Genomic DNA, 57,671 nt, shown 5'->3' with positions numbered 1-57,671 from the left:
GAAATGAAAGAGCAAATCCAACTTCAAAATACATTAATAACTGTTGGGGATTATATTCAGTTCGCTGATAAAATAGGAGGTAGCTATAAACAAACAAAGTTTTATGATTCTTCACTACGTGTTCCATGTTGGGATTTATTTTATCCTTCTGAAAGGGATTTCAACCATGTCTATTTTTATTTTGATGTAGGAGAAAAAGATGAAAGTTTTGTTACTTTTAGTAGAGTAAGATGCTTATTTAGCAATAGCATTATACAGATTAAATCTATCTCTTCTCACAAAGGTAAGGTAATTTTGTATTCTGACTTGTTTACTGTAGAGCTTGAAAAGGCCTTTCAAGAACGGGAAATAAAGCTTTTAAGCGAGGAAAATGGTGAAATTGAACCTACAGATTTTTCTAGCTTGTCTGAGCAGTTTGATAATTATATTCAGGGAATTAGCGAATCTTCTTCTTTGACAGAAACTATTAATAAATGGTGTGTATATTTTTTACATTACCTTGGTAAGCCTTGGCATAAATTTAATCAAAATATGAATGGGGGATGGTATGAAAGAAATAAATAAACTTGGGATTCTACCTCACTGGTGCGCATCTGCGATGCGTGCCTAATTTCTACGAGCAATTGTAATGTGGTTTTAGAGAACAATATATGAAGATTAAAATATCAAAACCCTACCCCTCCTGCACCATCATCGCCCCATTGATCTTGCGCACAATCTCCTGTACAATAAAATCGGCTGATTGTTGCACCTCCTGACCTTTGGCATCCAGGTTGTTGATGCTGTCTACATTCATCCCGATAATATTGCCAATGGTAATATTGATATTGACCTGTTTGCTGCCTCCTCCTGTGATTTTGTTCATGCCACTCGCACTGGTGGTGCTTGCCCCACCGCTGCTCTCCGGGGTTGCCGTGGTGGTCTTACCAGATTGTTTAGTGGGGGTAATCAAGGTGTTGAAAGCCGCACCAGTCATCGTACCCACCGTTTTTTTCTTGCGGTCTTCGTTGAACTGGTCTATCTCATCCTGTAGTTTTTTGAGGCGTTTTTTGCGCTCTTTTTCTTCCTTTTCCTGTTGTTCTTCGGCGGGAGTTTTAGGCTTTGGCTTTTTATCTTGCTGGATTTTATCCTTTTGTTTTTGACTCACGCTGTCTGCTTCTTTCGACATCACCCCAATCAGGCGCAGCCCTTGTTTTATCTTGTTGAACACCCAGCTAAACTTGTCAATCAACCAATTGAACAAATCGCCTATGCCACCAAAGACTTTGCCCACAATGTTACCCAAACCTTCAAAGGCAACCCCTACCACTTTGAGCAAAATGCCCCCAATCCACAAAAAGAGTTTGCCCAAAGGAGTGAGCAGACGTAAAATCACCCGAAGCACTGGGCGCAAACCATTGATCACTGCCGTGACTCCTCCCATGACATTCCCCAACAAGCCCCCTACATCTACGTTTGCCCGAAACGAATCGGCAAGCTGATAGACAAAAGGCAAAACCATATTTACTACCCCGGTAATGGTTTTCCAGATCTGGCCAAAGTTGTTCATAATGGTATTTGCCACGTTGAGCACTACCTCAATCAAGGGTGATAGTGCCCCAATCAGGTTGCCCGCAATGTTCCATACATCCTGGCTGACCATCAGCAGGTTGGTGCGCAGCCCACCCAATAGTTGCTGAAGACGATCTTTCATGGGGGCAAAGGTAGCGGCCAGGCGGTTGATCAAACCTGAGATATTAGTAAGCACGGTCGCAATAAAAGGCGAGACAAAGCTGACTGCCTGGGCAATGCCCTGCACCACCTCTTTTACGCCCAGCGAAGCATTGCCAAATTCGCTCAGGCTGCCCTTTGCCCCCAACAAATCGCGTTTGAACTGCCCAAAGGCCTTACGTAAAGGTGCAAAAGCATCGCTGAGGGTTTTATAGTACTGCCCGAAGTTTTCGTCCAGGTTGCTCAGCACTTCTGTCATTGATTGGGTCATCCGGCGCAGGAAAGGATCAAAGCGGTCACCGATTTCAATCATCAACCCGCTAAAAGCCGACTTTGCCTTGGTGACATCCCCCGCCAGGTTGTCTTCCATTGTTTTGGCCATTTTTTGGGCGGTACCCGCTGCGGTATTGAGCACAATGTCGTAACCTTTGATGGCTTCGGCTCCTTTGAGGGTAATTTCACCCCCTTTTTTGAGCGCGGCCTGCAAACGTTTTTCCCCAAGGAGTCGCTTCATCAGCGCTACCTGGGTAGCATTGGCAGCATTTACCCTCTTGGTAATCTGAGTGAAAGTTAAACATCCCACCTGAGCAATTGAGGTAAAATTGACAAATCCAAAGAAGGTAAACAAAGGCAGACACCGTACAATGGCATACGCTCTGGTGGTTTCTGGTGAAGCAGGTACTGGCTCGATAGTAACAAAGGATGAAAGTGTGTGTGCCTCAGAGCTATTTAAAGCAAGCCACTTGGTACGCCAGTAGCCAAAATTGGCCAGGCTGATGCCCTGAGCAGCACAAAAAACAGGTTTGGTTTGACCACTTTGCTCCCACAACTCGATCAAACCAAACATTTTCTTTACTCATATCTTTTTGATACAAAGCTAGAGAAACAAAAAGGAGCCTGAAACATGGGGTTAGTGGAAGGGATACAAATATTCCCATAACGTTTAGCTTTTAAAAGTAAGTTTAGGGAAAAATGGGGGAAATCAAAAACACGAGGCGTTGAACTCAAATTTCTAGGCGGAAAATGGGGAGCAGTCAAATATGTCAGACTATAAAATTGATAACGTGCTTGAAGAACAGCCTAAAGCTAAAAGACTTCCATCCACATATTTTATAAACTACTAAAAACCAGGGGGATATAAAACAGTAGAAACTTGAAGAGCAGCTTCAACTTGGAGCACCGATATGTATCGGCATCTAAGGATTTGTTGTGCACTCCAACGATATACATCGGCATCTAAGGACTTGAGACTGTGGTAGCTTTCAGCAAGAAAAAAATATACAAATAGTACCATCAAAAACGTAAATAAAGCCTTAATCTAAAATCTAATAGCATTTTTATTTCACTACTTTGACCGAACCATATAACTTTGCATATATTTTGTTAAATTACCAAATTAATTATGGCAGTAGTTTGCATACAAAAAGGAATAATTAGGTAATTGTTTCTCAGGAAGTTACTATGAAGGATTATTTACGAAAGATAGGTGTTATTGTACAAGTATTGTGGGCTTCGGTGTCTTTTGCTCAAAAAGTGCCTGCTCAAAAATACGGCTTGCTTCCCCAAAAAGCCATCTCTCAGTATCAATGCGATATTTGGCAAAAGCCTCAGGGACTTCCTCAAAACAGCATTTTTTCTATTACTCAAGGCCACAATGGCTATATTTGGCTGGCAAGCTATGAAGGCATTGCACGCTTTGACGGAGTAGAATTTACCATATACAATACCAGCAACGTAAAAGCCCTGCGTACCAGTGGTGCTTTGGTAGTATACGAAGACACAAAGAAAAACCTTTGGTTTGGCACCAACAATGGGGGGCTTACCAAAATGAAAGATGGCAAATTTACTACCTATACCAAAGCCAATGGTTTGTCGCACGATGCCATTACTGCGCTGGTAGAAAGCGCCGATAGCACTTTGTGGATAGGTACTCGCCGGGGACTCTCTAAGTATAAAAATGGCAAGTTTACCAATTATTATCGCAAAGACGGCCTACCCTCTAACCGAATCAACACGCTTTATATTGCCAAAGACAATACCCTCTGGATAGGCACCAACCAAGGAGTGTGTAGCTACCAAAACAACGAATTTACTGATTATAACAACAAGATATTACTCTTTAGCCGCAATGTGACCAGTTTGCTGGAAGATGGGCACGGGCAAATATGGATAGGCACCCACGCCGATTTAATTCGCTGGAACACCAACACCCAAAAGCAAGACAATTTTCACCTGAAAGAGGGACTGAATGATAAGTACATTACGTGTTTGGTACAAGATCATTTTGGCACTTTGTGGATAGGTACTCAAAGTGGAGGGGTTAATCGGCTTACTGAAACTGAGTTCCTTTCTGAAAACCCTCGTTTTACGCATTTTACAGTACGTGAGGGGTTGTCGGCCAATAGTGTGCGGGCAATATATGAAGACCGAGAAGGGAGTCTTTGGATAGGGTTGAACCGGGGTGGGCTCAACAGGCTACGTGATGGAAAGTTTAACAACTATGGCGAAACTGAGGGTTTGCCCGACAACACCATTAACTGTGTAATGGAAGCTAAAGATGGCAAAATCTGGATTGGTACCGTAAGCCAAGGCGTGAGCTACTTTAAAGGGGGCAAATTCAGGACTTTTGGCAAAGCAGAAGGTTTATCCAACAATTACATAAGGACTGTTCAGGAAGACGACCAGGGAAATATATGGGTAGGTACTTATGGTGGGGGCATCAATGTATTGTCTTTTGAAAACGAAGAAGATACCATTCCTAAAATAAAGCAGTTTTCTACGGTGGAGGGTTTGGCAGGCAATGTTATCAGATCTATTGCCAAAGGCAAAAATGGTGTACTGTGGATAGGTACACGTACTGGATTGAGCCGATATAAAAATGGCAAATTTAACAACTACTCTACCCGAAGAGGACTTTCAGAAAATTCTATTTTACCTGTATTAGAAGACCACAAAGGCAATGTATGGGCAGGTACCGATGGTGGAGGACTCAACTGTATTAGTCCTAATGGCAAAGTAACCATATACAACACCAATGAGGGTTTGAATAGCGACTTGATCTTTTCTTTGTACGAAGACAAACAAGGCAGTATTTGGGTGGGCACCAGAGGTGGGCTTACCCGAATTAAAAACAATAAAGTTCAGAGCATTACAGTACACGATGGTTTGGCAAATGATGCCATTCATTCTATTACCGAAGACGATTGGCAACGGGTGTGGATGTCGTGCAGCAATGGGGTGTTTTGGGTAAAGAAAAAAGAACTGGAAGACTTTTTTGATGGCAAGATAAAAAAGGTAAAATGTACTATTTACCGCGAAGATGATGGTATGAAAAGCAGCGACTGTGCTGCTACCTCGCAGCCTTCGGTTTGCCGCGACCGCAACGGGCATTTGTGGTACCCTACTACTGCCGGAGTGGCGGTGATCAATCCTTATAACATCAGGCTTAATCAAATGAAGCCTCCCGTGGTGATCAATAAGGTAAAGGCAGACAACAAAACTTACGAAATACACGAAAGCCTGACGTTTCCGCCCGGCACCAGTAAGTTTGAGCTACACTACGCGGGTTTGAGCCTGTTGGCACCCAACAAGGTAATGTTTGAAATAAAGCTGGAAGGGTATGAAGATGAATGGATTAATGTGGGCAACAAAAGAGAAGCTTATTACAACAACCTGGCGCCAGGCTGGTATACTTTTAGGGTAAGGGCTACCAACAGTGACGGACTGTGGAACAAAGAAGGGGCAAAAATTGCTTTTTATATAGAACCTTATTTTTACCAAACCCGGTGGTTTTTGGTGTTAATGGTTTTGTCGGTGATCTCGCTTGGGTTCTTATTTTATTATTTGCGGGTTATTCGCTTGCAAAAACGTAATGAAGAATTGGAAAAGAAGATTCAGGACAGAACCAAAGAAATTCAGACCAAGGCCGAAGAACTTACTACTATGGATAAGGTAGTAAGAACGATTAACCAGGAAGTAAAGCTTGAAAAAGTACTGAAAGTATTGCTTGAGCAAGCAATGGCTTTGATGCCTAATGTAGAAAAGGGGATATTTTTGGATTACAGCTCGCAACAGGGAAACTTTAAACTGTTGGCTTCGTCGGGCTACAGTGATGAAGACTTGACACAAGAAACACTCGATTATGCAGAGGTAATCAAATATTATTCAAAGGGAAAAGTGTTGGCAGAAGGCTTTTACAAATTATCCCCTTCACAACACGACACCTTGCTCATGCCCAACTATCGCCCACTTAGCTCATTGGTGATGGCAATTAATATAGGAAACCCTCAAACAGTAGAAGGCGTCATGATTTTTGACAGTTTCTCGAAACCTTTAGAGATAGAAGCTGCCGAAATCAAAAAATTAGGACGTTTTCAAGAGCACGCGGTATCGGCTTTTTCGAAAGCCCAGTTTTTGAAAGAAATTCAACAAAAAACCGATCAGGTAGAAGCTGCTTACAAAAAAACGCACGCCAGTATTCGTTATGCCCGGCGTATCCAACAAGCCATTTTGCCAGAGCAAGAAGAAATTGTCAATTACTTTAAAGATGCTTTTATTTTCTTTGAGCCCCGCGACATTGTAAGTGGTGACTTTTACTGGTTTTCTGAAACCGTTCCCGAACCATTTTATGCAATCCAACAAACCGAAGAAGGGTTACAGTCGGTATTTAAAGGGTTTGAAGATACCAAATATGTAATAGCAGCTGTAGACTGCACCGGACACGGGGTACCGGGAGCTTTTATGACCCTGATTGGCAATGACTCGCTCAACGCCATTGTATTGGAAGACAAAATAACCAAGCCACGACGAATTTTAGACAAGCTTGACCGTACCATTAAAAAATACCTGAAACAAGAGGCTGGCGGACGCTCAAACGAAGGAATGGACATGGCTTTGTTAGTGATAGATGAAGAAAATAAACGGGTAGAATTTGCTGGCGCCAAAAGCCCGCTATACTTGGTGCGTGATGGTGAAATGCACGTCATCAAAGGCTCTAAATACCCCATAGGTGGGGCACAAATCAAAAACAAAAAATTTGACTCCCACAGAGTACCTTATCAAGCCGGAGATGCTTTCTACATGTTTTCTGATGGCTTTCAAGACCAATTTGGTGGGCCTAACAACTCCAAGTATTTGTCTAAACGTTTTCGTAAGTTTTTGCTTGACATCAGCCCTTTGCCTATGGCGGAGCAGAAAGCCATCTTGAAAAAAGAGTTTGAAGATTGGAAAGGCGATCAGTCACAAACCGACGATGTGCTCATTATAGGTATGCGGTTTTAATTATTTGCTCTGTTTTATAGATATAAAAAAAAGACTCTACACAATAGAGTCTTTTTTTTGTTTCCTAACCACAAAGCTTATTAAATATCTTTGGTTACTATTTATTCAAACCAAATACCAAAAATACTTTGAGCAAAAACATTTTACTTAACTAACTGTATATCAGTATTTAAAATTTAAATATTTTTTATTATTTACTTTATTTCCTCTGTACGACCTTACTTTTTTATACGATATTTCGTGCATTTAGCGACATTTCGCCAACCTGCTACAAACGGCTTACCGCTCACCCATTGCCTTTAATCAATGGGGCATCGCATTAGTTTAATCGATGAATAAAAATGCCTCAAAAAATAAGGAGGTTTGAATGATAAAACTTAACTTTAGGTCATGATTGCCTTTCAACCAACTTATTGAATCCAAACGAGTCACACTTTTTTGGATAAAGCCTTGAAATGCGCAACCCTGAAATTATACCCTCGTTTTTGAACTGAAATATAGCAACACATGAAAAAACCTCAAGTAATGTATATTCTCGACCCTTTGTGTGGTTGGTGTTATGGGTTTAGCCCAGTAATCAAACAACTCAAAGATGAGTATAGTCAAGTATTTGACTTTAGAGCTTACCTGGGTGGCATGGTATTGGGCGACCGGGCAGGTACAATCAATGAAAAATTTACTTTTTTGAAAGAAGGAGCTCTAGAGCGGGTAGAGCAAGCCACTGGAGTAAATTTTGGCGATGCTTTTAAAACCGAAATGCTTGACAAAGGCGACTATGTGATCAACTCTGAGCCTCCGTCTATAGCCCTGACCATATTGCGGGAAGCCAACCCTGACCAACACATAGAAATTGCCCATGATGTACAAAATGCCCTATACCAAAATGGGAAGAACCTCAATGACCCGAAAACTTTTTTACCCCTTGCCGACAAGTATGGGGTAGCGCGTGATGAGTTTACCCAAAAGTTTGCTGATGAGGCATACCGCAAACAAACTTTTGCCGAATTCCAGATGGTACACGAGTTGGGCATCAAAGGTTACCCCAGTGTAGTGGTGATAGTAGGCGAGCAAGGCTACTTGATTGGCAGAGGTTACCAGCCTTATGGGCAGATTAGCGAAACCTTGAAAAAAATTAAAGAAGATAAGCTGCCATAGTTGAGAGCCCTGCATAGGTGGAGCTTTAGGTTCTTAGATATTGGTGTGACAAAAAAATAATATACAAGATGAACAGAGTTTGTTTAGTGATCTTGCTTTGGGGCAGCATAGCAGGCAAAGCCAATGCCCAGTATTCGCCCGAAACTTATCCCAATGAAATATACACCCAGGAAAAATATGCTTCAAAAATAGATAGCCTGCGTAAACTATGTGGACACCGCAAAAAAATACCTCAAGAGTTTGAGCTACAGACTTTGCTTGCCATTTCTCATTACCCCGATTTATACCGGGCACGCATTCAATTTATTTACCGTAAAAAGGTACAATTACCCATTGCAGCACGTCCGGCAATGGGTTTTTTAGACTTGTTTTTTCGCTTTCGCAAAGGGCGACAATACAAAATTGTGATGCGCACCAATACGCCCTATATGCTCAACCGTACCTTCGACGAACAAGTGGGTATTATAGGACACGAACTTGCCCACATTCAGTTTTACCGCCATTGTAGTTCTGTGGGTTTGTTTAGGGTAGGCTTTTGCTACCTTACTTCGAGGCGGTACCGTTGGCGGTTTGAACTTGACACTGACCAGCGTGCCATAGATTTTGGTTTTGGTCACCAACTCCTGCGCTTTCCTATTTATATGTACAGCCGCGACATTAAAGCTTATATGAAAACCAAAGGTTTTTTGAAGTAAGCACCCAAAGGCAAGTTTCGATCGGGCGTGGAGACACTGCCAGAGGCGGAAATTTTTGTTTAAAAATCAGCCTAAAAGGTTAAGATTAGGCTCCAAGACTTGCCAATACCCACCAACAACACGCTATAAAATTGTACTATACCCAGAAAAAACAAGCTGCCGCATGTTACATTTTAACATTTTCAATTAAATAATTATTACCACTGGGTATTTGTACGCATAATACAGGTATAAATCCTGATATTTGTCGCCTCAAAAGCACTTAGGCTATTGTTGCACAAAATTTATAGAATGAAAAAGCTGATTATTTCTTGCCTGTTATTATTTATTGGTCATTTATTAGTTGCACAAACCGCCCCTCCGGGCAACCTGTCAGGAAACAGTTTGCGAAGCTGGTACAAAGCCAACTGGTATGACAGTAAACATTCCTCACTGGGTTACGACGGTGCCCGAATCAAAATGTATGGCACTATTGACAATATCAACGGAAAAGTAACTTGTGTATACACTGGTTATCAACAAAACGGAGCCAACGTTACCTTTCTTGACCCCATCAATGCTGAACACACCATTCCCCAAAGTTTTTTTAGCCGATCATCTGTTCCCCGCGCCGACATCCACCATCTTTTTCCTACCCACAAAGACGCCAACAGCGCCCGTGGCAGCCTACAATTTGCCGAGTTGTCGGTAGCCCAAACCAATACCTGGTACTACAGCAATGGCACTAACTACAACGATGCTAACTCGGCTCCTGCCAATGTAGATGCATCGAGCAAACGTAAGACTGGCAGCTCGTTTGAACCGCGCGAAGACCACAAAGGCAATGTGGCAAGGGCGGCTTTTTATTTCTATACAATGTACCCTACCATTGCCGGAAACATCGGTAAACTGGGCGACATTCATACGCTTTATCAATGGCACCTGGACGATCCGGTAGATGATGCCGAACGCAAAAGAAACCAGGACATTGAAACAGCCCAAGGTAACCGCAACCCTTACGTTGACTACCCCAATACAGTGGCTATCGCCTGGGGTTTGGCTGCTCCTACTCCCAGCGTTCAGTTCAAAGCCACTTCGGGCACACAAGCGGAGGGTGCTTCGGGCGAGGTAACTTATACTACCCAGGTAGAAATTTCGCCAACACCTACGGGCACGGTGACTATTGAGGTACAACTAGACCCTACAGGTACTACTGCCCAAACTGCTGACTATGGTTTTACGCCTCAAACCCTTGCTTTTAACGCCAGCACTACTACACAAACGGTGAGTGTTATTGTAAAAAACGATGGCGAGGTAGAAAACGAAGAAACTGTTCAACTGAAGCTGACCAACATCTCAACGGGCGACATTGGTACCAACAAAACCCATACACTCACTATTCAAGATACCCCACCGGCAGTGCCTACCATTCAGTTTGCCCAATTGACGGGCAGCAAACAAGAGGGCAATGGTGTAGCTGTCACTTACACCACCCAGGTAAGTATTAACCCTGCCCCTACGGGCACTGTAACGGTAGACCTTCAGTTAGACGCAACGGGTACCACTGCCCAGGCAAGCGACTATAGTTTTAGCAATGCCACGCTTAGTTTTAGTCCAACTACTACCAGTCAAAATGTAAGTGTTACTATTCAACACGACACTGATGCCGAAGCCGACGAAACAGTCAAGCTAAAGTTATTAAACAACGCCAGTGGCACCGCCTTGGGCACCCAGGCTACCCACACACTTACGATCAAAGATAACCCACCAGCCAACACCCCCATCATTACCTTTGACAACACCACTGGTAGCCAACAAGAAAACCCAGATACCGATGTAATCTATACTACCCAATTGTCTATAAGCCCGGCGCCAACGGGTACAGTAACACTACAAGTGGCTATAGACAGCAAAGCTACTACGGCTACCGCCAACGACTACGAGCTAAGCACTACCACGCTTACTTTTAGCCCCAGCCAAACTACCCAAAGCCTTGAAGTAAAGGTAAAAGCAGACGGTGCTGCCAACGAAAACGACGAGGAAGTAAAGTTTATATTGACCAACCTCAAGGGCACTGCTTCGGTGGGTGCCAACGGAACCCACACGCTCACGATTAAAGATGCTCAGAACGTGAACCAACCCTTGGTGTTTTTTACCCAGGCGGAGGGCACCATTAGCGAAGATCGCACAGCCGACCTGGTATACAATACGGTAGTGAAAGTATCGCCCACCCCCACCAAAACTTATTTGGTAGAGCTGAATATAGACGCAGGACAAACCACGGCTACGCTGGGCGAAGATTATGCATTTACTCCAGTAGTATTGAGTTTTTCGCCTACCAAAACCACCCACAACATTTCGGTGGTGATAAAGGCAGACGCCCCGGTAGAACCTAACGAAATGCTGACCCTAAAACTATTGAAACCTTCTACCGGACTTAAGATAGGCACCACCCCTACCCACACCCTTACAATTAAAGATGCTAACCCTACCGGGTTGCAAAATGTACAAATTGCAGGAATGAAGTTGTACCCCAACATTACGAGTCAATATATAAATATAGCCAATGCCCGTGGATTTGAGTACCAACTTAAAGTGTACGATATGCAGGGAAAGTTTTATACCCAAAAAACAGTCAATACCAGCCAATACCAAATCAATGTAAACAAGCTGCCCGTAGGTTGGTATTTGATGCAAATAAATAATGGGAAGCAGGTAATGGTACGCCGCTTTGCTGTAGTGAGGTAATATCATTATTTTTCATTATATAACTCAAACCCTCCCATCAGAAAAATTGATGTGAGGGTTTGTTTTATGCACCTTTCTTTATTCAATAAAAAGACAAGCTCATGAAAAAAAGCGCCCCTCTCCTACTCTGTTGTTGTATACTTGTAGTAAACACGACGTTTTCGGCGCAAGCCCAAAAGCTGGAAAAATTTTATTACAAAAATGGGCAACTCAGGCGCACAGCTAAAATGATTGGAGGCAAAGTAGCAGGTCCTATTACCGATTATTTTGAGAGCGGTAAGGTAAAAGTGAAATATACGATCGACCAAAACGCCAAAAAAAATGGTCCCTGGATCAGTTACTTTGAAAACGGTCGGGTAAAAGAAATGGTCGAGTTTAAAAATAACCAAAGGCATGGCACCCAGGTAGTGTTCTATTTCAGTGGGGTCATTCGTTGGGTAGGCTATTATGACAATGGAATAAAAGTAGGCACTTGGATGTATTATAGTAAAACCGGCAAACAGGAAGGTACTCATAAGTACTAAGGAACATGTTCAAAATAAGTGTCGAGATTGAGGTCATAAACTCAAGGCTGACTGAGGCACTTTTTGCGGGCGTAGCAGCGCTACGGACAATAAAAGCTCATAGATACTATCTTAAAAAACAAATAATTTAATATAAATATTTTAAGATTTTGAATATATACCAACAACTGGTTATATTTGCATTAACCCAAAAGGAGCTGCTTTAGCAGTTACCTAGTGTAGGAGGGCATTTTGCTCTTCTACAGTTTTGTTATTAATGCTGTAATCAAAGTCCTCATCTTTTTTCCATAATGTGTACATCATACACAAGAGCTTCCGTTGTACTGCAGTGTAGCCTTTCATTTTCTCTTTAGTTCTCTCAAAAACCCGGTTGTACAAATTCAGAAAAACACCCTCAACATTTATAGCGTTAAATGCTGGCATACATAAAATACGCCTTATGTGAGCATTTCCCTGTTTTGAAATCTTTGTTTTTCCTTTGCGGGTGCCCGATTCGTTTTCCACAATATCGTACCCGGCATAACTGGTAAGCTGCTTTTCACTTGTAAATAGCTCAAAACCATTAGTTTCGGCGACAACTACTGCTGCGGTAAGCAAGCCAACCCCATGAATACTGGTTAAATGTTTTATTTTTTCATGCAGCTTTTCATCTTCTTTGACTGTAGCTTCTATTTGATCATGTGTTTGATCTCGTTGTTTCTCGAGGAACTTAATCTGAGCTTTGAGTTGTTTGGCAACAAACTTATCAGGGTTATGACTATAATCAAGCGCATGTAAGCGATTCCGACTTTGAGTAAGGTCTTTTTGTATAGTTTCGTGGTGACGGGTAAGAGAACGTAATGCCTGCATAGAGGAAGATATTGGTTGCCAGGCCCTTAAGTCTTTGACTAGAACCATTTTAGCTAACCCTTGAGCATCTATTTTATCAGTTTTACTCCGAATCCCTTCGCCCTTCATAAAGTCCTTTGCCTGGCTAGGCAAGGCGACAACAACCTTTACAGATTTGTCATAGAGAAACCACGCCAAATTTTCATGATAAACCCCAGTAGCCTCCATTAAGTATTCTATATCTTCACAGTCATGCTTGCCCAAGTGTTTTTGACTCCAGCTCCAATATTTCTCAAAGCCAGAGGGGGTATTAGAGAACTTGGAACTGGCTAAAACCTTGTATTTCTTTTTACCCTCAAAAACCATGATACAAGCACTAAAATCCGATTTTGCTATGTCCATGCCCAGACCCATTTGAATGTATGAGTGTTTTTTCATTTATCCACCATTTAAGTTGAAATTCCCGATTTATCGGGGGAACCATACCATTTATTGAAGCCTATCTTACTCAATGTTACTTATTAGAACGCGGGCTATAAAACGCATTTATGCCTTAGATACTTAATTCTATTTCGGAGTAGAAAAACAGGTAGCATATATCTACGAGTCTGTATCTATCGTATGATAGTACTTAGTCCCCTTTATAGAAAAAGAGTTTATTGATCTGTTGACTACCTGTTATTTAGGCTTTTATTGTTAACGTTATATTGTACTTTTTTTATTTAATACAAAGGTATAAGTCCCGACGGAACTGCCGGGGTAACGAAAGTCAGGAAAGAGAACCGCAGAACGAAGTTCAAGCTCTGCGAAGCTAATATGTTCTAAACCGGACAGCTTCAAAGTCCCGATTTCTTATCGGGGTTATTGTTGAGGGCTATGCCCGAAATCCCGTTTACGGGGCGATCACGTTCCTAAATGATCGCCAAACGACAGGAGGTTGTCATTCTGCACCATCCTGCCATTTAATTGCTACGCGGTTCATCACCGATCAAAGCTCCCCAATATCTTCGTTCCAAAGGGTGGGTTTTTCATCAATAAACCTGGTCATCATGTCTACACACTTTTGCAAATTCAAATCTACCACCTCTACCCCGTGCGACTCCATAAATTTGCGGGCTCCGGTAAAAGTGCGCGACTCACCTACCACTACTTTTTTTATATTGAACTGCACAATCGTACCTGCGCACATATAACAAGGCATGAGGGTAGAATAAATCACAGTATCTTTGTAAGAGCCTATGCGTCCGGCATTGAGCAAACAATCCATTTCGCCGTGGAGTATAGGGTTGGCTTCTTGTACTCTTTTGTTATGCCCTTGGGCTATTATCTCTCCATTGCGCATAAGTACCGATCCAATGGGAATCCCTCCTTCATTGTAACTCTTTTCTGCTTGCGCAATGGCAGCTTCCATAAATTTGTCCATATTTTATAATAGTTTAGTAGTGGGTAGCCTTTGGCTTTTCTGTTCTTTGTGGAGCTTTTAGCCTTTCTGTTCTTTGTGGGGGGGTTAGCCATTAGCTGTTAGCCTTTTTGTTCTTCGAGTAGCTTTAGCCATTAGCTTTTAGCCTTTCTGGTCTTCGAGTAGTTTTTCTCGCTTTCGCAAATATGATAATCACCATCAAGCAAAAGCTAAAAGCTCCCTACAAACAGTTAAACAATTACGAATTACGAGTTTTTCAATTACGAATAAGCGCGAAGCGAGGCTAAAGGCTAAAAGCTCCCTACAAACAGTTAAACAATTACGAATTACGAGTTTTTCAATTACGAATAAGCGCGAAGCGAGGCTAAAGGCTAAAAGCTCCCTACAAACAGTTAAACAATTACGAATTACGAGTTTTTCAATTACGAATAAGCGCGAAGCGAGGCTAAAGGCTAAAAGCTCCCTACAAACAGTCAAACAAAGGCTAACGGCTCAGCGTAGCTCAAAAAAAGGCTAAAAGCCCCCTACAAACAGCCAAACAAAGGCTAAAAGCTCATCATAGCTCAAGAAAAGGCTAAAGGCCCCCTACAAACAGCTCAAACAAAAGCTAAAGGCTAAACTAATCGTAGCTCAAGAAAAAGCTAAAAGCCCCCTACAAACAGTTAAACTAAAGCTAAAGGCTAAAACTCAGTGTAGCTCAAGAAAAGGCTAAAAGCCCCCTACAAACAGCTCAAACAAAAGCTAAAGGCTAAACTAATCGTAGCTCAAGAAAAGGCTAAAAACAGCCAAACAAAAACTAATACCTCATTCCACTCCTCAAAAAAGCTTCCAGCGAAGCCCATCGATAAATACCAAAAGGTTTGTTGACAATACGCAAGGGCTCAGGTCTGGTCATTCGGCGAAAGCCCCTTTGCTTAGGATACTTCTCTGGAATAATCAGCGATGCCTGTACACTTACATTGGGTGCTTGGTCGAAAAAGCCGACTACCTTTTGTTGGTGGTTAAAAAATATACCATCCACAAACCAACCCATGTGCTCACCGTTCATACCAAATATACTCTTAAATCCGCTTTGGCGCGAATTGGTCATATAAGCAACCGACTCGCCCGTAAACAAATAAATGGCGTTGTCTTTTGCCAGGTAAGCCCTTGCTTCTCCGTCTTTGTCAAAAATAGTGCGTTCGCCCTCGTCTTGAGCCTGCACTCCAGCTGCAAAACCAACCCAGGCAAGCATTAGTAACGCGTATACAAATGTTTTCATTTTTATTATTATAATAGTTAAATTTAATACAAATTAGTTGATGGCCCACGGCCCCAATAAGGCAAGCTTTAAGCTACAAATCCTTAGATGCTGATGCATATCGGTGCTTTAAGTTAGCACCTGTTCTATTGGTCACCAACAAACCCATAAACTGCTTATTTTTCAACCAATTATTACTTCAAAAATTTAAAGCCCCTAGTCTTTTAGTGTCGCTTGGCGAGCCATAAAACCATAAAACCATTTAAAAAAACCGGCTTTTTGTGTAGATTTACACCTACTTTAATCAAGCAATTAATCAACAAAAAAGATATATGTCAAATCTACCTGTAGAAATAGAAGCCAAAGTAGAACAATGGCTATTGGGCAATTACGACGAAACCACCAAAAACATCCTCAAAGACCTCAAAGAACAAAACGACACTACCACCCTGGTCGATGCTTTTTACAAAGACCTTGAGTTTGGTACAGGTGGTTTACGTGGCATTATGGGGGTTGGTTCTAACCGAATCAATAAATACACCATAGGCATGGCTACCCAAGGTCTTGCCAACTACTTACTACAGTGTTTTCCTAACGAAACCATCAAGGTGGCCATTGCACACGACAGCCGCAACCAAAGCGATTACTTTGCTCAAATCACCGCCCACGTATTTTCAGCCAATGGCATAGAAGTTTATTTCTTCGACCAACTTCGCCCTACTCCAGAACTTTCTTTTGCTATACGTCATTTGGGTTGCAAAAGTGGAGTTGTGCTTACCGCTTCGCACAACCCCAAAGAGTACAACGGCTACAAAGCCTACTGGACGGATGGAGCCCAATTGGTAGCACCCCACGACAAAAATGTGATTGCTGAGGTACAAAAAATTCAAGTAGACGATATAAAGTTTACCAAAGACGATCGCAAAATTCACGTCATTGGCAAAGATATAGACGAAGTGTATTTAGACAAAATCAAAGCGCTGTCTATTTCGCCCGAAGCCATTAAAAAACAGTCAGATATAAAAATTGTATACACGCCTATTCACGGTACAGGTGTGGTATTGGTGCCCCAGATTTTAGAAAAAATGGGTTTTACCAATGTACACGTGCTCGAAGCCCAGGCTACACCCGATGGCAACTTCCCGACGGTAGTATACCCCAACCCCGAAGAAGCCGAAGCCTTGACCCTGGCACTTGCCAAAGCCAAAGAGCTGGACGCTGACCTGGTAATGGCTACCGATCCCGACACCGACCGGGTAGGCATTGCCCTTAAAAATCACCACAACGAGTGGCAGCTCATCAACGGCAATCAAACAGGTGCTTTGTTGGTACATTACCTGCTAGATGCACTCAAAAATACCCACCAACTAGAGGACAAACACTATATAGTAAAAACTATAGTAACTACCGAACTGATAGACACGATGTCGGCTAGTTATGGAGTAGATTGTTTCAATACCCTGACAGGTTTTAAGCACATTGCCAGCATTATTCGAGCGCTCGAAGGCAAACGCAAATTTATTGGAGGGGGCGAAGAAAGCTACGGCTACATGATTGGCGATTTTGTGCGTGATAAAGACGCAGTGGCTTCGTGTGCTTTTCTTGCCGAAATGACCGCCGTGGCTAAAGACCAGGGCAAAACCTTATTTGATCAACTGATTGACATTTACCTTGAGCATGGTTTCTATCTCGAAGATTTAGTGTCTATCAAAAAAGAAGGAAAAGCGGGTGCTGATGCCATCAAACAAATGATGGAAGAGTTTCGTCTAAACCCACCTAAATCATTGGCGGGCAGCGAAGTAATAACGCTCAAAGATTACCAAAGCCGCACCGAAACCAACCTGCAAACTGGAGCTACTCGTCCTATAGACCTGCCAGTGTCTAATGTATTGCAGTTTTTTACGGCAGATGGTTCCAAGGTATCGGCTCGTCCATCGGGCACCGAACCCAAAATCAAGTTTTACTTTGGGGTAAAGGCTACGCTTGAGAGTCGAGAGGCTTTTGACGAAGTACACACCCAACTAAAGGCTAAAATTGAAGCTATCAAGGCTGACTTGAATCTTTAATTGGCCTTTAGAGCTTGTTTAAAATTAGCCGTAAACAAGCTCTAAATAACTGACCTTTCGCAGTGGATATTTTTGGTTAATTCAGAAAAAATACAGCGTTGTTTTATGAGTGCGTTAGCTGGACTCAGCCTTATTTTGTGGGCGTTAAGAAATTACCTTCGGTGAGCTCAGCACAGCGAAGCTGTAGCTATCGGTTTGAGAAATGAAGCCGTAAAACCGAGGCTGCAGCTTTGCTGCGCCGAGCTCTGCGTAAGCTAAACAGATCACTGACCGAGGAACGAGGGAATGTTTGAGCTGTTTAGCCGAAAAGGCAGAGTTTGCCCTTACGGGCTGCGGTTCGGCGTAATGGAACAAATTTTAGCAACCACAAAATACAGCTGCGGGGTTTAGCCGTAGGCAGAGCTCGCCCCAAAGGGGCTTCGGTTTGGTTCCTTTTGACCTGAAGCAAAAGGAATGGCTGTTGGAGTATACGAAACTCCGTTTTTATTCCAAAATCCAGCAGATTAGCAGTGATTTTTATCCTATAAGACTGTCTTAAAAATCAAGCATTAGTTAATATAAAAAAGTGTACAGCTTCAAAAAGCCTATTATAATTTTTGTAAAACTCCTATAACACAGGGTGCAAACTTGAAGCTTATCGCTAAAAGCTTGCACCTCTTAGGGTTTTCAGCTCCTCTCTCCTCCCCTTTACCAAACAAATCTGACAAATGGCAGCGTCTTTGGGATGAGTAACCAATTGGCGCAAAGCCAAAGTAGTAAGGCTCCCCTCTGATGCATTTGCCTCGCCCAAGGTGTGTATTTCTTCACCATAAAACGCCATTGCCAATAGCGTTTCTTCGGGAGCAAGCACTAAATCCAGCATCAGTTCCAGCGGATTTTCTGAAGTTACTTCCTCTATATTTTGCAGTTGGGTCAAGGTAAGTACGTGTAGCTTTTGCTCGGTAGTGAGCAAGTCTAAGGGTTGCCAGTGGCATTGACCCAAGGCATTGAGCAGGGTTTCAATGGGTTCTTTTCTTATTTGGCTAAAAGCCGACTCAAGGCACAGCCAACCCCTCAAGGCGCTGTGTCCTTTGATGGTTACTATGCTTTCGGGCAGCTGAAAAGCTTGCGCTGGGTGAGAGGTAAGTTCCACCAATTCTTTAACTAACTTCAGGCTTACTCGCTGGGTAAACCAGTCGTTTTTTACTTGAGGGTTTCGGGTCAACTTGCTTCGCGAAGCCAACCCCTTGCTGTCTCCTTTGTGTACCACATCGTGTCCCAGTTTGAGCCCGGCTTGAGTCAGTACAAAGTCGGTGATTTGGTCGGTACTTACAATGAGCAAGTAGGTATACCAGGCTTCATACTTGTTTTGGTCTATGCGTACATTTACTCTGTGTTTATTTTTGACACTAAAATCTCCTGCGTTTTCGGCAGAGAGGTTATGCAACACCTCTACGGCAAAATCCTGCGCCAAACCTATCAGGCTAAAGTACATAGTTTGCTTGAGTTGACTGTGTACCTCCAGGCTTATCTGTACCAACCTGGCGCTATACAAAGTGGTGTTAGACAAATGCATTACTTCTTCACTGCGTCGATGCTCTTTTAATACCAACTTTGCCAAATCAGGGCTTAACTTTGGCGCAGGGTTTTGTAATTTAAGCCACCTTTTCCAGTGTGCCACAGTTTTCATTACGTCTACCATATAGCGGAGATCGGCACCACCCAACCCCTTGATACCCTGTATTTTCAAACCACTGAGCCCGTCGAATAAATGGGCTTGGTTGGGCAAGCATTCTAACCTATACAAAGCTTTAGACAGGCGTTGGTGCAACCTCACCAATCCCGATCTACCTGCCCGCAAAGTGGCTTCTACCAGCTCTTGAGTAGGCGCATGCCCAGCAATGCCTATGGCCAATGGAGCTACTGCAATATGGCTGATTTGCCCCACATATCGGTTTGCCTCATCTGGAGCAAAGTCTTGCCACTCTACCGCGCTTTTTTGGGGTTGCACTTCTGTGATAATGCCCTTGCCCAATGCCTCTTCGGGGTTATCTTCGGCGTATACATCCAGGGTAGTAGGTTGGGCTACATCGGTGGCAACGCCCTGAATAGCTCCCAGGTTCATCCACCATTGCCCATCGAGAAAATAAATATTTTGCTTGAGTACATTTTCTATAGGTTGGTGGGTCAAAAACTGCCGCATCGTATTGAAACCCTTATAGGCTGTAGTGCCCGGAGTTTGGCTAAAGCCCCATTGTCGCAGGTAAATACGCGCCAGGTCAAACACTGTGGCATAGTTGGCAGTAGGGTCTTGCAACGCCTCCAGCAATGCGCTACTAAATGCCCCTGTTCTGTGGCGGGTTTCCTGGGCTAACTCATACTCGGTACACGCCGACATTACCAAATGTGGCACTATGGGTATCTCTAGCTGCCCAGTGCGGTGCAACATTTGGCTATAATGCCCCTCCAGGTAACTGTCCAGGCTGCGATTATTGCCCTCTTTTTCTACCTGTCGACTTGCTTGCCTGAGCAAATCGCCCTCACCACGCGTAATCCCCCCCGAATGGCAAGCGTCTATGCTCAGTACCAGGTCTGCCTTGGTTGGGGCAAGCTCTTGCAGCAATACTGCCAGCTCTTTGTTAGCCAGGTCTAGCCCACCAGCGGCCCTGCTATCAGCCAATACCAGCGTTTGGTTTTTATGATTGGGGGCATATTGCCAAAACTCTTGAGGGGCGTTTTCACGCGAACCATGCCCACTGTAATGAAAAAATATGGTATCGCCTGCTTTGGCTTGGCTTAGGTGGGTTCTAAACGCTTTTATCACCTCGGCACGATTTGCGTCGGCATCGGTAAGGCACCTAATGTGGGCATCGGGCACTTTGTATTGTGTGGTGAGCAGGTCGTGTATATTTTGTACGTCTTGCACACATCCTTTCAAGTTACTTACTCCATCGGGGTATTGGTTGATGCCCACCAACAGGGCAATGATTTGATGAGCCATTAGGTTTGTTTTTTTGGTTGGGTAATCGTCAACGGTTCACAGTCCAATGCTGTTTAACTTACGTTGAGCTCACTACATTCGGTTCCTGAACAAAGCTTTTAGCTTTAGCCTGTCACAGATGGCTCACGCGTCTGTTTTTTTTAATGCTCAATCCTTAAGGAAAACAGCATTGATTCACAGTCGACAGCCTTGACAGAAGCAAACCGCCAGCTTCAGTTTGTACCTGTTAAAGCCATTGGTTTTCGGTTGCCTCTGTTGCTACAAGTATAACCATTTGCCCACAATTAAACCATAGCCAAGCAATGGTTTTTGTTGAAGGTACGAAAAAGCGTAAAAGGCACGACATATCGTAAAAAAATCAATAATCCACTTTTTTATAATTGGTGGGAAACGCGAAATATTTAAATTTATAGCGCTGTATATCAACTATTTACAAATTATTTTTTAAGTAGTGCATTTTTTGGTATTTGGTTTGAATAAATAGTAACCAAAGATATTTAATAAGCTTTGTGGTTAGGAAAAAAAAACGAGATGGTGTTGCCATCTCGTTTTTTGCTTAAGAGCTTATCCTATCCCCCAAATCAAGTCCGGAATTTTCTTTAGTTGGCCCTCCCCTTTTACCATACAATTTCATCCACTTACTCTGCTGATGGTGATACCTCGTCGAGGCTTACCAATGTTAAATGGTTTTTGTCTAAACACATCTCAAAAGTTCGACAAGTTTCGGTGGTACCATCGGTACTATAAGTCCACGTTACATCTACCTGTATGGTGTCTTCCTCCAGCTTTGCCTTCCAATCCATGTTTTGCACAAGCGTGGTATACTCGCCCAAAGGGAATTTTTTTTGTAACGTTTGCCCAATAGTTTTGCGTACTTGCTGTCCAGTAACGGCTGCAAATCCCGGAAAATCTTTTTCCAGTGGGGTACGCTTTACTTTATAGAGTTGTTCTACAAATTGTTTAGGTTTTTTATTGCCCTTGGTATAGCCATAATATAACCATTCGTCGGTGCGAAAATAGATCTCCCAATTATACCCCAACACTTTCTTCAGACGGTTTTCCATGCGGCGTTGAAAAAACTCCTGAACAGTATTTTCTTCAGCAGTTTCGAGATGACGCCCCACCCGCACATCGGATACAAGCGTCTTTTTTTGAAAAAAATTAAACATAGGTGCGAAGGTAATGTTTTTTGGCGATGATTGGCTTTTGTTTGGCTGTTTGTGTGAGGCTTTTAGCCTTTAGCTTTTGTTTGACTGTTTTGTTTTTAGCCTTTAGCCTTTGTTTGACTGTTTGTAGGGAGCTTTTAGCCTTTAGCCTCGCTTCGCGCTCATTCGTAATTGAAAAACTCGTAATTCGTAATTGTTTAACTGTTTGTAGGGGGCTTTTAGCCTTTGTTTGAGCTGTTTTTAGCCTTTAGCTTTTGTTTGGCTGTTTGTAGGGGGCTTTTAGCTTTTGCTTGAGCTACACTGAGTTTTAGCCTTTAGCCTTTGTTTAACTGTTTGTAGGGGGCTTTTAGCTTTTGCTTGATGGTGATTATCATATTTGCGAAAGCGAGAAAAACTACTCGAAGAACAAAAAGGCTAAAAGCTAATGGCTAAAGCTACTCGAAGAACAAAAAGGCTAATGGCTAACAGCTAAAGCTACTCGAAGAACAAAAAGGCTAAAAGCTAATGGCTAAAGCTACTCGAAGAACAGAAAGGCTAATGGCTAACAGCTAAAGCTACTCGAAGAACAAAAAGGCTAAAAGCTAATGGCTACCCCCCCCACAAAGAACAAAAAGACGAAAAGCTCCATAGCATCTAATAACTTTAGCAGGGCTTTCTTATAAAAAATGAACAACCTCTCTGAAGCTTGCAAAGTACAAAGTTTCGATCGGGCGTGGAGACACTGCCCGAAACGGAAAAACCCCTTGATCAGTATAGTGCTAATATTCAAGCCCCGCATTGAAAATGCTAGTAGAAAATTGACACGCATTAAAATGCGCGCCAGACAGGGGTAGTAAATTCAAGGTGGCTTATTTGTTTTTTGCAAAAACATGAAAGTGAGCCATCCCGAACTTGCTTCGGGGCAAGCTCGGAGTTTTGAAACTTTCTCGATAAAAAGACACAAGTTACGCTATGCTAAACTTCCCCAGTGGGGGAAAATTATTTTTTACCTTTTACTTTCTTAGCTGCTGCTTTTACTTGTGTCTTGGCTTTTGCTTTTTTCTTAGCTGCTTCTTTAGGTCCTCCTGCTCCTTTAACAGCAAGAAACCCTTTCTTATTTTTTTTGGTTTTTTTGGAGCTACTTTGCATTGTTTTAACTGCATCGCTGTAATTGTAGCTTTTCTTGGTTGTGATTTTATTCCACTCACCCTGCTGATATTTATTTAGGTCAGACTCGCTTCCATCTACCAGCTCAGCAGTACAGGTTAGTTTACCAGGCATTTCTTTGACCCCAAATTGCTTGCTCCATCCATGGGTTTCTACGTTTATTTTTAGCTTTATAGGGCTTCCTTCCAAACTTTCCACTAGTTTTTTTACAGGTTGTTCAAACTGTGCACTCATTTGCTTATTAATATTTTCTGGTAGTGGAGTTATATTCTCGCTTTCATTTCCTTTTCCTCCCAAGTTGTCGTTTTTTAGATGTCCCCTTATCCATTTCACTCCTGTTTCCTGCTGTAATTTAGTGTATAACTGTTTCCAATTACTGCTATCAGCGGCACTACCGCCTGTATTTATGCCGATTTCTCCGCCAGTAAAAGTCCCTTCATAGCGACTTCCCTGTTTGGCATTGCCAAATACTGTGTGAATATCACCCCATGATTCTGGATGAGCTTTGCAAACCTTAGATTTTTTAAGTCGCTGTATTACTTGGTTTTCATGAGGAGAATTTAGCATAACCACTGGTTCAACATTGTTACTCTTCCTCTGCAAAGGCGTTTCCGCAATCTTATCCGCCGCTTGCTCTCTGGTAGTATCTACGACTTGCCCATTTACTACTTTATCGCCTTTGGGCGTGCCGTTCAGGGTGTTGTCTATGGCGTGCCCCAGTTCGTGTTTGCGGTTTTGCTCGGTAAACTGCCCAGGGGCATAATGAATGTCTTTGCCTTGGATGGTGGCAAGGGCATTCACTGAGCCCGGAAACGATGAATTGGAGTGTTCTTTAAAGCCCGATAAATCTACCCCATATTGGTTGCTCATTTGGGTTTTGAGGTCGTTGTTTTGGGCTTTGCGCTGAATCGGTTGGTGCTTTGCCTGGTGCGGTTGGTAGCCTTGTTTGCGCTGAATGGGGCGTTGCTTGGCTTGTATGGTGGGTTGTTGCCCTTGGGCGCTTTTATGAGCCACATCGCTTTGGCGTTGCACCGCATTTTGTGGGGCTTGTACTGCCCCTTGGTCTTCGTTTTGTTGTGGTTGCTTCTGTGTACGCATTTCCTGTTTGGTTTATTGAATAATTAAATAGCAGGGTAGCAAATTATCAACGCGTCGGGTAGCATCCAAAAACATGGCCTAAGTGGTCGTTTTTGTGGCCTAAGTGGTAAAATCCACGGGTTTGACCGAAAAAAAGACACTAAGGTACAAGTAAAACAACTCAAAAGGTTTACCACCAGAAGAATGTAAAAGCTCTAGACTACCAATCATACACTATCATATTTACAAAAAAGAGAAACCCCTTATTCAGTACAATACTGAACAAGGGGTTTTGTTTTGCTCTTGGCTGACGCAAACCTGTAAATACTGACACTTTTGGGGCGAGAAACGGTCGAGTCAGGCGAGGCAATAAAAAACAAAAAGGCTAAAAGCTACACGAAGACCAAAAAAGCACCCAATAACTTAACCTGGTAGCTTGATTTTACCCACTTACTTGCCCTTTATTTAATTAATCAGTAATGACTGGTTAACCTTATAACTCTACCTTGCGCCCCTTTCAATGTCCTCATCAAATACATATACTAAACTATAACAAAGTACTTCATGAAAACAAGATTACAACATTTGTCAGTGGCATGGCTATTGGCACTGTTTGCTTGTGCTGGGGCAGTTGCCCAACAGGTAAAACCCTATTTGCAAGCAGCTAAGCCTACTTCAGTATGGATAAGTTGGAAAACCGACAATGGCACCAACCCTACGGTAAGCTATGGCAGATCGGCAGCAGCGCTCAATACTACAGTAGCGGGTACTACGGTAAACCTAAAGCCCAAAGACATTACGTATAGAACGCCTTACCACTGGCACAATGTAAAACTTACCGGGCTTTCGCCCAATACCGGCTATTATTATCAGGTAAAAAGCGGCTCTAGCGATCGGTCGGCGGTGCATTACTTCAAAACTCCCCCTGCTTATGGCAATAACAATGGCAAGTTGCGTTTTATAGCCCTTGGCGACCATCAGTTGATCAACTACCAGGGCAGACCCTATTATAAGTTCAACGAATTGGTGCAAGCTGCCAAAAAGAAAGCCGAAGCACTGTATGGAACTCCCATTGCCAACCATATCAACCTGATCATCAATGATGGAGATCAAGTAGATGTTGGAACCCTCAATCATTACGAAAAAATTCATTTTGCCAAGCAAAGCTACATTACGCCTAACTTGCCCCTTATTACAGCTGTAGGCAACCATGAGTTGTATGGGTCAATGGGGCTCAACGCTTATTATGAGCATTTTATCCTCAACGATAATTTTACTTACCAAGGCATCAACTCAGGCACCGAGCGTTACTATGCCTACCAAATGGCCAATGTATTGTTTGTAGTGCTCGACAGTGAGCTTAGAGGCAATACTCAGCTCAATTGGGCAAAATCAGTGATCAACGCGGCTAAAAACGACGCCAATGTAGACTGGGTTTTTACCATTGCCCACCGCCCTTATCAGGCAGAACAATACTCTAACGACTACTCGCCCTGGTATGCCAGAGAAGTATTACCTGCGCTCAAAACAACCGATAAGTTTGTATTGCACATTGCCGGGCACCACCACTTATATGCCAGGGGGCAGTTCAAAGACCACCCTGGATACCACATTATATCTGGCGGTACTGCCTGGCCACAGTATTGGGGCGATTCGGGCAACGAAACCGACCACGCCGAAACTCAAGGCTCCTGGTCTAACTTTGCTTACCAGATCATAGAGATCGACAACGTTACCAGGAAAATGAAGGTGCAGTCTTATACTATAGGGAGTCTTGACAAAACCAAAAACAACGTATTGCTCGATGAATTTCATCTGCAAAGAAACGGGGTGGCTCCTAACAAACCCAGCATTGTCAATGCCCCATCGGGTGCGGTAAGTTTGCCTCATGAATTTAAAAGCAGTACTTATGCCAGTCCATCAGGCGAAGCCTATAACTCTACCCAGTTTCAGGTATCGGCAAGTAGTAGTTTTTCCAGCCTTCGAATAGATGAGTTTCGTCATTTTGAAAACTATTATGGGCGCAAAGATGGGCTACGCGACGAAACCCAGGACATAGGTTTGGGGGCAGGTATTTTTAACCTTAACATTCGTTCGAACCAATTGAGCAATGGCAAATACTATATAAGGGTACGCCACCGGGACAAAAGCTTGCGCTGGAGCGCTTGGTCAAATGTGGTGCAGTTTGATGTAAGCGGTAGTGTAGATGCTGACCCCACATTGTCGCTCAACAAAACGAGCTTTAACACCAACGAAAACCTGGAGGTAAGCTATGGCTATGGCCCTGGCAACGCCAAAGACTGGGTGGGCATTTATAAAAAAGGGCAAGTACCAGGCTTGGTTGGTTCTACCAAATGGTCTTATGTAAACAGCAGTGGAACGGGGCTATTGAATTTTAGCCTTGCCGAAAGTGGGGAGTATTTTGTGGCATTCTTTGAAAACAATGGTTATAAAGAAATCGCCAGTAGAGTCTATTTTTGGGTAGGCGCCATTCCTGTTTTGTCATCGGCAAAAGACCAATATGCCCAAGGCGAAGAAGTGGCCATTGCGTATACCTCGGCACCAGCCAACAGCCAAGACTGGATAGGCATATACAAGGTAGGCGTAGACCCTGCCAAAGATGCTTACACTCAGTGGCAGCGAGTAAGTGGCAATGCCAACACGCTTAGGTTTGCCAATTTGCCCAAAGGCTATTATTACGCAGCGTATCACCTCAATAATGACTATACTGAAATAGGCAACCGGGTAAAGTTTCAGGTGGGCACTCAAATCACTTCTATTAGCTTAGACAAAACCAAGTATAAGCTCAAAGAACCGATCAATATTACTTTTGCCAATACTCCGGGCATAGAAAAAGACTGGCTGGGCATTTACCGCGAGGGCGATGTTCCTGGCAGAGAAGAGTTGTTTACTTATAAGTATTTTGATGGAGCTACTCAGGGTACGACTACTATTGATGGAACCGAAGGAAACGAAGGGGCGCCTAACCAATTGCCCATCCAGGCAGGCAGGTATTTTATAGTAATGTTTACCGATGATAGCTACACTGAGGTGTCGAACCGGGTATACTTTGAGGTGAGCGCCGCTGACCCTACCGATCCGGTGGCTTCTATTCGTTTGAATAAAGCGGCTTATGCCCCAGACGAAAACATAGTGGTTACTTATGCCAATGGTTTGGGCAATGCCAAAGATTGGGTAGGCATTTACAAAAAAGGAGATACTCCAGGCACCCAATATGCTACCCAGTGGAAGTATGTAAGTGGCACAGATGGGGTGCTTGATTTTAAGGTATCGAACGAAGGAGAGTATTTTGCCGCATTTTTTGAAAACAATGGTTACAAAGAAATCGCCAGCCGGGTCAATTTTACCATTAGTCAAAACAATGCCCGGCAAACCCGTCCTCAAGTACAAAAAACAGCTGTTGCTCGTATTTACCCCAATCCTGTGACTGCCGCTACTGTGATAGAGGCACCTGCGGTTATTCGCAAAGTAGAGCTGTTTGACAGTGCCAGTGGTAAGTTGGCGCTAAAAATGAACCAGCTTAAACAAAAAAGGGTAAGACTGGCAAAGCATCGTTTGCCTGCTGGCAATTACCTGGTAAAAGTATATGCCGATAAAGTATATCATTTGAAGGCAGTAGTAGAATAAGTCATTGTTTAAACCCCTGCCCCGTCAAGTGTATTGACGGGGTTTATTTTTATATCCTATGAAACTCTTATTCATTATTGCCCTGAGTAGTTGGTTAAACACCACACTCACGCATCCGCTCAAAGTGTCGGTCAGCGAAATGACTATTGGTAACAATCAACGGGTTACCATAGAAACCCGCCTGTTTTTAGACGACCTGACTGACCACATCAGCCAAACCTATCGCTTGCTCAAGCCTGTGTTTCATCGTGTAAACAGTGAGGGCACCAAAGCTTTGCAACGCTACATCAATCAACGTTTTTACTTAGTGCAGAGCAACCAACCTAACCATTTAAAAATTACCCATACCCGTTTCTCGGAAGATAAAAAGGCCTTGATTGTACGGTTAGTCAGCCAACACGCTTTGCGAGGCAACCAACCCTTTAGGGTAAAAAACACTTTATTTTTTGATGTGTTTAAAAAACAAAAAAATTTGCTGAATGTTTCGGGAGCACGCAAAGCAGCCCATGCTTTTAGTTTGCACCAACCCTGGTGGCGGGTAATGTAGCACTGGGCACCAAGTAGAAAACCTGCCAATGGCTAAATATTAGAAATTCACGGCAGTGTTGGGCAGTTTCTTCAGAATGGCAGCGCGCAGTTCTTTAGGAATAGGATTGCGCATCAGCTGTAGCCTTTCCAGCTTGGGCAGTTTGTCTACCCCTGTGGGCAATGTTTTGAATTTATTATTAGACAAATCTATTCGTTCGAGTTTTTGTAAGGTGGCTATTTCTGCCGGAAGGCTACGCAATTGATTGTTTTTGAGGTTCAACCTTTGCAAGTTTTTCATCTGGAGTATTTCCTCAGGAAACACCCGTAAGCGTTCCCACGCCAGGGTAAGGCTTTCTACCTTTTCGGGGTGTTTCATTGCCTCTTCGAGCGAGGTATACGTTTTTGGGGCACACCCCACCATAAGACCTACCCATCCTACAACTAATAGTACTCGCCAGCTCATGTTTATTGACTTATTCATACACAAGACAAAAATAGTGTAGGGCAACATACACTAAAGTACAGTATAAACTAAACTTATTCTCTTAAAATCCTTCGTCACGTTGTTTTAAATGTTCATAAATAGTGGTATTCATCAAAATGAGCAACATGCCATAAAAAGTATCTTCTACCGGAATGGTAAACATTCGTATAGAAAGGTTTTCGACGTTGTTGTACCACACCACCTGCTCATCTATAAACGACCCGGTAAGAATGCCATTGACAATAAAAAAGGGGATGAGCCACACCATCATTGCCAGGTAAAAACGCCCTAAATAATCGACCTTGAGCACCAATAGGTGGTAAAGTAAAAAAGCGACTGTAAACAAGAAGGTAAGGGAAGTATACCAGCGCCACGCTGTAGACACACCTACCAGACTCAACCCAACAATAAGGACAATGGTAATGCTGCGCGCGTATTTGCCCAAAATATCTTGAGGTATGTAGTATTTGAGCACTTCGTACACAAAAATACAGCAATAAGGAATGACCACAAAAAACAACCACTCGCCCAAAGGCAAGTTAACAATATGAATGCCCGACAGGTAGCGGTCGTTGAAGCCCCACACCCCCCAATAGGTGAAAATAATGTCCCACACTATAAAAAAGGTGCCTACAATGGCAATTGCTGGAAAGAGGTATTTCCATTTTTTATAAAAGTCTACCCTCGGGTCAAAGCTCTTGATAAAAGGCACCAAGATAGAAAGCAGGTTTATAAGTAAGTATAAGTAATGCATAATAATAGTCAGTAGTTGGTAGTCGGTAGTTTTCGCTGTTTTTTAGTTCCTTTTTAGCTTTACGTTGTGGGTGCGTTTTAGTCGATAGTTTCTCCTAATTAACCCAAGTTGAAGTATATAAACTGTAAAAGCTTAAATTCCGGCTATTTATATATTTCAGGTACGAATATAACATCCTACTATACATTTTGGCTCAAGCTGGCAGTGAAGACACTGCCAGCAGCGCGTCCGCCTCGAGTTGTGTCTCCACAACCGAAAAATGTATAGTAGGATGCGAATATAACTGGCACTTGAAGCTTGTCGCTTATACCTCGCAACTTCAATTAATTAAGCCTTCTCTCGTTTAGCCTCTTTCAAATATTTGAGCGGAAACAACAACATACCAAAACACTCGCCTTCTTCCTTATCTAGGTGGCGGTGGTGGGCACGGTGGGCACGTCTTACGGCTTTAAAATAAGGGTGGTTGGCTTTGCGCAAAAGTTTGAACCTTTGATGGATAAAAATATCATGCACAATAAAATAAGCCAGTCCGTATACGGCAATGCCGGCTCCAATCCACACCCGAAAGTCGTTGCCGTTCATCATCCCAAACATAATGCAGAGCCAACTCGGAATGGCAAAGATGAGAAAGAAGGAATCATTTTTTTCAAAAAAGCCGGGTTCTTTCTGGTGGTGGTCTTTGTGCAATACCCACAACAACCCGTGCATGAGGTATTTGTGCGCAAACCAGGCAACAAATTCCATCACTAAGAAAGTACCAATTACGATGAGTATATTAATGATCATGTTTTGATAGTTTTATGTTTTAAGGTACAAGCTTTTAGTAGCAAGCAACAAGAAGTAAGTACAGGTTTTATGACTTGTGGCTTGTAGCTTATACCTTGAAGCTTAAAAAATATTCAGCGCCCCAAAGAACGCAAATTGTACTGCCAATAACACCGCTGCCAGTGGATTGTTTTTATCAAACTTTAATCGGTGGAAAAGCATCAACAAAGCAAAGGCAACAATGTACCACATCACGTAGTTTTGCAAAGGAATCATGTCGTTTTGCCAGCCCCAAAAATCATAGCGCATAGCCACAGGTTCTATTAAATAATCAAGCCCTACCATCATCGCAGCTGCCAAGGCACTTTTGACGGCTATAGGTAGCTTAAGCTGATGAGTAACGCTCCCTGAACTATACACCAAAATGAGCCAGTTGACGCCAATAATGACAGGGGTGCCCCAAATCTTAAAACCCAGGGTAGCTCCATAGCTATAGTTGCCAAACAGCAGCCCGGTTTGTACTCCCACGAGTTCTACAATGAACCCGGTAGCAAAGCACACGGCACAAAACCACCACAAACTTGGTTGATAGTCGCGGTGGGCGCTCAGCAATACAAAAGCCGACAACAGCAGGTTGAGTGGGGTAAGGGCAATAAAATATGCCGCAAAAGGCGAATGAAACCCTATAGCCCCTGCCAAATGCACTATTACCAGTAAAAAAGCGGCTTGCTTTTGTTTTTTATTGTGTAGTGACCAACGCTCCATGCTTTTCTTTGATAATGTTTGAAACTATTTTGGCAGACAGCAAACATAGCGGAATACCTCCACCTGGATGTACACTGCCCCCACAAAAATATAAATGCTTGATTTTACGCGAAAAGTTGGGGTGACGCAAAAATGCCGCGTAACGATTGTTAGAACTTGAGCCATACAGCGACCCCTGAAACGAAGACGTTTTTTGCTCGATGCTGCGCGGGTCTAAAATGGCCTCGGTTTGTATAAGCGCTCCAATGTCTTTGCCCAATATCCGGCTGGTTTTGTCCAACACACTTTGTCGGGTTTCGGTAATCCACTGATCCCAGTCTTGCCCTTGGTTGCCTGGTACATTTACCATCACAAACCAATTTTCGGCATTGGCAGGGGCATCGTTTTTTTCGCGTTTCGACGTAATGTTGATATACACTGTAGGATCAGGGTATATTTTTTTGAGCTCAAACAAATGCTCAAACTCTGCCTTGTAGTCTTGGGCAAACAAAATATTGTGTACATCTAACTCGGGAAAAGTAGCCCCCATGCCCCAGTAAAAAATCAAGGCTGAGCTAGATCTCTCTTGCTTGAGCGCTTTTTCGGGAGCGGGCTCGTTTTTGAGCAAATGCCTATAGGTGGGCACCACATCCATATTGCTCACTACTACATCGGCCAACACTTCTCTCCCCTGCACCATCACCCCTTTGGCCACCTTATTTTCTACCATGATTTTGTCTACTTTGGCGCCCAGCCTAAACTGTACCCCTAGCTCTATGGCAAGTTTATACACGCTTTGGGTAATGCTATGCATACCGCCTTGCGGCAAATAAGCTCCCATGTTGTGCTCTAGGTGGGGTATAATATTGAGTATACCAGGTGCTTTGTAAGGACTTGAGCCATTATAAGTAGCATAACGGTCAAACAACTGTACCAGGTGAGGGTTTTTGAGTTTGCGCTGATTTACCTCGTGCATTGTGCTGAAAATGTGCATTTTATACATATTGGCAATGCTCTTGACTACATCGAGATTCAGGAAGTTTTTTGCCTGATGCAACGATTGCTCCATAAACAACTGGTGTGTATGCTCAAATATTTCGGCACTGTTGTGCAAATGTTTTTCCAGCACTTTGGCGGGCACGCCCAGCTTTTGTTCTACCTCTTGGGCAAAGGCGGTGGGTTGGGCATACGCCGAAAGACGGGTGCCATCTTCATAAAAATAGTTGCAAACTACCGGGAGCTGCTCATAATTAAAATAATGTGTGGGATTTTTGCCTGCCTCTTCGAACAATTCGTCTACCAAAAAAGGCATGGTAAACAAAGATGGTCCTGCGTCGAACCTAAAGCCGTCTTGTTCGAACTGGGTAAGTTTGCCTCCAGGATAATCGTTGGCTTCGTATACCTCTACCTGATACCCGGCAGTAGCCAGGCGTATACTGGTGGCTATGCCGGCTATACCTGCACCTATCACAACTGCTCTCGCCATACGCCTATGCTTTGATGGTTAAAAACTTATTTCGGTGTTGTTTCATGATAATCTTAAACCACTCGGTATATTTTTCGGGCGCTGTCTGTATTTCTTGCTCAATGGCTTCTATACTCATATACTTCCAGTCACAGGCCTCTTCTGGGTTTAATTTAGGCGTGCCGTTATAGTGCCCTATAAACACATGGTCAAGCTCGTGCTCAGTTAATCCACGGTCAAGTTTGGCTTTGTACAAAAACTTAAATGCATAATGAATGTCACAGTCAAGGCCCATTTCCTCAACCAATCGACGGTGTATCCCCGTCTCGAGCACCTCGTTGGGGCGTGGGTGGCTGCAACAGGTATTAGTCCAGAGTCCCCCCGAATGATATTTATGTTGGGCACGTTGCTGAAGCATGAGTTCGTTTTGATCGTTGAACACAAACACAGAAAACGCCCGGTGCAACAATCCTTTTTGGTGAGCTTCCAGCTTGTTCATAGTACCTAGCTCATTGTCTTGCTTATCTACTAAAATGACTTGTTCTTCTTGCATACAGTTCCTTGGTTATCAATATTATAAATATTTTTCGGCAAGTGCCTTATCTTCTTCGGTAGCAGCTTGCGACTCTTGCAAAGCAGTAGCTACTGCTTTGGTCAAGCCAGGGTCATCTTCTATAAGGGGCAATCCTTTGGTCAGTAGTTGCTTATCTTCCAATATGTTCCTTTTATAATTCAGCAAAGCCGGACTGTTTACTTGTATGGTAAACCGTAAAAAACGAAGTTCAATACCCTCACTGTCTTTTACAATTGCACGGTCTATGATAGCTGCCCCATCCATAAACCGGCTGAGTTTTATATGTGGAAGAAAGCTATGCTTCGCTCTGATAGCCTGCACTGCGCCCTTGTACCCCAATAGCACAGGGTAGTCTTCAGTCTCCTTATTGTCCAGCATCTTATACAGCTTATCACAAACACTACTGTTGTCAGCCGCTTGTTGATATAATTGTCTTAATTCGTCTAATGTCATTGTTTGTATTGAGCCGTTAGCTTTTAGCCTTCTTGATCTCTGTGTAGCTTTAGCCTTTAGCTTTTGTTTAACTGTTTGTATTGAGCCGTTAGCCTTTTCTTGAGCTATGATGAGCTTTTAGCCTTTTTGATCTTTGTGTAGCTTTAGCCTTTAGCTTTTGTTTAACTGTTTGTATTGGGCCCTTAGCTTTTTATTGAACTACGATGAGCTTTTAGCCTTTAGCTTTTTTTTGGCTGTTTGTATTGGGCTATTAGCTTTTAGCCTTTTTTTAACTGTTTGTAGAGAGCCGTTAGCTTTTTCTTGAGCTATGATGGACTTTTAGCCTTTAATTATCATATTTGCGAATTAGTTAGGAGCCGATAACCCGCAGTTTCAGCGTCGCTTCGCGCCCATTCGTAATTCGTAATTAACCAATTCGTAATTAGCTTTGTAGAGCTCCCTCTGGTCGGTTCGTAATTGTTTAAATCGTAATTATTCAAATCATATTCAAACTATGTTTGACATAAGAACTAAAAAAGAGCATGTATTTGCGGCGGTTCGAAATGCGAATACGTGCACTCATAATTTGGCGGGGAGGAGTGTTTTGTATTTTCTTAAACAAAGAATAATAATACACATACGCCATGTATACGCCAAAGCGAGCGTGTTTGGGTAAACCCTTGATCCCCTCATAACCATCTCTGAAGTCCTTCTCTATATCTTCTTCTATTTCTTTCTTGTTTATCTCGCCAAACTCGCTGATATCAACCCCTGGAAAGTAAGTGCGTCCCAGTTCTTTATAGTCTTGCTTGAGGTCGCGCAAAAAGTTAATTTTCTGAAAGGCTGACCCTAAACGCATGGCGCCGTACTTGAGTGAATCGTACTTGGCAGCATCACCTTCGCAAAACACCCGCAGGCACATCAACCCTACTACTTCGGCTGAGCCTAAAATGTACTCTTCGTAACCTTCTTGGTCGTAGTTAATACCCACTAAATCCATCTCCATACTTTTCAAAAACGTGTCAATCAATTCGCGCTCAATGTTAAATTCATTGACTGTTTGTTGAAAACTGTTCAAAATAGGATTCAAACTTATTTTTTCGTCTATAGCCTGATAGGTTTCCTGTTTAAACCTGTCAAGCAGGTCTTTTTTATCATAGCCGTGAAAGGTATCTACTATCTCATCGGCAAACCTTACAAACCCATAAATAGCATACACAGATTTGCGTATTTTTTGTGATAAGAAACTGATGCCCAAAGAGAAAGATGTGCTATAGTTGTTGGTCACAAGTTTACTGCACTTATAAGATACTTTGTCGTATAGAGATTTCATTGTAGGTAATATTTGATTGGTTTAAATAGTTTGTATTTCTTTTTTGTTCTTAAAAGCTTTAGCTATCTCTTGTGCTACTACCTGCCCCGATATAAGCGAAGGGGGTACTCCCGGTCCCGGCACAGTCAATTGTCCAGTGTAATAAAGGTTGCTTACCTTGCTACTTTTTAGCGAGGGCTTTAGTATAGCAGTTTGGCGCAATGTATTGGCAAGCCCATAAGCATTGCCTTTAAATGAATTATAATCATTGATGAAATCATTGTGCGCATAGCTTTTTTTGTATATCACATGTTCTTTTACCGATTGTCCGGTTAACTTTTCAAGTCGTTCCATTACCAGATTGTAATACTTTTCTCTGGTGGCCTCATCGTCTTTCAAGTCGGGAGCTACAGGTACCAGGATAAACATATTTTCTTTACCTTCAGGGGCTACACTGGCATCGGTCACCGATGGGCAGCACACATAAAACAAAGGCTCACTTGGCCATTGAGGTTGTTCGTATATCTCTATGGCGTGTTGCTCAAATGCCTGGTCAAAAAATAAGTTATGGTGATGTAAGTTTTTTAATTTTTTGTCAATTCCCAAATAAAAAATAAGACTTGAAGGCGCCATTTCGCGCTTGTCCCAATAATGTTCAGAATACTTACGGTATTTCTCTTCAAGTAGATGTTGCTCTACGTGATGATAATCTGCCCCACCAATAATTACATCGGCTGGTAGCTCCTCACCACCAATAATTAACCCGGTAGCCGTACCGTTTTTTACTTTTATTTGCTCTACATTGGCGTTGGTCTCAAACTTTACCCCCAACGATTCGGCGAGGCTTACCATCCCCTCTACTATCTTGTGCATTCCCCCCATTGGGTACCAGGTGCCCAGTTCAATATCGGCATAGTTCATTAGGCTGTATAGGGCGGGGGTATTACGCGGGGTGGCTCCCAAAAACAACACAGGAAACTCTAACAACTGGATAAGCTTGGGGTGCTTAAAATACTTTCGGATGTGACTATAAATAGAGTTGAACACCTGCAAACGAAATACTCCGGTAATGAGGCGCATGTCTACAAACTCACGCAACGAACGTCCTGGTTTATACACCAAATCGTTGATGCCTACTTCATATTTGTAGGCGGCTTCTTTCAAAAACTGGGTTAATTTGGCACTACTACCAGGCTCAAGAGACTCAAATATCTGGTGGAGTTCGTCGAGGTTGGCGGGTACTTCCATTACATCATCTTTGCCAAAAAACACTGAATAAGAAGGGTCAAGTCTTTTGAGGTTGTAGTAGTCTTTTGCCGACTTGCCAAATTTGTTAAAAAATGACTCAAATACGTCAGGCATCCAATACCAGCTTGGGCCCATGTCAAATACAAAACCATTGGCTTCAAACTTGCGCGCTCTGCCCCCCAACATGGCGTTTTTTTCAAACACCGTTACATCATAGCCATCGTTCGCCAGACAAGATGCGGCCGCCAACCCAGCAAAGCCTCCCCCAATAATATGCGCCTTTACTTTAGTCATTTTTTTGTGCTTTTTAGTATATAATTTGGTTTTTTGTTTAATGAGTAGTATAAAATAACATCAAATTCATTAACAAAACCGTAAAACCGAAAACTTGTTTATATTTTTTTTCTAAACATTCAACAAAACCCACAAGCTTTGTACATTGTTTTCAATTTTCATAAAAACAGTGTATATCCGCTTTTTGCGTAATTTTTCTAAGTACTTCGCTCAACAAACCAAACAGGTGATCGTCAAATAGTACAAGGGCATCTAGTTACAGTTATTGAGGTAATGTTGTATACAATTTTTCTCATTTGTCAAAACTTTGACTAGTGCTCCGGTAGGTACTTAAAAATTTATTAACTTTATTGTCTCAAGTCACACTATCTCTTTATTTGCAGATGCTTAGTTTAACAGAAGAAGATTACCTAAAAGCCATTTATCAACTTTCTGAAACTCACGGAGAAAAAGAAGGAATCAGCACCAACGAAATAGCTAAAAAAATTAACATAAGTGCTGCCTCTGTAAGCGATATGATTAAAAAACTGTCGCAAAAGGAGATGGTAAACCACATGAAGTACAAAGGAGTAACCCTCACTAAACAAGGTAGGCAAATTGCCATTAATCTTGTAAGAAAACACCGACTTTGGGAAACTTTTTTAGTAAGAAAGCTCCATTTTAGCTGGGACGAGGTGCACGATGTTGCCGAACAACTCGAGCACATTCAGTCGCCTACCCTCATCCAAAGGTTAGATGAGTTTTTGGAGTTTCCGGCGTATGATCCTCACGGAGACCCTATACCCAACGACAAAGGAGAGATTGTAAAACGCAAAAAAATAAGCTTGCAAGAAGCTCCCCTTCACCAACCACTCAAGGTGCTTGCTGTAGAAGAGGGCGACCCTTTGTTTTTGAAACACCTCAACAAACTCAAGATCAATATAGGTACTGCCATTACCATTTTGGACAAGGTAGAGTATGACGAATCGCTTGAGATTCGCCTGGATAAAGCCGAAGCTCCTATGATGATTTCGCACAAGGTGGCACAATACATTTTTGTAGCGGAGGGGCAACGATGACAGACCCTGCCCCTATAGATAAAAATGCCATTGACCGGTTCAAACAATTACTTTTTAGTACCGACGACGAACGCAATGTATTGCTTGCGCTTGAAATAGCCAAGGCGCATAGTTTTCAGTATGTGGGGCTCAAAGACGATTTGTTTGAGGTTTGGAAACAAGCGCACGTATCGGGGGAGGTACTCAAGCAAATTGAGCAAATTATTGATCTGAAATACCCCTTCAAGCGGTTTAGAAGCGTAGTACAACAGGCCTTACAAGAGGAACAAAAGATAGCTTGGGAGGTGGGGAATCTTGCCTTGGGGGTACTGCGCGACTGTTTGGATGAAGACCAAATGCAACACTTGGTAGATAAATATCAATACGAAAAAAGGCGGCGGTTTTCTACCCATGAGCCGTTGTCAGGGGTAGAACTTATTTACCTGCATTGGCTCGACAAAATGGGCAATGCTTCGGCTACTCACTTGCCCAAAACTCTGAAAAATATTGAAAAATTGATTAGAAAATGAGGGGATGTGTCTGGAATCGTACCCTACCAACTTTTTTATCCCGATGCGTTAGGAACACACGCGAGGACGCGTGCGCCAGCTCCCTGAGGTGCTTTAAACCAAGTATTTTAAATACTCAAAAGTTACCACAAATGAGTGTAAGTAATATTCCCAAGCAACCTTAAGGTAACGAATATACGATTCATTGGGGTAACTTGCTGTGACGGATTCAACTTAGTAAAATGTAGGGCTTTCTTATAAAAAATGAGGAGCCTCTCTGAAGCTTGCAAAGTTCGAGGTTTCGATCGGGCGTGAAGACACTGCCCGAGGCGGGGTTAACGAATACGCGATTCATTGGGGCAACTTGCTGTGATGAGCGCAACGTAGTTAAACGCGGCAAAAATGCCCTATCATTAATATCGCTTAGGCACGCGTTTTTCCATCAGGTAGTTGGGCGTAATTACCCTTAATATGTAAATGTCTTCGGGCAGGTCGCGTATCCATATCTTTTGCTCCAGCATATTGTTTTTAGAAGGCTTCAACAATTGTACTTTTACCAACTCGCCTTTTGAGCTGTACAACTCTATGCGGGCAACTTTGATTTGAACTCCTTTGAGTTGCACGTTGAAATAGTCGGTGGCAGGTGTTGGAAACACATGCAAGCTTTTTTGCTCGGTGGGCTTTTTGGTGGTAAAGTGCCAGTTTTTGACCGTTGGGGTACCAGCAAAAGCATTTCCTTCCAGGTCTTTTACATAGTTTTTGTCTATTTGAATATGGTAGGTGGTATAATGTGCCAGCGGCATGTTGAGGTCTACCACCAGGCGGTTATGGTCTGCATTTACATGAATGCTTGAAGCTTCTATGATTTGTACTGGGGTGTTGCCTTGCTCTTTTTGGATGATAAGGTTGCCGCTGCCCGTTTGGATGGGGCGGTCAAACTGTATGATGAGTTGAGAAGCAATGGGCACATTTGTACTCGCTTGGGCAGGATGTAATTTTACTATTTTGGGCGATGTACTTACCCGATGTTGGGCGGCGTGCTGCGCATTGAGGGAGGGCATATAAAACCCGCACACAAGGCATAGTAATATAATTTTTCTTAACAACATTAGTTTTTCAAGCATTTGTGTATATCGTAATGCAAAATTAAGTAAAAATTGTGAATTTTTCTGGGTAGCCCGTATATTTATAATAACAGATAGGCAAAAAGACATACAATTGCTCGGTATTTTAGTATAAACCAGTACGAATAGCTGCTATTTTGACAGTACTACATCATATTATTAGCTAAAAAGTACTTGGTGTACAATTTGTATATGGGTGTATACCATATAACAACAAACCTATAAGTAAGGATATAATGAATAATGGCAGTAATTTTCAAAATGATCTGAAGGCTTTTTGGCAAAACTTCAATACCGAAATTAATAATAGTTTTGGGGTTGACCTGAACAAGATCGCCGCAGATTGGAAAAATATTTTTAAATCGTCGCAGAGTTGGTGGGACAACCTGATTCCGGAATGGCAAGAGGTTTTTCGCCGAAATATAGACTTTACCGGACGCCCTACTGAAGCACAACTCAAGCAAATAATTTATTTGCAGGAACTGGATTGCAGCAATGCCCAACTTGCTACGCTCACCCCTTTAAGTCAGCTTAAATACTTACAGGTGCTCGATTGTAGCTCTACCAATATACTAAGTCTGGAGCCCCTCCAGCAGATGACTTCTTTGCTGAAATTATCGTGTTACAATACCCACGTAAGCTCCCTCAAACCTTTGCGTAAGCTGGTAAACATGCGGGTGTTGCACTGTAGTATGACCGATATAGACCGCCTTGACTACCTCAAGGGCATGCACCTTTTACAAGAGCTCAACTGTAACTCTACGTATGTAAAAACTTTGCGCCCCCTCAGAAAGCTAAAAAAACTACAATTATTGTATTGCGAAGATGCCCGCCTGACTGACAAAACGGTGCGTCGGTTTAAACGTCGTCACCCTGAATGTGAGGTGTTTTATACGCCTACAAAAGAACGGGAAGACGTTTGATGGTGATCGTTGAGCTTTAAGGCCACCCCTGTTTTTCACCCAAAACACTTTCGAACTTTAAGCATTATATTTACCATTTGCGGCTACCCAATACCAGTTTGGTAGCAAGCAACATCACAGTAATCATACTAAAAAAGTATACCAGGTTACGTGAGTCTATCAAACCTTTGCGGATGGTTTCGTAATGATAACTGATCCCCCACTGAACAATGTAGTACGAAAAGTCGCTTGTGTCGCGTACATTGGCAAGGTAACCGAAACCTTCGTGAAAAAGAAAACAAAGAAAAAGGGCAATGATAAAAGAGACAATTTGGCTTTCGGTGAGCACCGAGGCAAACAAACCAATAGAGGTAAATACTGCACCTAGTAGTATCAGCCCAAAATAAGAGCCCATTGTGCCCGATATGTCTATATTACCCACTGGGTTGCCCAAACAATACACCGAAAAAAAGTAGATCAGTGTAGGCAGCAAAGCAAAGATGACCAATGCCAGACTAGCCAGGTATTTGCCCAGCAAAATATCCCAGTCGGTGAGGGGGCGGGTAAAGAGCAACTCCATTGTTCCGGTCTTTTTTTCTTCGGCAAAGGTGCGCATGGTAATCGCCGGAATCAAAAACATAAACACATAGGGCGCCAGCGAAAAGAGGCTTTCCAGGTCGGCGTAGCCATAATCAAGCACATTGGTAGAAGGAAACACCCACATAAACAGGCCGATGCCCGTAAGAAATACAATGATGACAATGTAGGCGATCAGTGAACTTAAAAAACTGTTGAATTCTTTTTTGAAAATTGTTAGCATAATGTCTTAATTAATTGAAGTTGCGAGGTACAAGCGACAAGCTTCAAGTGCCAGCTATATTCGCACCTGAAATATGTAAATAGCTGGAAGTTAAGTTTTTACAGTTTACATACTGCAACTTGGGTTAATTACCAATCAGTTCACTAAAATCAATACTCCGCAGTGATTTTAGTCAAAGTTGTTTGCTGGTGATCAGTTATTGATGAATTTAAAAACTATTTAATTGGGTGTTTAGGCGTAAAACCGAAACACTTTTGAAAATAAAGTGAGTACGCAATCTTCATATAAAATACTGGTTTACAGTATTTAACAAGGTGAACATTTACTCGAATCAGCTATGGACTATTATAATATTTTATTTAGTTAAGTTCTGAAAAACATCTTCCAGGGTATTTTCCTGTTGTTGAAGTCCTACCAAGGTCCAGTGATGGGTTTTGGCAAGTTCAAACATGAGCGGGCGCACGTCTGTTTCTGGTTGGGCAAACACTTTGTATTTACCACCACCCAATGGTTGTACCTCTATGACACCTTCAAGCTCACCAATGAGTTTCCAGTCGATCTCTTCTTTAAATTCGGTAATAAAAGCATTGGCTTTATTTTGCATTGCCTTAAGCGAGTCTACGTTGCCATCGGCTACTATTTTGCCCAGGTTTATAATGATCACCCGGTTGCACATAGCTTGTACCTCTTGCATAATGTGGGTAGAAAAAATGACTGTTTTTGCTTGCCCAATGTTTTTAATCACCTCACGTATTTCTACAATTTGGTTGGGATCAAGCCCAGTGGTAGGCTCATCTAAAATAAGTACTTTGGGATCGTGAATGATAGACTGTGCCAGCCCTACCCTTTGGCGATACCCTTTAGAGATGGCCCCTATTTTTTTGTGTTGTTCGCGTTGCAACCCGCACAACTCTACCATAGCAGCTACTTGCTGTTTGAGCTTGCGTCCTTTTAAACCGTGCAAGGCCCCAATAAAACGCAAATACTCTTTGACGTACATGTCTAAATACAAGGGGTTGTGTTCGGGCAGGTAGCCAATGTTTTTGCGTACTTCCATTGAGTTTTGGGTCACGTCAGATCCACACACTGCTACACTACCCGCAGTAGGGGGCAAATAGCCAGTGATTATTTTCATGGTGGTAGACTTTCCGGCTCCATTGGGTCCTAAAAAACCTACAATGTCACCCGGTTGTGCCTCAAACGACACCTGGTCTACAGCATTCTGAACGCCAAAAGTTTTGGTAAGATCGCTAACAACAACTGACATAGAGTTGGTTTAATTGTTTATAATGTCTGTTTCCATACCTGACAGATTTCTGAAGTCTATCAGGTAGGAAAGCATTTCCTGAATGCAATTAACGCATCGCAACTCAAAATTAGTAAAAATGATGATTTTTTTTTCAAGGAAGGTAGATACAAATCAGGCAATTCGCAATAAAAAATTTTACGTTCGCAAGAAATCAGGCTGTTTTTTTTGATAGCCCCAACTACTGGTACAATTTAATTGACGCCAGTAGTTGGTTCATATCTTCTGTAGTTATTTTTTGGCTTCCTCGAAAAGCAAATCACGAATACTTACCAAAGAAGTGGTTTTGTTGGCGGTTACCATCACCCCTACTCCACTTTTAGTATCCAAAAAGAATTCTGTCTGCACTCCTCTTTCCGATCCATTATGCCCCAATATTTCATCTCCTGCGCTGGTTTTATCATAATACCAACTCAACCCAAAGTTTGAGCTATCTACAAAGCCTGCCCTGGCTTTAATCAAGTCTACTGTAGTGCTTTCCAATATTTTTTGACCATTCAGCGTGCCTTGTTGCATAAACATTAACATCAGCTTACTCATATCTTCTACACTACTTCTGAGTTGTCCATTGGGATAATCGACAAAAGTATAATGCTGAATGGCTGTACCATCGTTTTGATAAGGAATGGCTACCTGGTCTATGTTTACATCTTTTAGCCACCATCCTGTATTGTTCATCCCTAATGGGGTAAAAAGTACTTTTTTAGAGTAATCGCTAAACTTTTCTCCTGAAATGGCTTCTGCTAAATACCCACATAAAGCAGAACCCACGTTTGAGTATTTAAAGCCCGCACCTGGTTTGTCTTTTGTGTATGAATCAGTGCTGTAATATTTCCCACCGTCTACCAAATAATCTTTCAGAAACTCCCCCAAATCAAGCGAGGTATCTCCACCAAATGTATATATTTTACTATCGTCTAACTCGTCATAACCAGCATCGTTAATTGACCCGGCGTGGGCTAACAGCATTTTAAAAGTAATGGTTTCGTTTGGATGATGGGGATTTATTACCTTAAAAGGGAGGTAATCGTTGATGTTATCGTCTAATTTAAATTTTCCGGCATCATATAAAGTCAATAAAACAATACTCGTTACTGCTTTAGAAACAGACCCCAACATAAAAGGGGTATCTTTGCTTACCTCTTTATTATTAGCTACGTCTGCTTTTCCAAATCCTTTGATCCAAACAGTTTCATTTCCTTTAATAATAAATGCGGAAAGTCCATTAATCGACTCTTTTGTCATTTCACCTACAATTTTGGTTTCCAATTCACTGAAACTCTGCTGTGAATTATTGGTAGGTTCTGTGTCATCTTCTTTTTTACAAGAAACAGTTAAAATCAATGCTACAAAAAGCATGAGTAGTTCAATTTTTCTCATAGTTGCGTATAATTGTAAGGGTTTATTTACGGGTTAAATTTTTAAAGCCAGTAAAACTCTAAAAATAACCTCATTTGGATGATGTGCTTGCTGATAAATACTGCTTAAAAAAATTATGTTATAACTCCAGCGCTGACAGGCATCGGAGTTCACAAAAGCAACGCGGGCAAAAGTGAAGTTTTACAAGGTTCACCAAAGTAAATCCGGGTTTTTCGTTCGGTCTACAGCTATGCCCTCAAAACAGCACACTTATATCGACCAAACTCCTTTGTTTGCCTCATTTCAAGGTAACGAGAACCTTTTCTATTAAGTTATTTTAATTAGGCGAAGCCAATTAGGAGGGAGTTTATCATATTTCGTATTTTTTAGCCTCTATAACAATAAGGTTGAAAATAACACATCATAGACTTGTGCCCCACAAGTAAAAATCCAGAGGGTTGCCCATACACAACAACAGCAGAACAAACAATTGGCTTGTTTTTGTTGATTGGGCAGTTGCCAAAGTACCAAATACGAAAAACCATTGGCAGTCATTAAATTGCTTAGACCACCAATGGTTGATGAGATAACTTCAGGTTCGAGTGATTTGATTTTTTACTCGTTCACTACATTTTGTGGAGTACCTTCTACAAAGTTTTTTACGTTGTCAAGCGCCTCATTCATCAAAGCATTGCGCGACTCTACCGCCCCCCACGCCATGTGTGGGGTAATGAGTACATTTTTGGCTTTAAATAAAGGGTGGTCGGCTTGGGGAGGCTCGGTAGCCAATACATCGAGCCCGGCACCCGCTATTTGCCCACTGTTAAGCGCATCGGCCAGGTCTTGCTCGTTGATAAGTCCCCCTCGGGAGGTATTGATAAGCAAGGCAGAAGATTGCATGCGGCTTAGCAACTCTTTGTTTACAAATCCCTTATTGTCTTTATCTAAGGGCAAATGCAATGTAACAATGTCGCATTTTTCGAATATTTCTTCCTTTTCGGCATACTGAGCGTATATATTGGTTTTTTTCGATAGATTGTTATAAAACATACGCATGCCAAAAGCCTTTGCTACTTCAGCCACCTTGCGCCCTATTTTACCAAAACCAATGATGCCTAGTCGCATCCCGTTGAGGGTATGAAAGGGGGCTTTCCAATAGCACCAGTCAGGGTTTTTCGCCCATTCGCCACTTTTTACACTTTGGTCGTGCAGGCTTACCCGGTTGATGAGCTCAAGCATCAAGGCAAAGGTATGCTGGGCTACTGCCACATCGCCATACGCCGGAATATTGGTGACCACAATATTGCTTGCTTTGGCTGTTTTCAGGTCAATCAGGTCGTACCCGGTGGCCAATACACCAATGTATTTGAGGTGGGTAAGTTGCAACAAAGTGGCACTGTCAAACCTTGCCTTGTTGGTAAGCACAATGTCGGCGTTTTGGCAACGCTCTACGAGTTTTTCCTGGGGGGTGCGGGCATATACGGTTACTTCACCAAAAGCCTCAAAGGGGGTCCAGTCTAAGTCTCCCGGATTGAGGGCGTGCCCGTCTACAACTACTATTTTCATTATATATAAAAAGATAGATTCAAAATAAAATAAATCCCAATTTAAAACTAAATATCAAAAAGAAGGCAATTTAAAATTGGGAATTGTGAGAGAGGGAGAGAGTAAAGGGGCTTTGTCTTGTCCTGATATACCACCTAACACACATTTGCAACACATGTCTATTGTCTACGAGCATTTAAAATGCGCTTTCCGAGCAAATAAAACAAGATTAAAACTTCCACAAAAATGCGCTTTTCAGTAGAGAGACAAAATATTTGGAGTAAATTATTATAATTGCAAATATGACACTATATTTAGGGGCTTTTTTTTCTTGAAAATACAAAATAAACCCTAACTTGAAGGCGTCTTCAATTTTATCAACCCCTGGCAAACATGGATAAAACTAAAGATGTTGCAAGAAACACTCCTACGTCAAAAAGCAATGTTGACCCACCCAAGGTGTTTGCCTCGCAAGTAAGCAGGCTTGCCTCAGCTGATGGCAGCAAACCCAGGCTGCTTTCTACCCCCAACTATCAATTCCCCACCAATGAAGAGGGACGGGCGGTATTGACCCGCAGAGGGGAAAAGCCTATGCCATTGCTGCTCAAACGGCGTGAAGACCCCTTTGGCGTGCTTTCATCTAAGGTTTTGGTAAGAAGAACGCCCACCAAGCCTCACCATAAGACCATTTCCCCAATTAAAGCACATACTGTAGACGAGTTTGCTTTGATACTGCTCAATTACTTAAAAAACACCCCTCAGGCTTTATCATTTGCCCAACTCAAAGCAATTGTGTTGAGTTTCAAGCAAGAATTTGGGCAGTTTTTGGGAGTGGGCGAAGAGGGAAGCGCAAAAGTTGGAAGCAAAGAGGAAGGTGTTTGGGACTTTTTGGCACACCTGGAGAAACAACGCAATAATTATGGGGCTCATCGTTTTGACAACCGCAAAACCAATCAATTACTGCATGGTATTTTACAAGCTTTACAGCTACTGACTTCTCAGAAGTTGGTACAACAAGACCCTGAGCTAAAGTTGGGTGCCAATCGCTTGATAGCGTATATCGTACACTATCAAAACCGGGAAGGGGATCCGTTTGTGGCAGCCCAAAACATCATTGATTTGATTGTGTCCGGAAAAATAGCCCAGGTAAACCAACCGAGTTTGGTAAAAACACTGGGGGATATTCGGCATGCCATGAAGCAATACTTTGAAGGCAACTTAAAGGTACCTTTGCTGCGGATGCTGGACAAGCAAACCCAGAATAGCGGGGGGACAAACACCGCCCCAGACCATCGGCAAACCAATGCTTTTATGCACAAGCTCAAAAGAGGGCTGGCTACTATACAGGGGGCTTATAAAGGCAAACAACCTTTTGTAGCTCAACTGACGACTGAGGTGTTGGGTTTGATCAATCGCTATGAACACCGTGACCTTACACCAAAGAAAGAAATAAAAATAGAAAAAGAGGAAAGAATTGTTGACCCGGTGACCACCCAATATGCCTCCGAGACCAACTACGCGATGTATCAGGTCATTGGCGAGTTGATTGACAACCCAAAGTACCGGAAGATTTTTGAGCTACCCACCAAACTCCAGGATAAACGCCTTAAGGTGATCATAGAGGAGATAAGAAAAAAGCACAACTATCAGTCTATTTTAGATGTAAATGGCAAGGTAAACTTTGACTATGATGCCCGACAAGAAGTTTTGCGGAGGTTTAGCGAGTGGAGTTTGCGCAAAAAAGGCAAATCGCTGGAAAAGCAATTATTTAAATCGCGGGAAGACGCTTTTAATGCTGCCAAAGCAGAGGCAAAAACTATATTGACCAAAACTGATAAGGTGGTGTGGCAAGCCAACGACCAATTGACGGCACTTTACCACCAAGGGGTCGTAGGTTTGATCCAGCGAAGAATGTTGAGTCTGGAAAAGCTATTGGGCAAAACCAATTGGAAACAATTGTTTAAAGAAGCAGGTTTGTATGCTTTGCTTGATAAAATAAACTTTCAGGAGGGGGCATTTATGGCGCCCGAAAAGAACACTACCAACCTATATATGACTATGTGAATGGTTATAGGATTGACTCGCCCCAGGGAGGCACCGCTGGTGGTCAAGGCAACAACAGTGCTCCCCCTAAGGCTTTTAAAACCAAGCTCAAAGACATGGTCACTGACTATTATTTGCGCTATAGATACACCAAACAAAGGCTCAAAAAGTCGACCCAGGCACTCGATGTCATTCGGTACAAAAACAGTAAAATTAGTATACGCTATGGCGAAAGGCACGACGAAAGTGCAGAAAGAGGCTTGGTAAAATACGACAAACAGCTGTTATCAGACGCAAAAAAGGCTTTTAGGGCGATCGCAAGAACTTATTTTCTGAACGAAGACTTTGCGAGCAGCGAACGCACTGGTTTTGCAAAATCGCTGCTAGAAGGGCTCGCCGAAAGTACTTTTTGGACAGACTATAGCACCAATACTGATTTTGCGCAGTCGATGGCGCAAAACATGCAATATGAGGGCTTGGCACTGACCAAAAAACAGCTAAGCCGTGCTAAGCAAAGCCTTACTGAACAAATAGGCACAGGCATTGGCACGAGTATTCCGGTGATGCTTGAGATTATGGCTACTACTCTGATAACCGAGGGAGTAGGCACTTTGCCCGCCATTGCCAGGGCGGGCAACGCTTTGGTAAAAACCCTGCGCCTGGGTGAACGCACTACCCAGGTGCTCCGGGCGGCGTTGGTCAACAGCATTGCTTTTAAGCTGGCGGGTCAAAGCGAATATTCGGGGCTGGGCGAGGGTATTATTCAGGGTTTGGTAGGGGGCAGGCTTCCATTGCTCAAGCTGCTAAACAAACCTGCCCATAAAATAGTGATCAATAGTTTTATCAACAATGTAGCCATTCGTTATGGGGCACACGTAGCCACCGAAACCACTCAGGAGTATGCAGGTGACCTGATGGACAACCTCATGAAAGACGGCACTTTTGCCAGTGCCCTGCGCAAAACATTTGGTGCCAACCTGGACCAGGCAGGAGAAAAGCTGGTGGTAACCGCTGCCATCTGTGCTTTTTTTGGTAGCGCGGGATCTGTCAAGGGTTTTGTGGCAGATACTACCCTACAGTTGCAAGCCAAAAAGATGAAGGCTACTACTACCGAGGCCAAGCTGGCGTATACCAAGGCGTTGGCACTACTTGCCACGGTAGATCATTTGCAGCCTGCGGCAAATCAAAAGGGCAAGGCTACTCCTTATCAGGTACAAGCTGCCCCCAGGATGCCCCAAAAAATAGAGGAAAGCCCTGAGTTAGAGCTTCTCTACCAGGAACTTACCAAACGTGAGGCGCATAAAAAGCGCCTGGAAGAAGGTTTGGGCGAGCTGCAGGGCAAAGTAGGCATTCAGGTAGAGTATGGCAACCCCAAAATAAGTGGCAAAACTGTACAAGCCCATTATACCACCCAAACTCGAACTTACGCTAGGGTATTTAGCCTCACTACTATAGACACTGTTCAGCTGAGGGTGGGTCCCGATGCCACCATAGCCCACATACAAGAGCACCTTGCCACGCTCAATTATATGCGCCGTTACCAAGGCCTCAGTGGTAGAATGCGTGCCTGGGGCGACCAATTCAAAAAAGCCGTAGGCTGGCACGGCATTGTGGGAGTCTAAGCAAGAAATAGAGAAACTCTCGGCCATTTTGATGAAGCGGGCTCAGGTAATTGAAGCGGGCAAGTTTGACCCTGCCCAGGCCCCTGAAATAGAAACCGAACTAGGGGTTATACTTTTGCAGCTTGAGTATTTTGAGGAGGTAGCCCATTCGGTGAGTGCAGATACAAAGGGGGTGGGGTATGTGGCGATGTTTGGAAATAGGAAAAAAAAGCTCCCAAGCGAAGAAAAGGCCAGAAAAATAAGTAATGACATTATTACAGATACCTTAAAAAACATTCCGGCTTTTTCATTTACCGAAAATGGTTGTCATATGAGGGCACATATAGTAGCCAAACGTCTCAAAGACGAAGGCATAGAGGCTAAGAAGATTTTTGCAATCTCGACCAATGAAAAACCAATAGAAAATGACAACCTGCAAACCAGCAGTAAATACATCAATACTTTAGGAAACAAAACGAATCTGTGGAGCTACCATACTGCAGCACTGATTGAAGTAGAAAAAGAAGGTAAAACTCTTAAATATGTCATAGACCCTCCATTAAGTAATCATCCACTCACAGTAGACGCTTGGTTAAATAAAATTAGTAAGGTGCCATTGATGGAGTTAAAGAATGGTTCACAAATTCTCAAAAGAGATTATCGCAAAACAAACTTAGGCAAGAGTACAATTTGGAGGGATAGCATTGGCAACTTTCGGTCTAATATAAATATTTATTTTGAGGCTGACGTAGAGTTCATGACTCCAATACATATGGTAGAGAAAAAAATATCGTTTGATGATGAGTATCAACAAGCAAAAGAGATACTATTACCAAAATTTAATTTTGAAGCTAAAGCAGCTGAGCTAGCTACTTTTATTCAAGGCAAAGGAGTGAATAATTTAACCCAAACTGATATTACTAGCATAAGAAGTCAATATACGATGGACCAAATAGCACTTTGTATAGCAAAATACAGTTCGGGAATGTACAAGGGGCATGGAGTAGAACAAATGAACTTAGACAAAAAGTTGTTCCCTGATCAGGAAGAACGTAATTTCATGAAGTTTGTGGTTTATGCTATCTCCTTAGGAAGTCCTATGGTCATACAAATGTACAGTAATTATGTTAACACCCTGCAAGTAAAAGCAGGGTCAAAAACAAACTTAAAAAAGTTTAAAACAGATTTCCCCAAAATATTTTTAATTTTAAAAGAAGAAGCTAACAATATTGGAAAAAATTTCGAACAAGATTTATTTAAATAAAACAAACTATGACAGAGTCCCTTTTTATAATGAAGTTTTGCACCTTTCCAGATGGAATTGGAATTTTTACGACTGATCCTCCGGTAGCGCTACTTTATTTTGACCAACAATTGGCTAGAGATAGATTTGAAGAGTCTCATAAGCATCAAAATGAGATGATGCAGTCTATGTTTGATATCAAAGACTTTGCTAAAACACGTGCCAATGACTTGTTTCCTGACGATGAACTTTTTGACAAAGAATTTGAAAAAATCGTAAGAATTTGTGCCAAAAATGACTTTCGCAAGAAGGAGATAAAAGCTACTCTAGTTTGTGAGGACATTATCATGAGAATAATTGATTGATTGGTAAGTGCTGCAAACAGTAAGTATAGAATATACTAAATAAAAAATATGTCAGTTTCCCTTTTTATAATGAAGTTTTGCACCTTCCCAGATGAAATTGGAATTTTTACGATTTACCCTCCGATAGCACTACTTTATTTTGCCCAACAATTGACCAGAGATAAGTATGAAAAGCTCAGCAGAAACGAGCATCAGGTAATGTATAATAAGTAGTTTTGTAAGAAACTTTGCCAGTGGAATGTTGTTGCTTGATGCTAAGCTTTTCAATAGGGTATTTGAGCAACTAATCAGCGCTTATACAACCAATGCCTTTCGTAAAAAGCAGTGGTAGTTGGTGAAAATACCATTGTAGAAATATTATAAACAATCAGAATCAATACTATCCTAAACGTTCCTTAATTATGGCAAAAATAACGATACAGGACTACATAAAGGCTTTTCACTGCGAATCAACAAGAAACTTTAAAAGGTTCAGGGTAGAAATATACCTTAAAACACTTATTGAAGAGGATCATGAAACCATTCCCAGACCTTGGTATAACCTTAGAGGTGAAAAGGCTATTCAATGGACTTTACTTCTTGCCAAAGTATTTAGAGATAAATTACAGGTAGAAGTTACTTTCAATGAAAAAACGCGCAGAATATCAGAGATCAGAAAAGTAGAATGAATCCCTACCCCTCTGACTTAAGTTGTTGGATAAACGAAAGTTTTTAACTTTCGTCCATACACAAGATACTTCAAATAAAGTTTTGCAGGCATTAAGGTATCCCCTCATTCAAAGGGGGGTATTCTAACCTTGTTGCGTTTTCCAGTTGCTAGGCAGCAAAAGATGTAGTTTTTGAATAGGGTGATTATTGATATTTTTGATCACATTTGTAAGCCAAGCGAGTGGATTTACCCCTACTATTTTGCAAGAACCAATCAAAGAGTAGAAGAGTGCAGTGCGTTCTGCGGCATCTTGTGAGCCAGCAAAGAGGTAGTTGTTAAACTCAGCGGGGAGGTCACCCTCCCACACTGGTCTCCAGAACGGAGCGTGAAGTAGAGTAGGATGCCAGCGAGTTGGCTGTTGCCAGCTACTTTTCCAACACCCCCTCTCCGAACCGGACTTGACCAATTTCTGTATCATCCGGCTCTCCAGTCAAATTCAAGATAATGGCTTGCTGTCATATTTCCCATAATGAATTTGTTGATGACATTTTTGGCAAACAATAAGTGTTTTACGTTTTCTTGCCATCATTTTCTTTTTCCATTCTGGAACAGGTGTACCTTTGTTTCTGTTTGGATTGAGTTTTCTAATGTGGTGCACCTCAATATTTTGAGTACTTCCACACAATTCACATTTTTGAGCCAGTAGACGCTCTACCACTTCCGATCTATGATTCCAGATATTGCTATCTTTCGCATCATCAATTGTTACCCATCCATTCCATTTGGTAGAAACACCTCCAAAATGTGCTTTGAGTGGTGTTTTTCCCTCTCTTTCTACCAGAGTTTGTAATACTTTGTAGGCTTGTCCTTCAATCTCTATGGTAGTAGCGTACTTTTTGTAGACTTTATTACAAGTAGTTTTGTACTTATTAGCTAAAGTCTTTACCAGAGATTGTTCCATCACATATTTTAACTTACTGATGGTGTGTAGGTTGTAAGCCATACGATAGTATTGTACCAAACCTTGGTATTCAGATTGGTATTGACGGATAATACTATAAGCCGAGTCAATAGTGTGTTGTGGTAAGTGACAAGGTTTTCCTCTTTTTATATATCTAGCACTGTGTTCTTTGATAACTCGTGCTGGAATTTCCAAGCCTATATTACCATTAATGCACCTTTGTCCAGTTCGGTCGTGTTTAGCATCTTCTTGTAAGGTTCTAATGTGATACCCAAGAAAGCTTGCTTTTTGGCTTTGAGCGTGGGTAATCAAGGTTTTGTCACTATTCAATGTCAAGTGTAGTTCGTTTGCCAGAAAATCAGCTATTTGTTCTTTTATTTTAATAGCTTCTTCCTTTTTACCAATATACCCTAACAGCGTATCGTTGGCGTACCTGATGTACCATAATCTCCGATACTTAGGATCGTTGGTGTCTCGGGAGGGGATTTTCTGTGCTTGTTTGTTTAATTCTCTGCACTTATCCATATCTCCTTGTTTACGAGCTTTTGAAGCTTGCCTTTTAATTAGGGCATATTTGGGGCAAGATCTACGTCTTTTACCTTTGGTATTAGCAGGTATCAATTTATTTTCCACGAATTTGTCTAATTCGTTTAAAACAATATTGGTCAAAATAGGACCAATAATTGATCCTTGTGGAACACCGCTATAGGTTTTGTTATATTTCCAGCCTTCTATATAACCTGTTTTAAGCAGTTGGGAAATGAGGCGAATGAATCGGGGATCGTAAAGTTTATCAGAGAGAAGTTTAATGATGAGTTGATGGTTTATGTTATCAAAACATCCTTGAATATCTCCTTCTATGAACCATTTACTTCCTTTACCTTTCAATCTCATTTGCTTCAATGCTGAATGACAACCTCTACCAGTTCTAAAGCCGTGAGAACTTTCACAAAACTGTGGTTCAAAATATGCTTCCAGAATAAGTCTAATGACTTCTTGTAGCAGTTTATCTGACCAACAAGGAATGCTCAGAGGGCGTGGTTGCCCATTTTTCTTTGGAATAAATATACGTTTGGATGGTTTCCAACGATAACTTTCCTGTTTGAGCTTGCAGATAATGTCTTGTATTTTATCCAAAGACATTCCGTCAGCTGTTTCGGGGGTTATTCCAGAAGTCAGAGCACCCTTGTTACCATAAAGATTCGAATAAGCTAACAAGTATAGATTAGGGTTATACAGTAATCTATATACCCTTTCTATTGGTAGCTTACGTTCACCTCTTTCCTGAATGATGTGTAAAATCGTTTTGGCGTTTCGCATCTCGCGTACCTCCCGTTTTGTTAGACATCTAATGACCTGTTCTCCTTTGCCTTGTAGATGGCTTTCCCATCCTCCCTGGTAGGGCATAACTCCCACGACTACTATGAGAACTCCGTTACCATAGGAATCTCTTCCCGTAGGCAATCCCGTGTTCCGTCATCAATAAACGTTATAGAGTAACTTAGGTATCCCATTCATATCCTTGAATAAGTTCATTACTTATCGATCTTAGATCAAAGTTTTCCTCAAACGAAAGTAGGATTTGAGTATATCTAAGACATCGGTTGGTAAACGTGTTCCCGATGAATGTGAAGTTCCATCTCTGGATATTGGGTTTCAGGCAGTATAGCTTTTACCATATTACTCAGGCGTTGCAGAGCCATCAACTACACGTTTTCGATGATTCTCCGCTTTAGTCACATGCTCTTGTCCCCTCGCCTTTTCAGGCTTAAGTAAGTGCTTCACCTCAAAGTATTTACTTTGAACTCTGGCTATCTTGGATAGCAATTTATTTGATGCGTTTCACGGCGCACAGTTTCCCTTCACTCCGCTCCTCAGTGTATGACTACTACCATTGTTTATAGCATCCACACTTAAGCATGAATTTGGTCGTGGCAATACAGATGTACCAGTATCAGGTTTTTGTCTGCATTACTACCTCCCTTAACTTTTGGCTTCAGATGATGCTTTTCAATGATATCATCTGGGTTAAAGCTAAGTCCACAATGCTCACATCGACCCTTTTGCTTTTTTAACAAGCGGGCTTTTTGCGGATCATAGGTTTTGTATTTATCTCCTATTCTCCGACTCCAATATAGTTCATCTCCATCAAAAGGGCTTTTCCCTCCTCTGACTTGTATCCATTTGACACTTTTTGGAAAGTCAGAGTGATACAAGAGCCTGTATTCGGCTTCCTTCGTTCGATGGACAAATGCCCACCTTCTTTGCTTTGTTCCAAAGTATTTCTTTTTGATCCAAGGTAGTTTCTTCTTGGGATGTCGGCGTTTTGCCCACCTCCATAGTCGTTTCCACAATAAATCTTTTACTTTGGAGAAGCTTTTTGAAGCATGCCAAGGAGATTGATAGTTGCACCAACCTCTGATTATTGGATTGAGGTTACTGATTAAAGCTCCAGCACTTAACGCTCGGTGTTTAATGCAAGTGGCTTTAAGTGTTTGGTAATGTCTATCAATGCTTTCTTTGGAGGGTTGGATGATAGTTTTGAATCCTAACTTCTTACCATTGAGGTTTCCAGATTGATGCTTCCCTACCTCGAACTGTCTGATTTCAAAGCCTAGAAAATTGAATCCTGGTTTTTGGTCATGGTGTTTTTGGAGGGTATGTACTATTCTGGTCTTGCTGGGATGAAGTTCTAGGTCGCTTTCCCTTAACCAATTTTCTACCAAGCTTTTGCAATGCTCTATCGGCGCTAATTCCTCACATAGTATCACGAAATCATCGGCATACCTTATAAGGCGAGGAGCTTGTATACGTCTACCATAATCTCTCCGCGAGTGTTTTAGCCTTCGGTCTGTATTGGATGGATAGTGTTCTGCAATGAAGTTCTCCAATCCATGCAGGGCAATGTTAGCTAAAAGCGGTGAAATACTACCGCCTTGCGGTGTTCCACTATGGGTGGGATTATGTCCTTTTCTTTCAGCCCGTTCTGAGAAGTCTATAACTCCTGCTTTGAGCCAAGCCTTTATTTGGCGTGAAAAGGTGGGAGAAGTATTGAGCTTGTCAAGTAGATATTGGTGGTTGATTTTATCAAAGCACTTACTGATGTCTGCATCCAAAACATACTTAGGTTTTTTATTGATGCAACAGAAAATGGCTTTGACAGCGTCGTGAGGAGAACGACCTGGGCGAAATCCATAAGAATGAGGCTCAAATCGAGCTTCCCATTCGGGTTCCAGTGCCAGTTTAAGTAGAGTTTGTTTAGCTCTTTCTTGTATGGTAGGTATGCTCAGGGGTCTTTTCTCCGCGTTAGATTTGGGTATCCATATCCTGCGGGTACTACTAGACTTTCCGTTGAGCTTCAGGTTTTGAGCAAGGGTGAAACGCTCTTTCGGATTAAGGGATTTTACTCCGTCAATTCCTGCGGTCTTCTTGCCTTTATTCTCCTGAGTTACCTTCCTTACCGCCAAGAGCTTAGCAAACATTGAACTGGTCATCATCTTTTGGAGTTTGCGAACTTTGGGTAATTCATTCTTTTGTGTAGCTCGATAAATTCGTTTTTGCAGCTTAAATACCTGTAAATCCACCTGTTTCCAGTCGATCATTTGCCAGGTATTCCATTTCAACTTTGACTGTTTTGTAGTCTCCATACTAGAACTTTGAACTGTTTTTAACGAATGTATCTCTCATACAGCAGGTGAGCCTTCAGCTTATCCTGCTCATTACAAGCAGGCGTTTGCTTCCTCTCACATCCCTTGGCTTGGGGCGTTTCTTTGCGGGTAACTACTCTGAGATTCCAGAGAACTTCCCCAAACCTTGAATCGTTCCTGTTTATGATTGGTACTGACCTTAGAATTGCTCAATCCACCGAAGCTGTGAGGAAAGCATCAGGAAAAACCGCAAAACATTTTTCCTTTCCTACTTTGGCTTATGCTCATGTTTTGAACGCTGGGTGTCAGTGCTTTTCCCAACTTACTCGTCACGATGGTTTACAAACATTCACTTTCGTTATTCATAGTCAGTTGCTGGCAGCTACCCTGGATTGCACTACCAGTTGTGCCGCTTTTAGTGCCGCTTCAGCTATTGGAGATACCACTTTCCAATCACTGGACACTATGCTTTCAATCAGATGCCTAGATGGAGGGACTTGCACCCTCATCATAAACAAGTTCTCTTGGTTTCAGGCTCTCGCCTTTCCCTGTTGACCATCGGTTGATGGTGGGGTGAACTTCAGAAGCCGTGACTTCTTGGTATCACCAACGACCCACACTTTGCGCCCCAGTGCAGCGGAACGAATAGCGTTTTCTATCAGATTGTTATCAATCTGCACCTCTCCATGCCAGAGGTATCGAATCAATTTCTGCCAACGTTTTTGGATGTATTCAATCGCTTTATAAAGCTTCATTTTGGGCTTGAGCTTGGTTTTGGTTTTATGCATCCAATGCTTGAGCTTCATCAAAGGAGTACCCGCTTTTTGCCTACGTAGCAAGCTTGCTCCTGTTGTATCCAATCCTTGTTTTTTGATCTGCTTCTCGATAAGATATAGTTCTCCAATGAACTCCAGAGGAGCTTCGGTCAGGGAAGGGTGTGCCTTGCTGACTTCGAATATTTTGCGCCTCGCGTGCGCCCAACACCCAAACAATGTCATATGTTCATTTTCTTCAAAATGATCATAGACCCCATAGCCATCAGTCTGGATTTTTCCTTTGAAATGAGCTAGAATTTTATCTGGAGGTTCACTACCCCTTGAGTGATGATATTGGATAAAACAGGCTTTACCTGACTGATAATACCATAAATAGCCTTGGTGGATGTTTTTTTTCTTTTCGCGGTCGAGTACCTTGATAGGGGGCTCATCGATTCTTATATAATTGCTTGAAAGTACTTCTTTTTGCAACAAATCGTACAATGGAGTGAGTAATTGGGCGATTTTTTCAACCCAAGAGTTGAACGTAGAAGAACCTATCCGAACCCCTGACCGCTCAAAGCGCTGGAGTTGACGATATAAAGGCAAGTGGTCACAGTATTTATCACAAATAATTTGGGCAAGTAGTGCTGCATCTGCCAAACACCTGTTGATAGGGCGTTCAGGCTTAGCCGCCATTATTTTTTTAGCGTGCAAACCATCTGCTACATCTTTGATATAACAATGGCGAATGTAACGAATGACCACCAAATGACCTGGCACATAATCGAGTACCTCGGTAATTCGGTCAGGCAAACGACGCATATCTTCGGTGATGGGTTCATCAGGAGTGATCACCACTTCTTTGCGTGGTAAGTGCTCAGGGAACTTGCCCTCAGCATTTAAAAGTTTATTAGATGTTTTTTTGGGAGGTGAAGCGGACTTAACCGTATCTACTACTTCTTCCCCGAATGCAAGTTCGGGATTTTCAACTTGCGCTTTTTTTTTGCAGGGGTGTAGTTGCTACCACGAGACTCTGACTTGGTGTCATAGGTCAAACGAAGTAGTTCATCAAGCTGGGCTTTGAGTTCAGTCATCTCTAGATTTTGGTTTGAGATAAGCGCCTTCAAATCAGCATTTTCTTTGGCAAGTGCCTCATATGTAGGTTTTTGTTCCTGCATAGGGCAAAACTATTAAATCTAACCGAAATATCTACGCTTTTGCCAAATAACGTTTGCGATAAGTCACCGAACTCAAAGAAATACCTGATAAAAGTAAATGAGCTTCGGAAGCAGTCAGTGGGCGGGTACCCCAACTCATCTGAGGGCGTTCATAAGTACCTGTTTCTAAACGCTTGTAGTAAATCGCAAAACCATCTCCTTCCCAACATAGTAACTTTACCCGATCACGACGACGATTGAAAAATATAAACACTGAGCCACTGGTGAGCAATTCACCAAAGCGCTCCATCACCAAGTTACACAAGCCCTCGAAGCCTTTGCGAAAATCGCATACCTCGGTATATAAATATATGACGACGCTA

Annotated in this window: 43 protein-coding genes and 1 pseudogene (1 of these 44 running past the window's edge); 17 read left to right on the top strand and 27 right to left on the bottom strand. The window is 42.3% G+C overall.

Translation table 11 applies throughout. The annotated features are described in order from the left end of the window. On the top strand, nt 1–564 hold the 3' portion of the coding sequence (locus tag M23134_RS31640; protein WP_002703663.1) for a hypothetical protein. The gene continues 354 nt to the left of window position 1, outside the view; 564 of the gene's 918 nt are visible here — the last part of the coding sequence; its start codon lies beyond the left edge, outside the window; it ends in the stop codon at nt 562–564. 109 nt (nt 565–673) lie between these two features. On the opposite strand, the gene M23134_RS31635 is transcribed toward M23134_RS31640, so the two are convergent. After that, nucleotides 674–2,557, bottom strand: coding sequence for a phage tail tape measure protein (locus tag M23134_RS31635; protein WP_002703662.1), 1,884 nt, complete (start codon nt 2,555–2,557; stop codon nt 674–676). 614 nt (nt 2,558–3,171) lie between these two features. On the opposite strand from M23134_RS31635, the gene M23134_RS31630 reads away from it, so the two are divergent. The 5 genes from M23134_RS31630 (at nt 3,172) to M23134_RS39225 (ending at nt 12,091) form a co-directional block, all read left to right on the top strand. Then, nucleotides 3,172–6,990, top strand: coding sequence for a two-component regulator propeller domain-containing protein (locus tag M23134_RS31630; RefSeq protein ID WP_002703661.1), 3,819 nt, complete (start codon nt 3,172–3,174; stop codon nt 6,988–6,990). A 507-nt stretch (nt 6,991–7,497) separates the two neighbouring features. Beyond that, nucleotides 7,498–8,145, top strand: coding sequence for a DsbA family protein (locus tag M23134_RS31625; RefSeq protein ID WP_002703659.1), 648 nt, complete (start codon nt 7,498–7,500; stop codon nt 8,143–8,145). 68 nt (nt 8,146–8,213) lie between these two features. Then, nucleotides 8,214–8,840 carry a hypothetical protein gene (locus tag M23134_RS31620; RefSeq protein ID WP_045114731.1) on the top strand — a complete coding sequence of 209 codons (627 nt, stop codon included), beginning with the start codon at nt 8,214–8,216 and terminating at the stop codon, nt 8,838–8,840. Nucleotides 8,841–9,131: 291 nt separating this feature from the next. Further along, nucleotides 9,132–11,567 carry an endonuclease gene (locus tag M23134_RS39230; protein WP_053337430.1) on the top strand — a complete coding sequence of 812 codons (2,436 nt, stop codon included), beginning with the start codon at nt 9,132–9,134 and terminating at the stop codon, nt 11,565–11,567. 101 nt (nt 11,568–11,668) lie between these two features. Next, nucleotides 11,669–12,091 carry a toxin-antitoxin system YwqK family antitoxin gene (locus M23134_RS39225; RefSeq protein WP_002703654.1) on the top strand — a complete coding sequence of 141 codons (423 nt, stop codon included), beginning with the start codon at nt 11,669–11,671 and terminating at the stop codon, nt 12,089–12,091. A gap of 213 nt (nt 12,092–12,304) precedes the next feature. Here M23134_RS39225 and M23134_RS31605 read toward each other — a convergent pair whose 3' ends face one another. From M23134_RS31605 to M23134_RS39220, 3 genes are all read right to left on the bottom strand, one after another. Then, nucleotides 12,305–13,357, bottom strand: coding sequence for an IS110 family RNA-guided transposase (locus tag M23134_RS31605; RefSeq protein WP_002703653.1), 1,053 nt, complete (start codon nt 13,355–13,357; stop codon nt 12,305–12,307). A 550-nt stretch (nt 13,358–13,907) separates the two neighbouring features. Then, nucleotides 13,908–14,342 (bottom strand): nucleoside deaminase, encoded by a 435-nt coding sequence (locus M23134_RS31600; protein WP_002703651.1) that lies wholly within the window; start codon nt 14,340–14,342, stop codon nt 13,908–13,910. 793 nt (nt 14,343–15,135) lie between these two features. Beyond that, nucleotides 15,136–15,600 carry a 4-fold beta flower protein gene (locus tag M23134_RS39220; RefSeq protein ID WP_157558749.1) on the bottom strand — a complete coding sequence of 155 codons (465 nt, stop codon included), beginning with the start codon at nt 15,598–15,600 and terminating at the stop codon, nt 15,136–15,138. A 311-nt stretch (nt 15,601–15,911) separates the two neighbouring features. On the opposite strand from M23134_RS39220, the gene M23134_RS31590 reads away from it, so the two are divergent. Further along, a complete protein-coding gene (locus M23134_RS31590; RefSeq protein ID WP_002703645.1) occupies nt 15,912–17,645 on the top strand; it encodes a phospho-sugar mutase in 1,734 nt (577 codons plus the stop codon). A gap of 640 nt (nt 17,646–18,285) precedes the next feature. On the opposite strand, the gene M23134_RS31585 is transcribed toward M23134_RS31590, so the two are convergent. The 3 genes from M23134_RS31585 to M23134_RS39215 all read right to left on the bottom strand — a co-directional run bounded on the left by M23134_RS31585 (nt 18,286) and on the right by M23134_RS39215 (nt 24,035). Further along, nucleotides 18,286–20,625, bottom strand: coding sequence for a caspase family protein (locus M23134_RS31585; RefSeq protein ID WP_002703643.1), 2,340 nt, complete (start codon nt 20,623–20,625; stop codon nt 18,286–18,288). 638 nt (nt 20,626–21,263) lie between these two features. After that, the gene (locus M23134_RS31580) at nt 21,264–21,794 is read right to left on the bottom strand and encodes a hypothetical protein (RefSeq protein WP_002703642.1); all 531 of its coding nucleotides are present in this window, start codon (nt 21,792–21,794) and stop codon (nt 21,264–21,266) included. 975 nt (nt 21,795–22,769) lie between these two features. Then, on the bottom strand, nt 22,770–24,035 hold the full coding sequence (locus M23134_RS39215) for a DNA/RNA non-specific endonuclease (RefSeq protein WP_002703640.1): 1,266 nt from the start codon (nt 24,033–24,035) through the stop codon (nt 22,770–22,772). Nucleotides 24,036–24,578: 543 nt separating this feature from the next. On the opposite strand from M23134_RS39215, the gene M23134_RS31570 reads away from it, so the two are divergent. Both M23134_RS31570 and M23134_RS31565 read left to right on the top strand, forming a co-directional pair. Further along, nucleotides 24,579–27,662, top strand: coding sequence for a fibronectin type III domain-containing protein (locus M23134_RS31570; protein ID WP_002703638.1), 3,084 nt, complete (start codon nt 24,579–24,581; stop codon nt 27,660–27,662). A gap of 58 nt (nt 27,663–27,720) precedes the next feature. Beyond that, complete coding sequence (locus M23134_RS31565; RefSeq protein WP_002703636.1) at nt 27,721–28,209, top strand: DUF6702 family protein; 489 nt, start codon at nt 27,721–27,723, stop codon at nt 28,207–28,209. A gap of 39 nt (nt 28,210–28,248) precedes the next feature. Here the strand turns inward: M23134_RS31565 and M23134_RS31560 are convergent, their stop codons facing one another. From M23134_RS31560 to M23134_RS31520, 9 genes are all read right to left on the bottom strand, one after another. Continuing rightward, a complete protein-coding gene (locus M23134_RS31560) occupies nt 28,249–28,671 on the bottom strand; it encodes a leucine-rich repeat domain-containing protein (RefSeq protein WP_157558748.1) in 423 nt (140 codons plus the stop codon). A 64-nt stretch (nt 28,672–28,735) separates the two neighbouring features. Next, nucleotides 28,736–29,428, bottom strand: coding sequence for a lycopene cyclase domain-containing protein (locus M23134_RS31555; protein WP_002703634.1), 693 nt, complete (start codon nt 29,426–29,428; stop codon nt 28,736–28,738). A 327-nt stretch (nt 29,429–29,755) separates the two neighbouring features. Then, nucleotides 29,756–30,214 carry a sterol desaturase family protein gene (locus M23134_RS31550; protein WP_002703633.1) on the bottom strand — a complete coding sequence of 153 codons (459 nt, stop codon included), beginning with the start codon at nt 30,212–30,214 and terminating at the stop codon, nt 29,756–29,758. 102 nt (nt 30,215–30,316) lie between these two features. After that, complete coding sequence (locus M23134_RS31545; protein WP_002703632.1) at nt 30,317–30,958, bottom strand: carotenoid biosynthesis protein; 642 nt, start codon at nt 30,956–30,958, stop codon at nt 30,317–30,319. After that, nucleotides 30,933–32,423: a 1-hydroxycarotenoid 3,4-desaturase CrtD gene (gene crtD / locus M23134_RS31540; protein WP_002703631.1), complete on the bottom strand. Its 1,491-nt coding sequence runs from the start codon at nt 32,421–32,423 to the stop codon at nt 30,933–30,935. Before crtD ends, M23134_RS31545 begins: the two co-directional genes overlap by 26 nt. A gap of 4 nt (nt 32,424–32,427) precedes the next feature. Then, the gene (gene idi / locus M23134_RS31535) at nt 32,428–32,955 is read right to left on the bottom strand and encodes an isopentenyl-diphosphate Delta-isomerase (protein ID WP_002703630.1); all 528 of its coding nucleotides are present in this window, start codon (nt 32,953–32,955) and stop codon (nt 32,428–32,430) included. A 21-nt stretch (nt 32,956–32,976) separates the two neighbouring features. Next, on the bottom strand, nt 32,977–33,429 hold the full coding sequence (locus M23134_RS31530; RefSeq protein ID WP_002703629.1) for a hypothetical protein: 453 nt from the start codon (nt 33,427–33,429) through the stop codon (nt 32,977–32,979). A 475-nt stretch (nt 33,430–33,904) separates the two neighbouring features. Continuing rightward, nucleotides 33,905–34,741, bottom strand: a complete 837-nt coding sequence (locus tag M23134_RS31525; protein WP_002703628.1) for a phytoene/squalene synthase family protein — start codon at nt 34,739–34,741, stop codon at nt 33,905–33,907. Between the two features lie 21 nt (nt 34,742–34,762). Continuing rightward, nucleotides 34,763–36,262: a phytoene desaturase family protein gene (locus tag M23134_RS31520; RefSeq protein ID WP_002703627.1), complete on the bottom strand. Its 1,500-nt coding sequence runs from the start codon at nt 36,260–36,262 to the stop codon at nt 34,763–34,765. 383 nt (nt 36,263–36,645) lie between these two features. Between M23134_RS31520 and M23134_RS31515 the strand changes: the two genes are divergently transcribed. Both M23134_RS31515 and M23134_RS31510 read left to right on the top strand, forming a co-directional pair. Then, nucleotides 36,646–37,320, top strand: coding sequence for a metal-dependent transcriptional regulator (locus tag M23134_RS31515; RefSeq protein ID WP_002703626.1), 675 nt, complete (start codon nt 36,646–36,648; stop codon nt 37,318–37,320). Then, nucleotides 37,317–37,829, top strand: a complete 513-nt coding sequence (locus tag M23134_RS31510) for a hypothetical protein (protein WP_002703624.1) — start codon at nt 37,317–37,319, stop codon at nt 37,827–37,829. Before M23134_RS31515 ends, M23134_RS31510 begins: the two co-directional genes overlap by 4 nt. A gap of 392 nt (nt 37,830–38,221) precedes the next feature. On the opposite strand, the gene M23134_RS31505 is transcribed toward M23134_RS31510, so the two are convergent. Beyond that, entirely contained in the window at nt 38,222–38,932 is a 711-nt protein-coding gene (locus M23134_RS31505) for an Ig-like domain-containing protein (RefSeq protein WP_002703622.1), read from the bottom strand. A 236-nt stretch (nt 38,933–39,168) separates the two neighbouring features. Between M23134_RS31505 and M23134_RS31500 the strand changes: the two genes are divergently transcribed. Beyond that, nucleotides 39,169–39,855, top strand: a complete 687-nt coding sequence (locus M23134_RS31500; protein ID WP_002703620.1) for a leucine-rich repeat domain-containing protein — start codon at nt 39,169–39,171, stop codon at nt 39,853–39,855. 70 nt (nt 39,856–39,925) lie between these two features. On the opposite strand, the gene gldF is transcribed toward M23134_RS31500, so the two are convergent. The 4 genes from gldF to M23134_RS31480 form a co-directional block, all read right to left on the bottom strand. Beyond that, complete coding sequence (gldF, locus tag M23134_RS31495; RefSeq protein WP_002703618.1) at nt 39,926–40,654, bottom strand: gliding motility-associated ABC transporter permease subunit GldF; 729 nt, start codon at nt 40,652–40,654, stop codon at nt 39,926–39,928. 355 nt (nt 40,655–41,009) lie between these two features. Then, nucleotides 41,010–41,921, bottom strand: a complete 912-nt coding sequence (gldA, locus tag M23134_RS31490; protein WP_002703617.1) for a gliding motility-associated ABC transporter ATP-binding subunit GldA — start codon at nt 41,919–41,921, stop codon at nt 41,010–41,012. A gap of 270 nt (nt 41,922–42,191) precedes the next feature. Next, nucleotides 42,192–43,340, bottom strand: a complete 1,149-nt coding sequence (locus M23134_RS31485; RefSeq protein WP_045114729.1) for a serine hydrolase domain-containing protein — start codon at nt 43,338–43,340, stop codon at nt 42,192–42,194. Nucleotides 43,341–43,934: 594 nt separating this feature from the next. Beyond that, nucleotides 43,935–44,885: a D-2-hydroxyacid dehydrogenase gene (locus M23134_RS31480; RefSeq protein ID WP_002703614.1), complete on the bottom strand. Its 951-nt coding sequence runs from the start codon at nt 44,883–44,885 to the stop codon at nt 43,935–43,937. A gap of 372 nt (nt 44,886–45,257) precedes the next feature. Here M23134_RS31480 and M23134_RS31475 point away from each other — a divergent pair, with 372 nt between their 5' ends. From M23134_RS31475 to M23134_RS31455, 5 genes are all read left to right on the top strand, one after another. Further along, nucleotides 45,258–46,928, top strand: a complete 1,671-nt coding sequence (locus M23134_RS31475) for a hypothetical protein (protein ID WP_002703612.1) — start codon at nt 45,258–45,260, stop codon at nt 46,926–46,928. After that, entirely contained in the window at nt 46,925–48,529 is a 1,605-nt protein-coding gene (locus M23134_RS31470) for a hypothetical protein (protein ID WP_002703611.1), read from the top strand. Before M23134_RS31475 ends, M23134_RS31470 begins: the two co-directional genes overlap by 4 nt. A gap of 115 nt (nt 48,530–48,644) precedes the next feature. Next, nucleotides 48,645–49,772: a protein-glutamine glutaminase family protein gene (locus M23134_RS31465; protein WP_157558747.1), complete on the top strand. Its 1,128-nt coding sequence runs from the start codon at nt 48,645–48,647 to the stop codon at nt 49,770–49,772. An 8-nt stretch (nt 49,773–49,780) separates the two neighbouring features. Further along, nucleotides 49,781–50,116, top strand: coding sequence for a hypothetical protein (locus tag M23134_RS31460; protein ID WP_045114728.1), 336 nt, complete (start codon nt 49,781–49,783; stop codon nt 50,114–50,116). A 401-nt stretch (nt 50,117–50,517) separates the two neighbouring features. Beyond that, nucleotides 50,518–50,784 carry a hypothetical protein gene (locus M23134_RS31455; protein WP_002703605.1) on the top strand — a complete coding sequence of 89 codons (267 nt, stop codon included), beginning with the start codon at nt 50,518–50,520 and terminating at the stop codon, nt 50,782–50,784. 123 nt (nt 50,785–50,907) lie between these two features. Here the strand turns inward: M23134_RS31455 and M23134_RS31450 are convergent, their stop codons facing one another. From M23134_RS31450 to tnpB, 6 genes and pseudogenes are all read right to left on the bottom strand, one after another. Next, nucleotides 50,908–51,243 carry a transposase domain-containing protein gene (locus M23134_RS31450; protein ID WP_082226747.1) on the bottom strand — a complete coding sequence of 112 codons (336 nt, stop codon included), beginning with the start codon at nt 51,241–51,243 and terminating at the stop codon, nt 50,908–50,910. An 18-nt stretch (nt 51,244–51,261) separates the two neighbouring features. Continuing rightward, the gene (locus M23134_RS31445) at nt 51,262–53,046 is read right to left on the bottom strand and encodes a reverse transcriptase/maturase family protein (protein WP_002703601.1); all 1,785 of its coding nucleotides are present in this window, start codon (nt 53,044–53,046) and stop codon (nt 51,262–51,264) included. A gap of 593 nt (nt 53,047–53,639) precedes the next feature. Then, entirely contained in the window at nt 53,640–55,373 is a 1,734-nt protein-coding gene (gene ltrA / locus M23134_RS31440; RefSeq protein WP_002703599.1) for a group II intron reverse transcriptase/maturase, read from the bottom strand. 530 nt (nt 55,374–55,903) lie between these two features. Then, nucleotides 55,904–57,007, bottom strand: a pseudogene (gene tnpC / locus M23134_RS31435) (IS66 family transposase); the annotation flags it as partial. A gap of 77 nt (nt 57,008–57,084) precedes the next feature. After that, complete coding sequence (locus M23134_RS31430; RefSeq protein ID WP_002694135.1) at nt 57,085–57,309, bottom strand: hypothetical protein; 225 nt, start codon at nt 57,307–57,309, stop codon at nt 57,085–57,087. Between the two features lie 31 nt (nt 57,310–57,340). Further along, nucleotides 57,341–57,671 (bottom strand): IS66 family insertion sequence element accessory protein TnpB (gene tnpB / locus M23134_RS31425; protein WP_002703593.1); only part of this gene is annotated, 331 nt, incomplete at its 5' end.

The organism is Microscilla marina ATCC 23134 (genome assembly GCF_000169175.1).
GTDB classification, from domain to species: Bacteria; Bacteroidota; Bacteroidia; order Cytophagales; family Microscillaceae; genus Microscilla; species Microscilla marina.
This window is presented reverse-complemented; position numbering and strand designations above follow the sequence as displayed.

Excerpts from the sequence above, each read along its gene's own strand:
- M23134_RS31635 (WP_002703662.1), bottom strand. The coding sequence starts at position 2,557 with ATGTTTGGTTTGATCGAGTTGTGGGAGCAAAGTGGTCAAACCAAACCT.
- M23134_RS31630 (WP_002703661.1), top strand. The coding sequence starts at position 3,172 with ATGAAGGATTATTTACGAAAGATAGGTGTTATTGTACAAGTATTGTGG.
- M23134_RS31625 (WP_002703659.1), top strand. The coding sequence starts at position 7,498 with ATGAAAAAACCTCAAGTAATGTATATTCTCGACCCTTTGTGTGGTTGG.
- M23134_RS31620 (WP_045114731.1), top strand. The coding sequence starts at position 8,214 with ATGAACAGAGTTTGTTTAGTGATCTTGCTTTGGGGCAGCATAGCAGGC.
- M23134_RS39230 (WP_053337430.1), top strand. The coding sequence starts at position 9,132 with ATGAAAAAGCTGATTATTTCTTGCCTGTTATTATTTATTGGTCATTTA.
- M23134_RS39225 (WP_002703654.1), top strand. The coding sequence starts at position 11,669 with ATGAAAAAAAGCGCCCCTCTCCTACTCTGTTGTTGTATACTTGTAGTA.
- M23134_RS31605 (WP_002703653.1), bottom strand. The coding sequence starts at position 13,357 with ATGAAAAAACACTCATACATTCAAATGGGTCTGGGCATGGACATAGCA.
- M23134_RS31600 (WP_002703651.1), bottom strand. The coding sequence starts at position 14,342 with ATGGACAAATTTATGGAAGCTGCCATTGCGCAAGCAGAAAAGAGTTAC.
- M23134_RS39220 (WP_157558749.1), bottom strand. The coding sequence starts at position 15,600 with ATGAAAACATTTGTATACGCGTTACTAATGCTTGCCTGGGTTGGTTTT.
- M23134_RS31590 (WP_002703645.1), top strand. The coding sequence starts at position 15,912 with ATGTCAAATCTACCTGTAGAAATAGAAGCCAAAGTAGAACAATGGCTA.
- M23134_RS31585 (WP_002703643.1), bottom strand. The coding sequence starts at position 20,625 with ATGGCTCATCAAATCATTGCCCTGTTGGTGGGCATCAACCAATACCCC.
- M23134_RS31580 (WP_002703642.1), bottom strand. The coding sequence starts at position 21,794 with ATGTTTAATTTTTTTCAAAAAAAGACGCTTGTATCCGATGTGCGGGTG.
- M23134_RS39215 (WP_002703640.1), bottom strand. The coding sequence starts at position 24,035 with ATGCGTACACAGAAGCAACCACAACAAAACGAAGACCAAGGGGCAGTA.
- M23134_RS31570 (WP_002703638.1), top strand. The coding sequence starts at position 24,579 with ATGAAAACAAGATTACAACATTTGTCAGTGGCATGGCTATTGGCACTG.
- M23134_RS31565 (WP_002703636.1), top strand. The coding sequence starts at position 27,721 with ATGAAACTCTTATTCATTATTGCCCTGAGTAGTTGGTTAAACACCACA.
- M23134_RS31560 (WP_157558748.1), bottom strand. The coding sequence starts at position 28,671 with ATGAATAAGTCAATAAACATGAGCTGGCGAGTACTATTAGTTGTAGGA.
- M23134_RS31555 (WP_002703634.1), bottom strand. The coding sequence starts at position 29,428 with ATGCATTACTTATACTTACTTATAAACCTGCTTTCTATCTTGGTGCCT.
- M23134_RS31550 (WP_002703633.1), bottom strand. The coding sequence starts at position 30,214 with ATGATCATTAATATACTCATCGTAATTGGTACTTTCTTAGTGATGGAA.
- M23134_RS31545 (WP_002703632.1), bottom strand. The coding sequence starts at position 30,958 with ATGGAGCGTTGGTCACTACACAATAAAAAACAAAAGCAAGCCGCTTTT.
- crtD (WP_002703631.1), bottom strand. The coding sequence starts at position 32,423 with ATGGCGAGAGCAGTTGTGATAGGTGCAGGTATAGCCGGCATAGCCACC.
- idi (WP_002703630.1), bottom strand. The coding sequence starts at position 32,955 with ATGCAAGAAGAACAAGTCATTTTAGTAGATAAGCAAGACAATGAGCTA.
- M23134_RS31530 (WP_002703629.1), bottom strand. The coding sequence starts at position 33,429 with ATGACATTAGACGAATTAAGACAATTATATCAACAAGCGGCTGACAAC.
- M23134_RS31525 (WP_002703628.1), bottom strand. The coding sequence starts at position 34,741 with ATGAAATCTCTATACGACAAAGTATCTTATAAGTGCAGTAAACTTGTG.
- M23134_RS31520 (WP_002703627.1), bottom strand. The coding sequence starts at position 36,262 with ATGACTAAAGTAAAGGCGCATATTATTGGGGGAGGCTTTGCTGGGTTG.
- M23134_RS31515 (WP_002703626.1), top strand. The coding sequence starts at position 36,646 with ATGCTTAGTTTAACAGAAGAAGATTACCTAAAAGCCATTTATCAACTT.
- M23134_RS31510 (WP_002703624.1), top strand. The coding sequence starts at position 37,317 with ATGACAGACCCTGCCCCTATAGATAAAAATGCCATTGACCGGTTCAAA.
- M23134_RS31505 (WP_002703622.1), bottom strand. The coding sequence starts at position 38,932 with ATGCTTGAAAAACTAATGTTGTTAAGAAAAATTATATTACTATGCCTT.
- M23134_RS31500 (WP_002703620.1), top strand. The coding sequence starts at position 39,169 with ATGAATAATGGCAGTAATTTTCAAAATGATCTGAAGGCTTTTTGGCAA.
- gldF (WP_002703618.1), bottom strand. The coding sequence starts at position 40,654 with ATGCTAACAATTTTCAAAAAAGAATTCAACAGTTTTTTAAGTTCACTG.
- gldA (WP_002703617.1), bottom strand. The coding sequence starts at position 41,921 with ATGTCAGTTGTTGTTAGCGATCTTACCAAAACTTTTGGCGTTCAGAAT.
- M23134_RS31485 (WP_045114729.1), bottom strand. The coding sequence starts at position 43,340 with ATGAGAAAAATTGAACTACTCATGCTTTTTGTAGCATTGATTTTAACT.
- M23134_RS31480 (WP_002703614.1), bottom strand. The coding sequence starts at position 44,885 with ATGAAAATAGTAGTTGTAGACGGGCACGCCCTCAATCCGGGAGACTTA.
- M23134_RS31475 (WP_002703612.1), top strand. The coding sequence starts at position 45,258 with ATGGATAAAACTAAAGATGTTGCAAGAAACACTCCTACGTCAAAAAGC.
- M23134_RS31460 (WP_045114728.1), top strand. The coding sequence starts at position 49,781 with ATGACAGAGTCCCTTTTTATAATGAAGTTTTGCACCTTTCCAGATGGA.
- M23134_RS31455 (WP_002703605.1), top strand. The coding sequence starts at position 50,518 with ATGGCAAAAATAACGATACAGGACTACATAAAGGCTTTTCACTGCGAA.
- M23134_RS31450 (WP_082226747.1), bottom strand. The coding sequence starts at position 51,243 with ATGATACAGAAATTGGTCAAGTCCGGTTCGGAGAGGGGGTGTTGGAAA.
- M23134_RS31445 (WP_002703601.1), bottom strand. The coding sequence starts at position 53,046 with ATGCGAAACGCCAAAACGATTTTACACATCATTCAGGAAAGAGGTGAA.
- ltrA (WP_002703599.1), bottom strand. The coding sequence starts at position 55,373 with ATGGAGACTACAAAACAGTCAAAGTTGAAATGGAATACCTGGCAAATG.
- M23134_RS31430 (WP_002694135.1), bottom strand. The coding sequence starts at position 57,309 with ATGCAGGAACAAAAACCTACATATGAGGCACTTGCCAAAGAAAATGCT.